The following is a 57671-nucleotide window of genomic DNA, read 5'->3' as shown; positions in this document are numbered from 1 at the left end:
CATCGACTCCGGTTGCTTCGGTCTTGGCAATGAGGAAGTTGCCAGCGACGAGAACGTAGCCGCCCAAGTCGATGGTGATATCACCGGCCACGGAAAGGGTGGTCGAGGCGGCAAGGTTTTCAAGAGGATCATCCGCAGGAGCGTAGACGTCTGCCCAGTCAATCTTGACAGCATCCACACCACCAGGGGGCGTGCTACCGTCGTTGCCGGAAGCCGAATTGTAGAACACTTCGAGGTTACCCACTTCGAGAGCAAAGTCATCAGGAAGTCCTTCAATGGTCATCTGATCCGCACTGGCGGCCACACCAATCCAGCGGCGAGTATCCGTCGGTGGGGTTTCAGGTGTGGAATCGGTCACGCTGACGATCGAGACAAAGAGACTGGCGTTGCTTACCGAGAAACCAGTGGCTTCGGATACATCAATATCAAAGGCCCCTTCGGTGCTCGTGTCAAAAGTGGCACCTGCACCGACAAACAAATTAACCGAGGACAAATCAATGGTCAGGATATCGACCGGGGTGTTCGCTCCTGTGGGATCAAGCGAGCCTCCGCTCTTTTCAATATTGAAACTGCCGGCGAGGAGGACATAGCCACCCAGATTCAGGGTAAGGTCACCTTCGACAAGGAAGTACGGGGATGTCGATAAAGTTGTCGTGGACAATGCAGCCAATGGGCTGTCGGCATCAACGAGGAGGCTCCAGTCGATGTTTTGGGCAGTCGGTGATGATGAATTCACCAGCACATTCAGGTTATCGACCTGCAGGGTGAAGTCTGATGGCAGGCCAACCACGCTCATGGACTCAGCGGACGCGGCAACCCCTGTCCAGCGGCGTGCGTCGGTCGGCGGCGTTTCAGGAGTGGCATCGGTCACGCTGGCAATGGCCAGGTGAAGGTTTGCGTTGGTGACCGAGAAACCAACGGCATCGGCATTGGTGTCAGAAATGTCAACGAGGTTACCGGGGGCAGTCTTGTCGTCGGCCTTGATATTATAGTCGCCATCCGTGGTTGTATCGAAGACGCCACCTGTACCGACGAAGAGGTTCACGTCGGTGAGGCTGATTGTCAGTAAATCAACTGACGGCACAGGCGCATTGGCGTTTCCAAGATCCTGGACATTTTCTTCTGTCTTCTTGAGAGAGAAACTTCCCGCAACGAGAACATATCCACCGAGGTTCAGGGTGAGGTCACCCTTTACGGAGAAGACCGTGGCAGCGGTCAGCGCGCTCAACGGATTGGATACGCTGAAGAGCTCGCTCCAGTCGATCTTCGCCGCATTGGCGGGATCAACGGCAGCTCCGTCATTTCCTGAAGCGGAGTTGACGAGGACGCTCAGGTTATCCACCCGGAGGGTAAAATCAGTTGGGAGGCCAACGACACTCATCGCATCTGCTGTCGCGGCAACCCCGATCCAGCGGCGTGTATCGGTTTGTGGGGTTTCCGGTGTCGTATCCGTCACGCTGGCAATGGCCAGGTAAAGATTGGCATTCGTCACCGAGAAGCCAGTGGCATTGGCGTCAGTGCTATCGATGTCGACCAAAGTTCCGGGTGTCGCTTTTGAGTCCGCCTTGATTGAATAATTATCCGGATCCGTGGTCGTGTCAAAGACGCCACCAACACCAACAAAGAAGTTCACGCCGGTCAGGCTGATTGTCAGGAGATCGACATTGGCGGTTCCGTTGGTCTCGCCCAAGTCGACACCAGTCGGCGTGGTCTTGGCGATGTCAAAGCCGCCAGCGACAAGAACATAGCCACCAAGGTTCAGGGTCAGGTCGCCCTTGACCGAGAAGACCGTGGCGGGAGTCATCTCAGCTACCTGCAAGGCAGTGGGTGCTTCCGTGAGCACATTCCAATCAATCTTTTCAGCACCGGCTGAGGAGCTCGGACCGCTGTCACCGGATACGGAATTGATCAGGACGCTCAGGTTGTCGATTTGCAGGGTAAAGTTGGTTGGCAGACCGACAATGCTCATTGAGTCAGCCGAAGCGGCGACACCTGTCCAGCGACGTGTGTCTTCAGGTGTGGTGCCCGGAGTCGGATTGGTCACGCTGGCAATCGCCAGGTAAAGGTCCGCATCGACCACCGAGAAGCCGGTTGCATTGGCGAACTCGTTGTCGATTGCAACAAGCGTGCCGGGAGTGTCTGTACTGTCCGCCTTGATGGAGAAATTATCTGGATCAGTGGTCGTATCAAATACGCCGCCCACGCCGACAAACAAGTTCACACTGGTCAGCTCGAATATCAGCAGGTCGATATCCGCACCGCCGTTGGTTCCGCCAAGATCGGCAACTGTCTCACTCTTCTTCTCAATGCCGAATCCGCCTGCGACGAGGACAAATCCACCAAGGTTCAAGGTGAGCTCACCGGTAACAACGAAGTCCGTGGTGTCAGTCAGCGGATCAAGGGCATCCGGTGCTTCCGTGATGAGGCTCCAGTTAATCGGGGCGGCATCAACGGCAACCGTTTCTCCGTCATCCCCGGACTGGGTATTGACGAGGACATTCAGGTTATCGACTTGAAGAACAAAGTTATCCGGCAGACCCACGACACTCATTGAGTCGGCACTGGCCGCGACACCGGTCCAGCGGCGTGTATCCGTAGGTGCGGTCTCGAGGGTCGCGTCAGGATTCCTCACGCTGGCGATGCCGATGAAGAGATTGGCATTGGTGACGGAGAAGCCAGTGGCCTCGGCATTTTCGTCAGCAATATCAACCAGCGTACCGGGGTTGGTTGAATCATCTGCCTTGATGGCGTATTCACCCTCGGTGCTGGTATCGAAGACGCCCCCTACACCGACGAAGAGGTTCACATTGGTGAGTGTGATCACCAGAAGATCAATATCCTGCGTTCCGTTGTCTCCGCCAAAGACAACCCCGTCCTCGGTCTTTTTCGCGATGCTGAAGCTACCGGCGACAAGGACAAAGTTTTTCAAATTCAAGGTGATGTCACCGGAGACGGAGAAATCTGTTCCGGCTTCCAGTTCGCTCAGCGGGTTGGAATCCTCAATGAGCGCGCTCCAGTCAATATTCTCGGCGTTTACGGTATTCGTCGGGCCGCTGTCTCCGGAGGAGGAGTTGACGAGAATGTTGAGGTTGTCGACCTGCAGGACAAAGTCATCGGGCATTCCGACAACGCTCATGGAATCAACGTTGGCTGCGACACCGGTCCAGCTGCGGGTATCGGTTGGCGGGGTCTCCGGGGTCGAGTCGGTCACACTGGCAATTGCCAGATAAAGGTTTGCGTTGGTGACTGAGAAGCCGGTTGCGCCAGCGTCGGAATCATCAATATCCACGAAGGTGCCAGCGGTGACCGTGCTCTCCGCGACGATCTTGTAATCACCGTCTGTGCTCGTATCGAAAACTCCACCAACACCGACGAACAGGTTCACATCCGTCAGGTTAATTGTCAGGAGATCGATATCAAGCGGACCATCTGTAGTGCCAAGATCGATACCGGCGGGTGTGGTCTTCGCGATGTCAAAGCTGCCTGCGACGAGCACAAATCCGTCCAGGTTGAGTGTCAGGTCACCGGAAACAGAAAATACCGTGCTGTCGTCCAATCCATTGAGGGGATTGGGTGAAGCAACGAGGCTGTTCCAGTTGATCAAATCGGCATCGAGCGGAGTTGCTTGGCCGTCATTCCCGGAGGCGAAGTTGGCAAAAACTTCCAGGTTATCGACTTGTAGTTCAAATTCATCCGGCAAACCAACGATACTCATGTTATCCGCGGTGGCGGCGATACCTGTCCAGCGGCGTGTATCGGTCTGCGGGTCCTCAGGAGTGAGGTCCCTGACGTTGGCAAGTGCCAGGTACAGGTTGGCATCCGTGACGGAGAACCCGATTGCCCCAGCAGCTTCATCAGCCTCGATCGAATAATTATCCGGATCGGTGGTCGTGTCAAAGACCCCGCCTACCCCGACGAAGAGATTCACGGACTCAAGGTTGATAGTCAGGAGCTCGACATTGGCAGTGCCATTTGGCGGCCCGAGGTCTTCCGATGGGAAGTAGGACTTCTCAATTTCAAATGAGCCAGCAACAAGAACAAAGCCGCCAAGATTGATGGTGACATCGCCCGAAACGAGCAGGTCCTGGTCTGCGCTGAGGGCGTCGAACGGTGCCTCGCTAACAAGGACACTCCAATCAAGGACATCAGCGCCGTTCGCCGTGTTGGAGACGATGCTGAGATTATCGACCTGCAGTTCAAAGTCATCCGGCAGTCCAACGATGCTCATGTTGTCCGCGTTGGCGACAATACCTGTCCATGTGCGGTCATCAAGAGTTGTTGGGGCCGGATCGGTAACGGTGATACTGGCCCGGGCAATTGCCACATTGGCATTGCTCACCGAGAAACCGGTAGCGTTGCTTGTATCGATTGTCCAATTGTCAGGGTCGGTGGTTGTATCGAAAACTCCACCCACTCCAACAAAGAGGTTCACGCTAGTGAGCTCAATGGTCAGAAGGTCAACATCTTCAAGGACTGCATCACCGAGGAGGTTGACCTGCTCCGGTTGTGTGCTGGTCAGGGAGAAGCTGCCGGCAACGAGAACGTAGCCTCCGAGGTCAACCGTGAGTTGGCCGGAAATGGTGAATTCAAGAGTGGAATCAAAGTCGATGGTCAGGTCAGCCGGGGTCGGCAGGTCGGCACCCGGATTCAGGAGGTCGTCGTATGCGGTGTCACCGTCAAAATCAAAGGCCGTATTCCAATCGAGGCGGCTGAAGGTATCCGCAGCGCCGTTGTATTTCAGCTCGCTGATGATGATTGGGCCGACTGTTCCAAAATCAAGAGCACCATCGGCTACCGAGGCATCCACGGAAAGGTCCTTGATAAGAAGAGCGGTGTAGCGGGCAGGATCTGCACTGGTTGCCTTGACCGTGGCGTAGGCAAACTGGCCCGAGACGGTCAGGCTTGCGACACCCTCGACGTCCAGAGTCACATCACTCACGGAAAGTGCGATTGAGTCGAGCTGGGCGTCAGTGAGAATTGATGTCCCGTCTCCGCTCTCATCCACGTCAATGGTCTGGCGAGTCAGGGTGAACTCGGCTGTTCCGCCAAGAGTGACCGGACCAACCGCGAGGAAGATCTCATCAACTCCGGCACCGGTTACGCTGCCGCTGAGCTGGAGTTCAAGGCCAGATTCAAAATCGATCGAAAGGTCAACCGGTGTTGGCAGGTCTGCACCAGGATTGAGGATGTCCGGGTTCGAATCGCCAGTAAACTCGAAGGCCTTTGTCCAGTCGAGGCGATCAGCCACTGTCGAGGCATTGTAATTCAGGCTGTCGATGGAAAGGTTTCCAGTGAGGCCAAAATCTCCGGAAGTGAAATTTGTCGTGACGGATACATTGCCCATCTTGAAGGCCGTGTAAACGGTTGTCATGTCGGCCAGCGTCAACTTTGCCAGGGCGAGCTCGCCGGAAACTTGCAATGAGGCGACATTCGTGACGATGAGCTCGACGTCGGAAACGACGAGGGCCAGGGAGTCAAGTTGTGCGCCGGTTTCATTCGCCGTACCGTCACCATTTGTATCCACCGAGACCGTCTGGCGTGTCATGGTGAATTCAGCACGACCGTCGAGACTGACCGGACCGGCAACAAGGAATATCTGTTCAGGATCGGGATCCGCATTCAGGCTACCGCTTACCCGTAGCTGCAGGTTTGAATCAAAATCAATTGCCAGATCCTGTGGGGTTGGCAGGTCCTGCCCGGGATCCAGAATGTCGTTAACCGTATCGCCGTCGAAGTCGAATGCCTTCGTCCAATTAAGGCGGTTGCCGCTCTCTGCCTGGTTGTAATCCAGACCGGTGATCTTCAATGAACCGGAGAGCCCGAAGTCGGAGGCTGAAGCAGTGGAAGCTGTCACCGTCACATCACCCATCTTGAAGGCCGTGTAGTCCGCCGTAGTCGAACCATCCAAAGTGACGCGTGCCAAGGCAAGGTCACCGGAGACCGTAAGCGTGGCCAGGCCGGTTACTTCCAATTCAACATCCGTCACAGAAAGGGCGACCGAATCGAGCTGTGCGTTCGTTTGGTCCATCGTGCCGTCACCCGTCGTGTCCACTTTAACGGTCTGGCGGGTCAGGGCAAATTCTGCAGTACCGCCAAGAGTCACCGGACCAGCTGTGAGAAAGATCTCATCGACGCCAGCGCCGGTCACGCTACCGCTTACGCGAAGCTGAAGGCTGGATTCGAAATCGATAGCCAGATCAACAGGAGTCGGCAGGTCTGCTCCGGGATCCAAAATATCCGGGTTGGCATCACCATCAAAATCAAAGGCACTGTTCCAATCAAGGCGCTCGCCGGCAACCAATCCGCCATTGTAGTCGAGACCAGCAATGGTCAGCGTGCCTTCCAGGCCAAAGGTGCTGGCGGAAGCATTTGAGTTGCTAACCGTGACATTGCCCATCTTGAAGGCGGTATACTTGGCATCGAGTTGACCACTAAGAGTCACTCGTGCAAGGGCCAGTTCGCCTGAAACGGTAAGGGTTGCGATTCCGCTGACATCAAGGACCGCATCTGTGACAGACAGGGCGATGGAATCTAGTTGGGCAAAATTTGCATCCGCGTTGCCATCACCTGTTGTGTCGACATCGGCAGTCTGGCGCGTCATGGCAAACTCAGCTGTCCCGGCAACAGTCACCGGACCGGCTGTCAGGAGAATATTGTTGTTTAAGGGATCACCGGTCACGCTGCCGCTCACGAGCAACTGCAGGCTGGAGTTAAAATCAATTGTCAGGTCAACCGGAGTTGGCAGGTCCGCACCCGGATCAAGGAGATCCGGCGAATCGTCATTATCCAGATCAAAAGCACTCGTCCACTCGAGGCGGTTGCCAGTCAAGGCGCTGTTGTAGTTGAGGCCATTGATCGTCAGGGTGCCGCTCAAACCAAAATCATCTGCCGCGGCGGAAGAAGCGTTAACGGTCACATCGCCCATTTTCAGGGCGGTGTACTCGGCTGCGGTCTGCCCGTCCAAGGTTACCCGGGCGAGGGCCAATTGACCGGAGACGCTCAAGGTGGTAAGGCTGCCAACGGTCAGGGTAACCGGGGAAAGATCAAGAATCGAAAGGGCAATGAGATCCAACTGGGCGTTGGTTGCATCAACAGATCCATCGTCATCGGTATCAACATCAACGGTCTGGCGGGTCAGTGCAAATTCCGCTGTACCGGCGAGGGTAATGGTTCCGGCAGTGAGCAATGGTGAACCCGAGATGCTGCCGCTGAGGCGCAGTTCCAGGCTGGATTCAAAATCGATGGCGAGCTCGGCCGGGGTTGGAAGATCAGCGCCGGGGTTAAGGAGATCGGGAATTGTGTCTCCATCCAAATCAAAGGCGTTGCTCCAGTCGAGGCGATCCCCGCTGGCTGTGCTGTTGTAATCGAGACCGTTGATAGTGAGCGTTCCCTCAAGGCCGAAGTCACTTGCGGAAGCAATTGAGGAACTCACGACAACGTCACCCATCTTCACCGCGGTGTATTGAGCAGTTGTCTGGCTGTTCAGGGTCACGCGCGCAATGGCAAGCTGACCGGAGACAACGAGGGTTGCCACGCCGCTCACATCAAGAGTTGCAAGGGATCCTTCAGAAATTGAAATCGCGATTGTATCGAGCTGGGCATTACTTTCGTTGGCCGTGCCGTCACCGGTGGAATCAAAGTCAACCGTCTGGCGCGTCAGGGCGAATTCAACAGTCCCGGCGAGTGTAACAGGACCGGCGGTTAACAGGATGTCATTATTGCCGGCATCGCCAGTCACAGATCCGCTCAAGCGAACTTGCAGTCCGTCTGTAAAATCAATGGCGAGATCAACCGGTGTTGCGAGGTCTTGTCCGGGATCCAGCTGGTCGGCGGTATTATCACCGTCCAAGTCGATGGCACTTGTCCAATCAAGGCGCGCATCAGCGACCGATCCACCATTATAATCAAGGCGGTCGATGTTCATCGTTCCGGCCAATCCAAAGGAGGATGTGGAAGCCGTTTCAGTGGTGACCGAGACATTGCCCATCTTGAAGGCGGTGTAAACGGTGGTCGTGTTGGCAAGGGTCACCTTGGCAAGAGCCAGTTCACCGGAGACGGTCAGGGTCGCAAGGCTACCGGCAACCAATTCGGCATCAGTCAAGGAGAGGGCAATGACATCAAGCTGCGCATCGGTCTCATTGAAAGTACCATCAGCGGTGGTATCGACGGAAACCGTCTGGCGGGTCAGGGTAAAGTCAGCGCGTCCGGCGAGGGTCACTGGGCCGGCGGTGAGGAAGATCACCGTTGGGTCCGTGGTCTTGTTCAAGCTGCCACTCAAGCGGAGTTGCAGGGATGAATTAAAGTCAAGAGAAAGGTCCTTCGGGGTGGGCAGATTCGCACCGGGATTCAAGGCGAGCTCGTCCGCGATGTCGTCGCCGTCAAAGTCAAAGGCATTTGCCCAGTCAAGGCGTTCGTCGGCAACAGAACCACCGTTGTAATCGAGGCTGTCAATGGTCAGGACGCCGGTCAGGCCGAAGTTGGCGGATGGGGCGGTGTCGATACTCACCGATACATCACCCATCTTGAGGGCGGTGTAGACGGTAGTTGTGTCGGAGAGGGTCGCTTTGCCAATGGCAAGGTCGCCGGAAATATCAAGAGTCGCAACAGTTCCCACTACGAGTTTTCCGCCGGTAATGGAAAGTGCGATGGAGTCGAGCTGGGCATCGGCCTCATTGGCTGCACCATCACCAGTCGTATCCACACTGATGGTCTGGCGGGTCAGGGCAAATTCAGCTGTTCCGGCAAGTGTGACCGGGCCGGCTGTAATGAGAATGTCATTATTCGATGCATCCCCTGCGATGCTGCCGCTGAGGCGCAATTCCAGGCCTGCTTCAAAGTCGATGGCCAGGTCAATTGGCGTGGGCAGGTCAAGGCCGGGGTTCAGCACATCGGCTTCGTTGTCACCGTCAAAGTCAAATGCGCTGTTCCAGTCCAGGCGCTGGTCAGCTACGGAACCGCCGTTGTAATCAAGGCTGTTAATGGTAAGAGTTCCACTCAGGCCGAAGTCGCTGGCTGTGGCGCCATCCGCATTGCTCAGCGTGACGTTCCCCATCTTGAAGGCAGTGTAAACGACAGTGGAAGGCGTGGCCAGAGTGAGCTTGGCTAGGGCGAGCTCACCGGAGAGGGTCACAGTGGCAAGGCTGCCGGCAACGAGTTCGGCATTGGTCACTGAAAGAGCAATTGAGTCGAGTTGGGCACCCAAGGCATCAGGCGTTCCGTCACCAGTCGTATCCACATCAACGGTCTGACGGGTCAGGGCAAACTCCGCGGAACCGGCAAGCGTTACCGGACCGGCTGTAATGAGAATATCATTATTGTTTTCATCCCCTGTGATGCTACCGCTGAGGCGAAGCTGCAGGGTGGAATCAAAGTCAATTGCCAGATCGGTTGGTGTTGGCAGGTCTTGTCCGGGATTGAGGACATCGGCTTCGTTGTCGCCATCAAAGTCAAAGGCGCCGGCCCAGTTCAGGCGATCACCTGTGGCAGCGCTGTTGTAATCCAAGCCGGCGATGGTCAAGGTGCCGGCCAAGCCAAAGTCGGCAGCCGCGCCCGTGGAGGCACTGACTGTGACATCGCCCATCTTCAAGGCGGTGTATGCCGCTGAGGTTTGGCCATCGAGGGTGAGTTTAGCGAGAGCGAGCTCACCGGAAACGGTCAGATTGGCAACTCCGCTGACATCCAGCTCAGCATCCGTCACTGAAAGGGCAATTGAGTCCAGCTGCGCACCGGTGACATCAGCATTGCCGTCACCGGTTGTGTCCACATCCACCGTCTGGCGGGTCAAACTAAACTCAGCAGAACCGGCGAGGGTCACAGGTCCGGCGGTTAGAAGCAGGTCGTTATTTTCGGTGTCACCGGCAATACTTCCACTGAGGCGAAGTTGCAGGCTTGAATCAAAGTCAATCGACAGGTCCTGGGCAGTTGGCAGGTCAGCACCGGGATCGAGAACATCAGGTTCAGCATCGCCATCAAAGTCGAATGCGTTGGCCCAGTTTAGACGGGGTTCGTTCAGGGCTGAATTGTAATCAAGTCCGGCAATCGTCAAAGTACCGCTGAGGCCAAAGTCGCCAGAAGAGGCAGTCGAAGACTCCACAACCACATCGCCCATCTTCAAAGCCGTATAGCGCGGTGTTCCGGCACCCGGAGCAGAGACACGAGCAAAGGCGAGGCTTCCGGAAACGGATAATTCAGCCACGCCCGTGACGATAAGGGTTACCGGCGATTCGGAAGGAATGAAGATGGCCACGGAGTCGAGCTGGTAGCCGAGCAAATCAGCTGTTCCATCACCGTCTGTATCCACATCGACAAACTGACGCGTCAGGGTAAATTCAGCACTTCCATCAAGGCTGACCGGGCCGGCCGTCAGGAAGATGCCGGAGTCTTCAGGCGCATCATTAAGGCTGCCGCTCACGCGTAGCTGCAAGGTCGAATCAAAGTCAATCGCCAGGTCCTTTGCAGTGGGAAGATCCTGTCCGGGATCGAGAACATCTGCTTCGTCATCGCCGTCAAAGTCGAATGCGCTGGCCCAGTTCAGGCGGTCACCACTAGTCGAGGCATTGTAATCAAGACCCGTGAGCGAAAGAGTACCATTCAAACCGAAGTCATCGGAAGAGGCGGTGGAACCGGTGATTGTCACGTTGCCCATCCGAAGGCCTGTGTAGACGGTGGATGAACCGCCGCCCAGGGACAACTTGGCAAGAGCCAGCTCGCCGGATACGGTCAGGTCGAACAAGCCGGAGATCGACAAGTTCACACCGGTCATCGAAAGGGCCATTGAGTCGAGTTGTGCACCCAGCGCATCGACTGTTCCATCACCGGTTGTATCGGCATCGACAGTCTGGCGCGTCAGCGTGAAGTCGGCAGAACCGGAAAGGGTCACCGGACCGGCTGTCAGGAGGGGTCCCGTTGAACCATCATTCAGGCTACCGCTCAGGCGGAGTTGCAGGGTCGAATCAAAATCAATGGCCAGTTCCTTGGCGGTAGGCAGGTCTTGTCCGGGATCGAGGACATCTGCTTCGTCGTCTCCATCCAGGTCAAACGCACTTGTCCAATCAAGCAATTCGGAGCCGCTGGAGGTATTGTAATCAAGGCCGTCAATCGAGAGAGTGCCATCCAAACCAAAGTCAGCCGCGCTTGCGGAGGTGCCACCGAGAGTGACATTGCCCATCTTGAAGGCAGTATAGACTGTTGAGCTTGTTTCCACTTTGGCCAGGGCCAGCTCGCCGGAAGCGGTCAGGTTAAACAGGCCGCTGATATCAATTGCGACGCTTGTCAGGGAAAGCGCCATCGAGTCGAGTTGTGCGCCCAAGGCATCAACTGTTCCGTCACCGTCTGTATCGACATCGACACTACGGCGGGTCAGCGCAAAGTCAGCTTGACCTGAGAGGGTCACCGGACCTGCGGTAAGCAAGAGACCCGAGCCCGAATCGTTCAGGCCGCCGCTCAGGCGAAGTTGGAGACTGGACTCAAAATCGATGGAAAGGTCGGTTGCCGTCGGAAGATCAGCGCCGGGGTTCAGGACTTCCGGTGTACCATCTTCGTCAAGGTCAAACGCTGTTGTCCAGTCAAGGCGATCCGCGACTGTGGTCGCATTGTAATCAAGACTGTCGATCGAGACGGTGGCATCAAAGCCGAAATCGCTGCTCATGCCCACGGTGCTGACAACCACGTCGCCCATGCGGAGGGCGGAGTACCGGGCGGTGGTCTCACCATCAGCGGTAATTGTCGCAAGGGCGAAGGAACCGGAAACATCAAGCTCTGCTATGGAGCTGACATCTAAATTAACGGATGAACTGGACGGCACAAAAAAGGCAAGCGTATCGAGACGCGCCCCGAGCAGATCCGGTGTACCGCTGCCGTCTGTATCGACATTTACAATACCCCGCGTAAGGGCCAGCTCGGCTGTGCCGGACAAGGTCACGGGACCTGCCGAAATAATCGGTGTTCCCGAAACGCTTCCGCTGACCCGCAGTTCAAGGGATGAATCAAAGTCGATGGGGAGATCACCCGGTGTCGGGAGGAGGGTTGCCGCATTAAGAAGGTCCGGCGTGCCGTCCTCATCAAAGTCAAAGGCGCTTGTCCAGTCGAGGCGCTCATCACCACTGGAGGCATTGTAATCCAACCCGCTGATGGTCAAGGTACCGTCCAGGCCGAAATCGGTTGAGCTGGTCTGGATACCAACTGTTACAGCGCCCATCTTCAGGGCAGTGTAGAGGGAAATGCTCTCACCTGCAGCCTTGACGGATGCGAGAGTGAGCTCGCCGGAAAGTTCAAGATCAGCCACGCCGGCCACGTCCACGCTGCCGCTTGTCAGGGAAAGGGCCACTTCATCAAGCTGCGCACCGATCAGATCCGCTTCGCCGTCACCGGTTGTATCGATATCCACAGTACGGCGAACAAAGGCGACTTCGGCGGCGCCGCTGACGGTTACCGGACCGGCTGTAACGAGTGCGCCATTTGTGCCGTTGCCGCTGACACTTCCGGTAATCTGAAGATCACCTTCCGCACCAGTCTCGAAAGTGAGGGAACCGCTGGAGGTGAAGAAATCCCCAACGCTGAAATTGGTGACCGTCAGGCCGAGGGAAATATCCGGGGTATCGCCGCTGAACACATCGCTTGAGGCGAGTGCCAGAGTACCGGCTCCTGCCAGGTCAAACCCGGGGTTTGCAACGGCGACAGTTGCTGGCAGGGTGAAATCAAGAGCTGCGTCAGTGACTTGGAAGCTGATCAGGTCCTGCAACCCGGCAAAACTGTCTGGCGAGAGGAATTGAAATGCGCTGAGTGTGTCCGGGGTGCCGTCTGTATCGGCAAAGCTGACAGAAAGACCTGCGTCGAAACTGGCTGTACCATTCTCAATGGCTAGACCGCCAACGCCATCCAAACCAAGCGCAACATCAATATCCGAGGAACTGAACGAAGCGCCCACATCGAGGGTTACGAGTTCAATTTCAATTCCGTCGGCTCCATCGCCCTCCCCTGTTGAATCAAGCAAGGCTCCGAGATCGAGGTTGATATTGAAAGCCAGGGCAAAATCCAGATCAGCAAGCAGATCGATTGAACCACTCAGCGGACCGCCAGAGTCGCCTAAGTTGGCTGTCGTGGAGTAGGTGCTCGACTCGGTAATATTAAATTGAAGCTGAAGCTGACCGGCTGTGGAAACGTTATCGACAATCGAGAATTCAGAACTGAGAAGGCCGAGTGTTGATTCAATCCCTGCCTCAAGAGTGGCAAGATCAGCGTATCCTGTGAAGCTACCTACTGAATCGGTCAACTGGGTAAAGAGGGCATCAAAGCCCAGACCGTCGGTGGCATCATTGAGCAGTTGATTCAGGTTCTTGTTAACAATGGGAAGGTTCTTCTTGAGCAGCTCGTTATTGGAAACGAAGTCCTGGAGAGATTGGATCTGGGCGAGTGCTCCGTCATAGGCTCGTTGGGCAATTTCCACTGGATCGATCAAACCGAGATCATACAGGCGTTTCCCTTGGTCGGCGGAACTTGTGAGCAGGAGGTTCGTGGATATAACGGCAACGGATTGATCAGTCACCCCGAGGAGCTCAACAATCTTCCGCTGGGAATCCGCATTGTGGGTGATGTCAAGGTGCGCTAGATCTGCACCTGCAATGGCGGATACTTCAACAAGGCGCGTTTCGGCAAAGCCTTCACTGGAGGACAAGGTGGAAACAGTTCCGTCACCGCCCGTGGGATAAGGTTCCAGATTGTACCAGACGTCAGTTTCACCCGGGAGGCTTCCGATGAAGAGCTCCGTGATGGGGAGGATTTCATTAGCGCTACCGAGGGAAAACTGGATGCCGGTGTTCTGGATCGCGAGATCCTCTGTGGTAACAGCGTCGCTGTAGACAACGTAAGTCTGGCGATCGTACATGCGCAGAAGCTCGTCGTAGCTGACAATCCCGTCAGCCGGACCACCGAGGCCGTCACCGTCATCGGCAATGGCCAGTTCCGCCGGAAGAACATCGTCATCAACATCGAGGGTGCCATTCGGATCAGAAGTGTCATAGAGTGCGAGCAGCTCTGCATAAGTGACAATACCGTTGCCACTATCCGCATCGGCCAATTCAGCCGGCAGGCTATCTTCGACGACTTGTAAAACCCCACGTGCCACAAACGCATCGAGGTCGTAGGCGTTCAGGTCAGAAAGAAGAATATTGAAAGGCGTATCGGAATCCGTGAGGGCACGCAGTGTCCGCTCATCGTTCTCCACATCGTCCAGGAACGGATAAATCGCGAGCAGGTCCTGAAGGGTCGAAACATAATTGAGGATAAATTCCTCCTCGTCGGCAGCAGCGAAAGGTGAGCCATCCGGATTATAGATAGGCGTGTTGCCATTGTCCCAGAGAAGCCACGCGTCATTCAGAGTCTTGCCAAGGAAGCGGCTGGCTGACTTCAGGCTGAAATCATTCTTCAGCATCAGGAAGGGGGCCCCGGTTCCTTGATTCGGCACGCCGGTTTGAATCAGCATGTTGACCGGAAGCAATCCCGATACCCCGTAAGCGGCGCTTTGGATATAGCTGCGGGCAATCAGGCCGCCGGTACTGTGTGTCACGAGGTCGACCGAATCAGGAGCGGCACCGGTCAGGGTGGTCCAGGCGGTGACCGCTTCATTCATCCAGTAAGCAAGGTAATCCAACCCGGTTTCATAGGTGCCATCCAAGGCAAGGGATCCGGAAGTGACCGTTTCAAGAAATCCATCCGGGGTGCTGTCAGGCTGGGCAACCGGTACGCGCCAGTCCCAAAGCACGGCAAAAAGTGTTCCGATCGCTCCGGTGTTGGTCCCGTTGACATATCCAATGTTGGAAAATGTCTGGACCATATCCGAGTAGCCTTCGGTGATGGGCTCGAGGATCAGGCGGTCGGGGGCAAGCCCTCGATTCCGCAGCCACTCTTCGATAATGGTGCCACCGGCAATTCCGGCATCCTCTGAAAGGGATGTATCGGCAAAGCTTCCGCCAAATCCGGGAATGAAGAGCAATGGCCGGTCAATCAGAGTCTCGACTTCAGAAAGGATGAGTGCCCCACTCGTTCCACCTTGGTTCACTACGGTATCTGCTTCACCGGGCCCGGCGTTGAAAATGACGTCCGCAGCACTTCCGTTTTCAATGATCAGGGTGTCGTTTCCGGATTCACCGTTCAGTTCGATCTGCGAAGCATATGCAGCATCCAGTCGGAACTCATCCGAATCAGATCCGCCGGTGATCACATCAACGTTGCTGAAGGTGATCACAATATCGGGAGATCCCGGAATGGTCAGGCTGCCCGAATTGCTTCCATCGAGTGTCCAGACCACGGACACGTCCGGTCCGACAATTTCCAGCGAGCCGTTCGCGTTGCCGCGGATTTCAATCACATCAGAAATCGGTGACGCGCCATCATCCAGAGCTGAACCGGAAACTGAAATAGCACCCAGATCGTCAACTGTAACAATTACAGTTGTCGCATCGTCAGCTACAGGGGTCAGGTCAAGTACGACGTTTGGAGAAGTCCCGGTCACCTGGTTCCCGCTGACGGGAGTTGTCAAATTGCTGTCAAGGGCATCCTGAGGAGAATCCCCCAGTGTGATTCTTTCACCTGTCGAAAGCGTATCGGTCATGACAGCCAATGGGGAATCGTGGTCGAACCCAAGGACATGTCCGGTCTCATGAAGAACCACTGTCAGGAGGTCGACTTGGTTGAGACGATCTGTCGCATCTCCAAACTCGGAATTGCCATCCGGTGTCAGATCGACGAACCAGCCATGCCCGGCTGCATCGTCATCCAGGACAATCGAATTTCCCTCAGCTTCCCCAAGGACACCGTCGCCCAGATCTTCAATCCGGAATGTCAGGGAATTGAGCAGGTCAAGTTGCTCGACCGAAAGGGGTGTGGCTGACCAGAGGCGGAGGGCTTCCTGAAAAACTACATCGAGCTGCTCGAGGGTCAATTTCGGGATGAAGGCGGAGGAGAGAGGGTCGTTTGAGGCCTCAACAAGGAGCTGATTTGAGGCCTCCAAAGTGGACACCAAAAAGCCGGAACCGCCTGTTGTATCGGATCCGGAATTTGTAAATTCGGCTGAAGCCCACTGTTCAAGCGGGGCAGCACCTGATGGCGGGCCGTTGGCCGCATTCAAGGTGGTGACAAGTTCTTCAGAAAGAGTGTTTGCTTGGCCGCTCACGCTGGTGGCCTCCAGGGAGGTCACGGCAGTGCCATCCAAGGCATGTTCAACCGACTCAAGGGCGGTCATTTCATCACTTGAAAGGACTTCTCCAGAGCCAGAATCAGTTGCCGCGGCAGGGGAATCAGAGGCCGGATCCGCATCTGTTTCCGTGCTGTCCGCTCCTGAATCCAAGACTGAAATGGCTTCGTCTTCGATCTCGAAGAGGTCATTTCCGGAGTCCTCAAGAGCTGACAATTCAGCGTAATCCTGGACCACTATGGCATCGATTGTATCCTCTGGATTATCCAGCATGTCCGCCGCTGCGGCACCCATTAAGCCGTCCCCGGAAAGCAAAAGCCGTGGCTCTAGACTCTCTAGTTCGAAGTTCTTCTGGACTTTATGACGGCTGTTCAAGGAATTACTAAGGGCAGCCGGCAAGGCATTGAGCGGTGCCGGTGCACGAATTCTTCCCACTTAGCTATTGAGGTCAATTCTTTATATAAAGCTGTCTTATGTATTAGATAAGCTTTTCTGAATCGAGCAGCCAAACAATGGGACAGAATACTCAAACCCATCAAGTAGAGCCAACACGGCCCCATTAATTTACATTTCAGATGAGCGATTTACCGGAAAAGGAGATGGCCTCATCGAGCCAAGTATCCATTTTCAGGACCGATTTCCTTGAGTAGAGGGCAATTTTCTGGGCCTTCCACTGGACAAAATTGTTGGTCAGAAGGCCGATCATGCGTCCGCCGGGGAGGCGATTTTTGAGGCATTTGGTAAAGAGACCAAGCAGCCACTTGGGGGCAAAACGCAGGAGTAATTCGTCCTCGCAACTGATGAAGGCGACGGCCGTTCCGGGATCGCCCTGACGGCCAGAGCGGCCGAAAAGCTGCCGGTCAATACGCCTTGCCTCGTGCCGTTCGGAGGCAATGACATGGAGCCCGCCGAGCTCGGCAACACCCTCTCCGAGTTTAATATCGGTGCCCCGGCCAGCCATATTGGTGGCGATTGTAATGGCTCCTTTTCTTCCAGCGCGGGCAATAATGGAGGCCTCCTGGCGGTCATTCAGGGCGTTCAGAAGTTCGATTTTAAAGCCCTCTGAGTGTAACCGTTTGGCCAGAATCTGGCTTGTCGCGACGTTGCGCGTGCCGACGAGAACAGGCCGGCCCAGCAGGTGGTTGGCCTCCACATCGGCAACAATGGCATCCATTTTAAGCTCGATGGACGGATAGATCCGGTGGGGCAGTTCCTGGCGAATCACAGGCCGGTTAGTGGGGATCCGGACAACCGGCAAATGGTAGGTATGCCAGACCTCCCGGGCAGCCTCATGTGCCGTCCCGGTCATGCCGGAGAGCTTGGTATAGAGGCGATAATAGCGCTGGAAACTGAGGCGGGCGAGGGTCTGGTCGATGGGGGAAAGCGGGAGCCCTTCCTTGGCTTCAATGGCCTGATGGAGACCGTGCCGCCACTTGCGATTGGCCATCATGCGGCCGCTGAATTCATCAACAATGACGACCTTGTTCTTCTGGACGACATACTGTTTACCCCGCCTGAAAAACTCCCGCGCGTTGAGGGCCTGCTCGACGAGTTCAACCGGCCGGGAAGCGCCCCTCCACCGTTCCGGGAGCATACTCAAGTGCGACTCGACAACCTGCTTGCCGCGCGGAAGGAGGACCGCCTCCTTGTAGCGCAAATCCACACGATAATGCTCATCTTTCTTGAGCTGGTTGGTAATCTTCCAGACCTCCTTGTAGACCTGATGGAGCTGGTTGTTGTTGGTCGGTGATGAAATGATCAGCGGCGTCACCGCTTCGTCAATGAGGACACTGTCCGCCTCATCGACAATGGCCGTATGGAGGCCACGCATGACGACATGGTCCTCGCCGTGGTACGGATGCAGATGGCGCTGCAGGAGGCGCTGTGTCGGATGCTGATGATCGCCGAGGCGCAACCGGTCGCGGAGGAAGTCAGCCACGACCTCCTTGCTTGTCGTGTAGGTGACATCCTTGGAATACCCGAGCGTCCGGTCTTCCGCGTGCATGATGCTGGTGACAGCCCCGACGGAAACCCCGCAGAATTCATAAAGCGGCTGAAACCACTCCGAATCGCGCTTGGCGAGGTAATCATTGACCGTGATGATATGGCAGGGTTTGCCGGTCCATCCGGTAAGGACTGCTGCCAAAGCGGCCGTGAGGGTCTTGCCCTCCCCTGTTGCCATTTCGGCCAGATAGCCACGGTGGAGCGCAAGGGCGCCCATCAGCTGCACCACAAACGGGCGCATTCCGGTGACCCGGTCAGCCGCCTCGCGAATAGCGGCCAGTGCATCGGGCAAACACTCCTCGGCATCCTTGTCGGCCCGACGGAACCGTTCCCTGAACTCCAGCAAATGGCGTTTCAGGGCGGCCTCTGAAAGAAATTTCCAATCTTCCTCGAGGGCATCAATGGCCTTAGCCTCCCGTTTCAATCCAGCAAGAATACCCGGCCGGCGCTTCCATCCCCCGATTGTGGAGTCAACAAGGCCATCAAGTCCGGTCGGCGGATCCTTAACCCGCGGAATCTGGCAGGGACGATACTCTCGAGCAATCGTCTTCATATCCCATAGCGGTTCTGCAGGAGCTGCCGGAGCTTGCGCATCCATTGCCGAAGAAGAGGTTCCGCCGGAAGATCAAAACGGATGCGCCCTCCCCTTCCATGCAAAAGCTGGCTCTCACCGGCTTCACCGATGTTGGCACGGACCTCGAAGAACGGTTCGGCCGTGCGGGTCCCGCTCTGCTCGGACATGTCGACCGCGACGTCGCCACCGCCCGCCCAGCCAATGGCCGCGGAAGGGAGACGCTCCTTTTCAACCGGAATGACTTTGCGCGATTCTACCGCCAGGAGCTCGCCAGCCTGGCCGAAGAGTTTCACGTCCGAACCAAGGATTTCCTTGGAAAAGAGCCGGGAGGCTTCGTTCTGCGAGACAATCGCGGAAAAATAAAACTCCGATTCATCAATGACCTGACCGACGGGTGTGCCGCGTTCCAACCAGGATCCAACCGAATCCTTGATCCCTGGAGCAACCCATGTCCCGTCGTGGGCCGCCCGCAGCACCAGCGCTTCACGCGATTCCTCCAGACGATGCAGCAGTTTGCGGGTTGCTTCAGCCCGGCTTTCCAGCGGTTTCAAGTCGGCAGTTGCCTCACGGAGAGCGCGGCGTTGCATTGCCTGTGTCTGCTCAAGCTGGGCCTCCGCTGACCGGATTTGCAGCGCCAGCTCGGTATTCACAAGGCGAAGGAGCGGATCCCCGGCAGAGACCCGGCTTCCGTCAGCGCTGAGCACTTCCTCAACAATCCCGGATGTTTCCGGAACAACCACGGAATAAGTACTGGCCTGCAGGACTCCCGGTGAACGGAAGTGGTTCGGGAACGGGATCACGTCGAGAATGATCAGGAGGACAAGGAGGAACCCGGCCACGCAGGATACTGCCCGGAGGCGGGTCCGCTGGAGTTTCGGACTGCTCGCCAGGTAGACAATCAACTTGTAGATCGGTACGCACACCCATGCCACGGCACAGACAATCGCCATGATGATCCCCAGAATGAGAAAACGATCGGCGAGGAAGAAGAGAATAGTCGTGAAAATGATGACTTTGTAAATCGTGCTGCAGATCGCAAATACGGTCAGCCAGAAGGCCTCCTTGTTGCTCCGGGCAGGGTTGACCGACTTCTTGTATCCAAAACAGTAATACTCAATCAAGTGCTTCAGGAGACCTGTTGATCGCTGGTGCAGATTGGGGATATCCAGCAGATCCGACAGGATGTAGTAACCGTCAAAGCGCAGCAGCGGATTGATATTGAAGAGCACTGTCGAGACGGAGGCCACGAACATCATGTTGTAGGCCAGGCTATGAATGGTCCCCGGAGCAGTATTGACCCAAACAAAGGCCGCAAGGCCAGCGACAAAGATCTCGACAATCATCCCCGCGGAGCCGACGAGGGCGCGTTGCCAGCGGCTCCGGAAGGACCATGAAGCCGTCGCGTCCATGTAGGGAATCGGAGTAAAGAGCAGGAACATGATCCCCATCGTATGCACTTCTCCCCCGAATCGCCGGCAGGCGAAGGCATGCCCGAATTCGTGCACGGTCTTGATGATGACCAGTCCGGCATAGAGCCAGAACAAGTTGTCCGGCGAAAGAACGCCCTGCGTTTGTTCCTTCAGGTCGGAAAAATTATCGATGACAATCTTGAGGGCGAGCCCGACCACGAGTAACCACACCGCCAGCCCGAACCAGCTGAAGGCAGCCCGGCCAATGGCAAGGGACCGCTTCAGGAAATTGTCCGGATCAATCAGCGGGATCCGGGCAAACATGATGCTCCGGAAAAAGGCCTGCCGTTCCTTCTGTTTGCGCTTCGTATAGCGGTCAAAGAGCCGGGCACTGTCTGGGGCAAGCGCGGAATGCAACAAGTTGGCGCCATAGAGCTGGGCCAGCAGGTGCAGGACTTCCTCCTGCCCGGGAGCGTTTTCCGGATCCGCCTCGAAGGATTCATGCCAGACTGAGTCAACCGTGCGGTCCGGCCGCAAACGGGCCAGAAAGTCGTAAGCCGCCGGGCGCACCCGGAAGAACTGGTTGTTGAACGGATCCTGCAGGACATACCAGCGTTCACCACGGAAGCGCTGGCGATGGACGCGGATGTGCGGGCGCAGGCTGACCCGCTGCTGGGCAATCCTGAACCAGGATTCACTGTAGGTTGAGGGGACTTCAGCCATCTGCTATATCCAGAAAAACATCCGGAGAAAATCGATTGTACGGTGGAAGATAATCCAGAAGAAGGTCCGGTGACCGGCTTCGATTTTTGAAATGCCTCCCATTCCCGGGCGCCACCAGTCTTCCGGGACCTCCTCGAGTTGTGCGCGCACAATGAAGAAATTCTCCGTGTTCTGGGTTGTCGCCACCGGTTCAATCAAGACCACCTTGGCCGGGAACTTCTGCTTGGGCTGGCTGGCAAAAGCGATCTCAACCATCGTGCCCTCCTTTACCTCGTGAATATCCCGCTCGTCCACCTTGCTCTCTACATAGAGACGATCCAAACGGGCAACCTTGAAGAGGATATCCCCTTTCTGGACCGGCGCTCCAAGGCGCTTTTTCAACTCACCCTCAATGACAAACGCATCGAAGGGGCTCTTGATTTCGGCTTGCGAAAGATTGTAGCGCACCGTTTCCAACTGCACCCGGGCCTGTTCAGCCTGGGCGGAAAAAATCCTCATTTCCGCAAGTTCATTACGGGCCCGGGCCTTTTCCTCCTCGCGCAGGAAACGCGACAGGTCTGCCGCCGCGGCCGCCTCGTCCAGAAGCAGCTCGCGCGTGTCCAGGGACATCAGGCGCTGCCCCGTTTCAAAGACGTCCCCCACTTCGGCGTCCACCTCGGCGATAAACCCGTTAAAGGGGGCCGAAAGGAAAGAGACATTTTCCGTCCGCAATAAGAACGGCGCCTCAACGCGATAGTTCATGCCACCGAAAAACAGGACCGCCAAGGCAATGGCACCACCAATGGCGAGCACCTTGGTCCAGGTCTTTTCAGGCCCCAGAAACTTCCCGAGGAATTCGCGGCATCCGGATGCCCAGCGCGCCCCGAACCAGCGATCGCGGCGCTTCAATTCGGCCAGCCGAGGAGCGGCCAGATCGGCGGTTATGCGCAGGAGACGGATTTCCTCATCGAGAAAGGGCTCACCCGCGCGTTCGAGAGTGACCACAGCGACCGGCTCCCCGTCAATTCTCAGCGGAATCGAGCACAGGTGCTTGACCCCCTGGCTCTCGGAAAATTTTTCATGATCCCGGGTGATCAGGGTTTCGCCATCGAGGGGCGGCCAGTAAATTTCCTCGTCCTGGTCGTGGGCCTCTTCCATGACCTTTTCCAGTTCGCTCACCGCCTGCATCTTCTTCTCGAACTTGTCCGAGTGGCTGATCGCCTTCAGGCGGATGTAGCCTCGCTGTTCCCAGCCAAGGCTGACCCGTTCGCAATGGTGCTGGCCGGCCAGCTCATTCACAAAGGCCATGCCCATTTCAAGAAAGCGCGTCTTGCCGTCCATCATGACAACCAGGTCAATCACCGAGGCGGCCTGCGAAGCCGCTCCGGGGGCACGATTGGAGGTCTGGTAATGCTGGACATCCGCCGGCATGCAGTTGGCCAGAAGGAGCCGCTTGATGGACTCGTCGGCCTCCGTTGCCGAGGTATTGGCCAGTAAAAACACGGCCACCCACTGTTCACTGGAACGACCGGTCTCCAGCCGAATGGCCAATCCCATGTCAGTATGCCCTTCGCCCGATTCCGAGGAAATCTCCTGCTTGGCCTCCCCGTCTTCAAGTGCGCTTTCACAGAGGGCTTCCACTCCCGCGAAGAACTTGGTCAACCCCTCTCCGCCAAGATTGGCCGGGGATGCCACGACTTTGCGCCAGTCGGTGTCTCCACTGCTGCGCTTGCGCACAACCAGACCAAAACGAGCGTTGCCGACCGTTACCAAGGCATCGAGATAGGCCTGCCAGAATTCAGAGGGCGGACCGGAAAACCGGCGCAGATAGGCCAGTTGTTCAAGCGCGTCCCGAAAGGAATCAGTTTTTTCAAAATCTCCGGCCATGTCTATTCAGTGGGAAAAAGTTGAAGCGTGCCACCCTCACCGGGCCGCACCGCGCCGTCGGTGTTAGTGAATTGAGCCTTGATGCGCAAAAGGCCGCTGGCCGGATCAACCACGGGCGAAATAAAGACAATCTTGCCCATTACTTTGTCCGCTTCGGAACCCCTCTCCGAGGAAAAGGCGACCGGATCATCCATTGAGAGACTGGCCGCCAAGGCGGGATCAATGTTCGCCACACAATTGAATTGGCGCGTATCCACTATGCGTAGCAAAATTTGCGGTGGCTCACAAAACTCCCCCACCTCAATGGGCAGCTCCGTGACAATTCCCGTTATGGGGGCCTTGATGAGTTTTTTCTCCAGGGCCTCCCGGGCCAGCTCGAGCTCGATCTTGGAAATCTGGTATTCGCTGCGGGTTTCATCCACCTCTTCCATCGAAATGGAGCTGGTCTTCTCAAGCAGCATCTCAGAACGCTCGAGGGTCGCCTTCAGGTTGTCGACAAGGACACTCCTGCGCTTGATGTCGAGTTGCTCGGATCGTGCCTCCATTTCGAGGACGACAGTCCCTTTGTCGACAAAGCTGCCTTCCCCGAAATGAATGGCCGCAACCGTTCCGGGAACGATTGAGGACATCTGCACATCTGCAATTGGCTCAGTGAGACAGCGGACCACATCCGCGGCTTGCGCCTCAATTGATATGGCTACCGTCAAAACGGCGAGGAGTTCTTTTCTGGGTATCTTCATTATTGAGAATCGTTGAGGGAGAGTTGGTTCCAAAGTTCTGCCATTCTATGCCCATCCACGGAGCGCGGGGCATGTCTTCCTCAAAGGAAACAGGCTCTTCGGCCGGCAGGCGGACAATTTCCGGGGCGGTGTAAACCAATCCGGCGGATGGTAATTTGGTCCCTTGTTGCAAACTGCGGGTCTGGTATTCAAGGTCCTCAAGGCTGGTTTCAATGCCCCTTACCTGCAGAAGGCTCCCGGAAATCAGCTGCAGCTCAAGCAGGGCGCGCTGGCATTCAACTTCGCTCTGCAGTTGCTCCAGGCGGGCGACAAACAGCTCCTGCTCAGCCTCCAAAACGCTTCTTGCATCCATGCGGCCGACATCGCGGCTTTCCATCCGCGTTTCCAAGAGATTGGTCCGGAATTCAACCACCGATTCGAGGCTTCGGGCAGTCATGAAATTGGTCTTCAGGCGTTGCTCGGAACTGTCCCGGCCGACTCGCAACTGAGTCATCAGGTTGGATTCCGCCCGCTCTGCCTGCATCATGCGCAAACGGGAAGCCCGCAACTCGTTGCGGCCGCGCACATCGCCCCAGAGTGGCAAGCGCAAGACTAGACCAACAGTCCAAGTCGGGAAATCGTTGTTTTCAACATCCGTGTAGGATGTGTCCCAATCATTGCCATGGCCTGAGGCTGCATAACTCGCCGTCAGGTTCAGCTCCGGAAGGCGCTGGTTTTTGGCATACTTCATCCGGATCTTTTCCTGCTCCTTCTGGATTTTGGCGCGCAGAAAATCCGGATTCATCTTCATGGCCGTCTGGATACCGTTATTGAAAGAGGTCTTAACAGGCTGGGAGACAGGTTCATCAATCGCTGTATAATCCACCTGTCGATAGCGGGGAACATCCCCGAAGAAGGCAGCCAGTTTATTCATCGCCTCGACCCGTCTCTGGAAAGAGGACCGTTCACGGGATTTCCGCAGAGCCAGTCCCGCTTCCGCCTCAAGGACATCCAGGCGGGATCCGCGTCCGGATTCAAAACTGGTTGTGCTGTCGTCCACCAACGTCTGGGCAAGGGCGACTGATTCCTGGCTCAGGGTAAGCTCTTCCTGCGCGTAATACAGTTCCCAGTATGCCAGCTCAGCCTGTGCAACGACTTGCATCAGCTCACGGCGATACTCCTGAAAGGCAATTTCGGACTGCCGGGCGGCCAACCGCAGAGAGGCCAGATTCGCGGCAAATCCCATCCCTTTCAGGAGGGGCTGTTCGACCGTCAGGCCGAGTGAAGTGACAAATCCCTCCTGCTGGCTGTTCTGCGTGGAAGGGACATTATTAAATAACTCGCCGCCCGTCGCACCGAGCCTGAACCGCGTCCCGAGAGGCGTGGTCATTTCGATTGCTGAGGAATAACGCCAATTGCGCTCCTCAAAAATATAGGGATACAGGTCCCGCGGAGGAGCGGGATCCCCGTTGAAGGCCGCCTGAACAGCAGCTTCTGCATACCCTGAGGTTCGCTGCTGGATATCGTCATTTGGCTGCCGGCGGTCGACATATTCGCCGGAGGCGACAAAAGCGGGCTCAAACTGTCCCATCTCCGCCTTGCGCTGGCTGCGTGCCGCCTGAAAACCCAGCACGCGACCCTGGACGGATTCATTGAAATCAACCACCCGCTGCATGTACTCCTGAAGCGTCAGTTGGTCCTGTACGGGATAAAGGAAACCCCCTTCATCGGTACTTTGCGCCCAAATGGCAATCGAGAGGAGGTGAATAGTGATGAGACCCAGAAGAAATGTCCGGATTCCTGACCGGACGGGAGTAGAAATAGACAACATTATTCAGACTGTGATGATTTGTTAAGCGGAATCAAGAAGGATAATAGGCAATTCAGCCCAATTTTGGATCTTTCCAGATTACGCCGCGATCTACTGGGGACAACGATTGAAACTTAACGAACACGGCTTTACTTCACAAGTAAATTCACTAAGACTATTTACCATGTCCTCACGCGATCTTCACCCAACCTCAGGATACTCCAATGCCGAGGAATGGGCCAATTCAATTACCCACGGCATCGGATCAATTCTCAGCATTGCCGGCCTTGTCGTCGCCGTTGTAGTGGCCTCGATTCACTCAAACGGCTACATGATCACCGCCTGCAGCCTGTATGGCGCGACACTTATCCTGCTCCACTTCTCGTCCACGCTGTATCACTCATTCAGGAATCTCAAATGGAAGCGCGTTTTCCTCGTGGCCGATCACAGCAGTATTTACCTGCTCATTGCGGGAACTTACACGCCCTTCTGTCTAGGCCCGCTCCGCGGGGCTGTCGGCTGGACCTTGTTCGGGATCATCTGGGGACTGGCGATTGTGGGGATTCTCCGTGAAATCCTGAAGCCCGAGCGCGGCACCTGGCTCTCAACGGCTATTTATCTGGCCATGGGATGGCTAGTCGTGGCCTTCCTCTTTCCCCTTATCAAGACCCTCTCCACGCCCGCGCTGATCCTGCTTGTTTCAGGTGGCCTGCTGTACTCGTTGGGCGTTGTCTTCTATAAATGGCATTCACTCAAATTTCACCATGCCATCTGGCATCTCTTCGTCATGGGCGGGGCCGCATGCCAGTTTCTCGCCGTAATGACCCTGCTTAAATAACCATGAAAACAAAACTCATTCTCCTCTCTACTTTCCTCACCGTTGTCTTATCTCCCGGTAGCCTCCTCTCGAACGAGGTTGTTCCCGAGGAACCCCCAACCCCGGCCATGACTGAATCAGATCCCGCTTCAATCCTGCTCACCGTGGACAGTGCTTTCAGTGCCCGGGCACGGGAAGTTGGTGTGCCAACCGCTTTTGTAGAGTTTGCCGCCGAGGATGCCGTTATATACCGCAACGGCATGGAACCAATCGTTGGCAGGAAGGCCATCGCCAAACTACTTGGACCGGAAGAAGGGGTCAGCCTTATCTGGAAACCCCTGACCGCCGATATGGCAGCCAGCGGAGACCTGGGATATACGCTCGGGTCATTCACGTATAAAAGCCCTCCGGTCAGTGGTGAGTCCAACAACGCGGGACACTACACGGGGTCCTATGTCACGATCTGGAAGAAGCAGCCGGATGGTTCGTGGAAATGGGTCTTCGACAGCGGGGTAATTTCCAAGCTGGTCGAAGAGTAATGCTCTACCATCGGATTGGATAGTCTCAAACTTCAGAGGGCTGAACAAAGACGCCCTACTGGCTAGTCGATTTTCCCTCTTACCTCTTCCCGCTTGATGCGCTCCAGCTCGAGCGGATGTTCCGTCTCCATCTCCTCCTCGGACATGCGACCGGTCAGCCAGGATAGATTCATCGGATAGACATCGGGATTGAAAATCACCCAGTAGATGTGCCAGACGATGATCGCCAGGGTCGCGAGAATCGCTTCGTAAAAATGGATGGTCAGGCTGATATCGAATCCCAGCTTGGTCAGGAGTCCAATCGTCACATTCTCGTACCAGAGCAGGAAGCCCGTAACCGTCATGAGGATGCTTCCCCAGATAAGGGCCCAGTACTCGGCTTTTTCCATATAGCTGAACCGGGCAAACAAGGGACGCTTCCTCGAAAGACCAAGGTTGTACTTCAGTATCCCAACCATGTCCTTCAGATCCTGCACGCACGGGAAGAGATCACGAATCAATCTGCGCCCGCGCGGCGTAAAGGATACGTAGTAAAAGTGCCAGGCACCAGCGAGGCACATGATGATCCCGGCGATCCGGTGGACCAACCCGCGGTAATCGAAGGCATGGCGACTGAGATCACGTAGGGCCTCCACCCACCAGGCGTCAGGATAGCGCAGCATGAAGCCGCTGACCACCAGAACGATAAAGCTCACCGCGAGAATGGCGTGTTGGATACGCTCATTCAGGGACATGCGGAGATAAAGCCGATGCGGTGCGCCATCGGGCAACGGACGATGGGGTGTCCAGTGGGAAGTCGCCTTCATTCGGACCTTGTGGAAGAAATCGAGGAAGTTGTGCAGGAACATGCCACCAATGATAAGCACGATTCCCCATGTATAAATGACCGCAACCCAGTAGACGATGGGCTCCTCTGAACTTGTATCGATACTGACATGCACTTTGCCGGTGGCAAAACGCTCGTTGGCGCCCTCGTGGCAACTGCCACAGGTTTTTGCGAGCTTGTCCGGGTGGACCAGGGATTCCGGGTCATCACTCTGGCGCACATCATGATAACCGTGGCAGCTCCCGCAATTGACCACCTCGACGGCACCGCCCCGGGCCGCCAGACCATGAAAGCTCTCTTTGAAGGTTTTTAATTTATTGGAATCCAGCCCGTAGCGCTCAGTCAGTTTGTATGAACCATGACATTCCCCGCAGACCTGCTCAGCCATGTTGGCTTGAGCAACCGGTGAATCCGGATCGGAATGCGCAAGAATATTGTGCTCCCCATGACAATCCGTACAGACGGGAGCGTCCCGGTTTCCCCGCGATGAGGACTTCGCATGAATCGAGTGCAAGTAGTCTTCAGCAGCTGACTTGTGACACTGGGAACATTGGGAAACAACCTGCCCCCGGCTGACATGGGAATATTGATCAGCTCCGCGGGCAACCTCATGGCTGCCATGGCAGTCGACACAGCTTGGAGCGTTGGGGTTACATTCAAAGAGTGCCTTGCCGTGGACGCTGTCCTTGAACGATGTCATGAATGGGGAGCCGTAAATCGTCTGACCCGCCACTTCCGGATCGTCCACATGACAACTCATGCACAACTTGGCGACGCGCACTTTGTGGGGGATTACTTTGCATTCATTTTCACCCAGCAATTGGTAGGATTCGTGACATCCAAGGCAGGTCGGACTGCTGAAAATCCCATCCTCAAGTGCCCGTGCATGAGCGGAATGAAGATACCCGATCGACTCCAATTCGTGGCAGGTCCCGCATCGGCTCGTCTGCCTTGCCAATGAAAAGGGATACTTCTCGTCACCTTTGGACCAAATGGTATGGGCCCCATGGCAATCCACACAGTTGTTTCCCGGATTCTCAATTGCCTCCACTCCGAGACTCATGAAGTCCGGATGGAAGCCATGGCCCGTCACCACTTCCTCATGACAATCCAGACACGCGACCACGACGACCGGCATCGGGTCCGCATGTGGTAAATCATCCTCATCGAGCCCGGCATGACAATCGCTGCAATCAAATCCCTCGTGGGGAGTGCCACTGAACTCCCCAACCGGATCATCATGGCAATCCAAGCAGGCCTCACCATGGGTGAACACGGGCATGCTTGTCACCAGACAGGTTAGCAAGATACGACTATGGATAAATTCGGATTTCATTTCAGCATTACCGGGCGAAGAGTAATGCTTATATAACTCCGTTCTGAAATTAGTTCAACTAATTTATTAAGCCAGGATTAAGCCCCGCTCTTCCTAAAACGGGAACCCGACCGAAAGGTGCACGGAACCGTCAGGATCGTATCTTCGCGGGTCCAGATTGTGTCCATATTCCAAGCGCACTGGACCGACTGCAGTCCGCCAGCGAAGACCGATTCCCGCGGATTGAAGAAATTCTTCATCTGGAAATCCCCCGACAGTCTCCTCCAGTCCAATTCCATCCCAGAAGACAACCACCGAGAAATTGCGGAAAATGCGTTGTTCAAGCTCGATGTTGGCCAATGCAAAGGCCTCCGAACCGATGGAATCCCCTTGGGCGGTGACAGACGTCGCCTCTCCACGCTTATACCCACGGACTGAATTTTCTCCGCCCGGGAAAAACCGTTCCGTAAAGGGAAGGCTCGTTGAAGACGGGGACTCACTGAAGATGATGCCGTACCGCATGCCCACGTGAAGATACAGTGAGCTGCCCAGGTACTTGTGGTAGCTCGAGCTGAACTCCATCTTCTGGAAATTCGTGTCCCCGCCAAGATAATCAGAAGCGATCTTGATGGAGGAGCTTAAATCAAACCCTTCCGTCGGATAAAGAACGCTGTCACGACGATCCAATATCGCCCTGAGGGAAAGGCTGGCTACCCTTGCCTGGTCCAATGACTCGAATTCATCTTCGGATCCGCGCGTTGTATCTTGTTTTTCAATACCGTACTCAAGGGAAATCTCTGCACCCGGAAACTGCAATTTCTTGGATATTCCGAAGACCAGACTTGAGCCTGTACGATCAAAACTGATCTCCTCGCGAAACTCGTACTCGGCCCGCGCATAGGCAGTCACTCGCGAACTGAAGAAGCTCGGAACAACATAAGTGCCATTGAAGTTGGTGGATTTAAAACTCTGCTTCAGGTGGATTTCATAACGATGGGCTCGCCCCCACAGATTCAGGTGATCCCACCGGACTCCAATCCTTCCAAGTTCGTAACTGCCATAGCCTAATTGCATCCGCAGGGTTTTCCGGGGTGATGGATGGAACGTGTACACCGCTTGTCTCTGCCCGCTTTCCAGTTCCCTGTGCTCAACCGAGACATCCTTGAAAACGCCCAGCGAAAGCAACCGGCGCCGGCCTTCCTCGACTTCGAGCAGATCATAATCCTGTCCAGGCTTGAGGCGAGTCTGCCGTTTCAAGACGGAATGATGAAGAAGCCCTTCCGGTTCGAAAACGAGCCGCTCCAGTTTGACCTGAGGTCCGGGATCCAAAACAAATTCAAGGTCCACTTTGATCCGGCCAGAATCGTCAACTTCTCCGCTTTGCTTCTCCAAGCGGATAGTCGCATCGGGATAGCCGCGATGGAAAAACTCATTCAGGAACACCTGCCGCTCTTCACGAATCAAAAGCGTGTTCAAGACCGCACCTGTCCTTTCCGCTGGCCTTGGTGACGGCATTGACTCGTCATGCCCCTTCACGACGAGAGTGATTTTTCCCACTTGATGTACCGGTCCTTCATCGACTTCAATGACCACGGAAACCGCTCCGCTCAGCTCGTTTACCTGTACTTCCTTATTCACCACCCGGGCCAAGGCGAAGCCCTTACTGCGCAGGGCAGAGAGCAGCCTCCCCAACCGCGAATCAAGATTGCCCATTGTGAAGGCCCGGTCCTTGCGGCGGGTGAAGAGGACCCCTTTGGGAATGAAAAAACTCTGAAGGGTATCCGCATCAATGGCCTGTACGCCCGTTACGCGAACCGACTCATAATAATTGAGGCGACCCGGGCGGCATTTGAAACGAACAAAGGTCGGCCGAACCTGCAAATCAAGCTGCTCGACCTTGGAAGTGAATGGAAGTTCCCAAACCAATTCGACTTCACTATCATCCGCGAGCCCCACTGTCCCGGTCACCTGCGGGTCAGCAAAGCCTTCTTTTCTCAACAACTGGATGAGGATGTAAGCGAGGTCCTCGATTTCCACCAAATCAAGCTCCTTCCTCTCAGATTCCTCCAACCCGCTGAGAAATGCGAGGCGCTTGTCGACTTCCAGGTTTTTCAGAAAGCCCAAGCCCGTCACCTCAACATTGGACTGGGCAAGGGCGGCTACCGGAAGGGAAAGAAGCACACCCGTCAAAACCCACTTGATCCAGCGGATACGCTTCATTTTGAAAACACCTCCCACTCAAGGTCAAGATTCTGGGCATCGTACTTGTCGTATTGCCCATGTAGCCGGAACCGGTCGCTCAAGTCATAAAATACATCAATCGTGTTGAGTCCGGATTCGGAAATATCCCTCCCGACCTCAACTGAGATCCGGTCGAGCAAGCCCTCCCTGCCTCCTCCAGGAGCAAACATTCCCCGCCCGAGGTACATTCCGAATGAGCCCACTCCCGACCGGTCGAGACTTCCCGTGGCCAGCAGCTGGAATATCTGCGCATTCGACAGGGCCGGAGTTGAGGCAAAGGAAACCTGCGGGTCCTCCACATTTCCTCCAATCCGCATCGAAATGACATAAGACGCGGTCTGGCCGATCGTGTTCACATTGAGCTGGATTGTGTCCTGCTGTTCACGGGTGATGTAAAACTCACCATGCGAGACCGTAAGATTGGTTCCCGGAAAGGCAATCCTGCCCTCCGTCGTTCTGACTTCGCCCACCCAGACCGGATTCTCGAGAGTGCCGCTCAAATCAGCCCTCACCGAGAGGAGCGCATTCATGAACTGGCTCTTGAAACGCACTGCATTCTCCCCGGAAAGAGACACATCAAGGTTCCACCCGGCAAAGGGATTTGTCGTTATGCTGAAAAATGGCGGTTTTGGCAGGCCCTTTCCCGAAGTTCGTGCACCCAATGGATCGATATCCATCAGAAGCACTCCATCCCGCAAATGCATGTCCCCGGAAAGAATCGCCGGGGTCTTGGCGTCATGCTGCTCCAATTTCAAATCCAGATCGGATAACAGAAGGAGATCAGTCGTTCGAAGAAGAGGGACTCGCTTTCCCGTCAACCGGATCGAGTAAAGCGGATCTACAAAATCATTAAAATCAATATGGCCGGCCAGATTGACAAGGCTGTCTCCCAGCATGGCCGAAGCCTGATTGATGTGGAGTATCGTATTATCAATCCTGAGGCCCAACTGAATCTGCTCGACGGGCTGCGAGTACAAGGTTGGGCGCAGGCCAAATCCGGTTAATTCAAGATTACCGGAAAACGCCAGACCTTGTCCTAATTCAATGGATCCACCCAAGACACCCTTTGGGCGCAAATAGGCTGGCAAGTAACTTGGAAATTCAGCAGCCCGGAAGTCCTTGAGTGAGGCAACAAGGACTGCCCTCTCCAGCAGCATGCGCCAATCAAACCGGCCCGCCTCCAATTGCTCCTGCACATACTCAGTGGGCACAGACCCTCCAATGTCGACACGCCCATTATTTATCGTTGCCTGCAAGGTCTGGATTTCAAGTAGTTGGGGATTCAAAGTCAGGGCAAGCTCGACGTTCTCAAAAACCAAACCATCAAGTTTGTCACTCACCATTCCGAGGACGTCCAGTCTCTGGAGGGTCATTTCAAGGGCGGCATCAGGAGACTCGATTGTCCCGCCGAGCCCGAGGTCGAGTCGTGAGCCTTGGAATAAATCCAGAAAAGGGATCTGCGGAAAGTCATCCAAGAGGTCCCCGGAGATCTCGGCCGTCAAGTTTCCGGCAAGAGCACCATCACGGATCAGGCTGTAGGAGCCGGAACCGCCATTCCCTGCGGGATGAATCAACAGGGGAATCCTCCCGCGGCCCGAACAAAACCGTGTACCGCCGACCAACCCCTCAAGCAGTGACAACTCGAGCCCTGACGCGTCGATGTGCCCGACACCATGCAGGCTCAGATCGTCCACAAGGGCATCTGTCCCGCGAAGAGAAAGATCGAAGGATGCCTGGAGGTGAGGAGAAACCGTTTCCACAGAGAATTCAAATCCGTCGATAATGAGTGGCGGGAATTCCTTGAGCGTCCATGCCTCAAAAACATTCAGGTCAAGATGGTCCCCCGAAATTGATCCTGTCATTGTATCCAGATTATAATGACCAGCCAGCCGCCCTTTGGGACTCTTCAACTCAACCGGCCCGATTGAATCCAAAACGGTCTGCTCTCCCATCCTGAAATACGCGGAAACTGGCGATTGAAGAATGTAGGCGGGAAAATCCGAATGCCCAAGGGTTGCCTTGTCGAGAAACACGGCAATGCGGTCTCCCTCCTCCGGCTTTTCCACGCGAAGACCGAGTTCCAACTGTCCGCCTTTGCCACTCTCCAATTGCCCTTCCAGCGAAACGGATTCAAGCCCTGTTCCTTGCCATGTGAAGTGGGTCGTCAACGCGGGCATACCCTCAACCGTCAAGGCGAGCGAATCCAGCCAGCCGGAATGTCTCGGCGAGGGTAATGGTCCGGAAAATTCAAACCCGCCTGAGACAGGTTCATTGACCAAGACAGGCAAGCTGAGTCTCTCCAGCCAGGCCGGGGACAGCGCGAAGGACGCTCTTCCGTCCAGTTCCCGCTTGTCAATATTGCCGTTTCCCTCAATTGAGAGCGTGCTGTCTTCATCAAGGCGTAGTCGTGAATTGGATACATACAGGACAGGATAGTCCAATGAGCCCGTGCATAATAGTTCAGCAATCGGAATATCCTGAAAGACGAGTTTCTTACCGTTGAGTGAGAAACGTAAATCCGTTTCCTCCAATCCGGGGGGAAGGACAGTCACCCGGGCCTTGATGATTCCTGAAGACGGGATCCACCCCTGCATGCCAAGGTCGGCCACAAGCTCCAATTCGGCAGAGCCCGCAAAGGTTTTCGAGGCATAGTTGAAGTTGACCGGATTGGAAAGGTCTCCCACGAGCCAGCTTGAGCGGATCTGGAATTCCTGGAGGGAGAAACTTTCCGGCCCGCCTGCCAGTTTGAGGATCAGGCGGCTTTCCTTTTCGGTTGGTCCGATGAGTTCCCCAAGGCCCGCCCTCGCATTGACCAGGAATTCCGGAGACCCTCCTCCACTTTTCAAAAAGGCCCGCAGGAGGAATTCATCTCCATCCAATGCATTCCTCGCGGCCATGTATGTGCGACCTTCAGCCAGGAATAACCGAAGCGTCATGGCGGGTAGCAGATCAACAGGGGAACTTGTCGCCGCGAATGCATCATCCTTCAAACGCAGCTCCCGAAGGGTCGTCTCAATTCCGCTGGCTTCAATGCGGAGATTAGCCGATTCCATTTCGATAGCCGGTACATACGGAAGAAGTTTCTTCAATACGCGCTCCGTTTCCATTATCTGATCAAGTAATGAAACGGAAGAGCCCTTTCCGGCATCTGACTGACCGATCAGCAGTTTCAAGTTGCCGGCAGTCATCAAAGCAGGACGTCCACTGACAAAAAGCCCCTTCAACCACGGAAACGGCTGGGGCACCTTGAGAAGGTCCAGCTCCGCCTCGATTGCCCCACCCTTGTATCGCAGATCGGCAAGCGTGATTGTGGAATATCCGTCCGCCTGCGCAGTCTTCCATTCAATTCCATGGCGCTTTGCGAAAGAAGCTCCCGCCACGGGAAGCCAGAGAGGACTGAGCAATAGAAAAGCTCCGACCAGGATCAGTACCCCAAATACAACTAGACTGACCAGACGGATTCTCATTCAAAGAGCTGGATTGTACCCGTGTCCGACAGTCTCCCGCAAGGAATATGCCGGTACCCCTATGGATTTACCCGGCTAACGATGGTGCCACTCTTGAATGACCGTAAATTTTCGACCGTGATGTCCATCAGGCGCTGCCGGGCGGAACGCGTCGCCCAAGCAATATGGGGCGTAATTAGGCAATTTCTGGCCGTGAAGAGCGGGCTCGGGTAGCGCGGTGGTTCCTCCTTGAGAACATCCACGGCGGCCCCGCCCAATTTGCCCGAATTCAAGGCCTCGGCAACCGCCGCCTCGTCAATCAAGGGGCCACGGCCCGTATTGATCAGGATCGCACTCGCCTTCATTATGGAAAGGCTCTCCCGGTTGATCATCTTCTCGGTTTGCGCCGTGAGCGGGCAATGCAAACTGATGTAATCACTTTCCGCATACAGCCTTTTCATATCCACCCAGCGAACACCCTCCGGTGCCGGACGGTCCGGATTCCGGGTGAAGGCAATGACCTCCATCCCGAATGCATGCGCGATTGTTGCCACCCGCTTGCCGATGTCCCCCAGACCGACAATGCCGAGAACGCGCCCTGCCAATTCGGTTTGTGGATGGTCACAGTACGAGAAATCCTTGCTGGCGGCCCATTTGCCTTTCATCACGCCAGCACTATGGTCGGCCACCCGGTTCGCAAAATGGAGAATGTAGGCAAAGACCATCTGGGCCACCGAGGGTGAACTGTACCCCGCCGCGTTGCAGACCGGTATCCCGCGCGCTGAAGCAGCCTCAAGATCGACCACATTGCATCCGGTTGCCAGGACACCAATGTACTTCAAATCCGGCAATGCCTCGATCACTTCCCTCGGTAGAAGCGTTTTATTGGTCAACAGCACATCCGCCCCACGCGCCCGATCCATGACTTCTTCCGCTGCGCTACGATCATAAACCGTGACCTCGCCAAGCGCCTCCAGCCCGCCCCAGTCCAAATCTCCCGGGTTCAGGGTCACTCCATCCAGTACGACAACCTTCATATTCTTATACTACAAAGGGAAGCGGCCACGCCAACAAAGGCAAAGGGAAAGTCCACCAAATTGATAAGTTTAGCTTAACTATAACTTGCATATAGTTAAATAATTTAATATGAACGAGCACGGAAATCCGCATAGGGACAGTCCTTAAATTTTGGAGTCCTAAAAAACCACATCGAGAACAGACCGCAAATCCTCACTGAAATGTTCAAACCGAAGAATATCCCTGCCGTACTCCTCCTCGCCTTAATTCCCTTCATCGCAAGCGGACAAGAGGAATTGAGTAACGAAAGCTGCCTTGATTGCCATGATGATCCCGGCTGGACCGAGATGATCGACGGGAAGGAAGTATCACTCCATGTGGATACGGGGATACTCGCCAATTCTGTCCATGGCGACTGGGACTGCATCGACTGCCACAGTGACATCGAGGAAGTCCCGCACGCAGAAAAGCTCAAACCGGCAAACTGCGCAGATTGCCATGATGATATTCAGGAGGAATTCCAGCAAAGCATCCATGGAGCACTGGGGGCGATGGGGAACCTGGATACCGCAACCTGCAGCGACTGTCACGGTGGGCACGGCATTGTTCCGGTGAGCGATCTCGCCTCACCCGTCTTCAAGCTCAACCTGGCCAGAACCTGCGCCAAATGTCATGACAACCCCGGATTGACGGCTGAATACCGCATGCGCTTTCCCGAGACCAGCAGCCACTACCAGGAGAGTATCCACGGCAAGGCGCTCATGAAATATGGTCTGGTTGTGGCCCCTTCCTGTAATGACTGTCACGGCGTGCATGACATAAAACCAGCCAACAATGAGCAATCGATGGTGCACCACACCAATATCGACGCAACCTGTGGTAAATGCCATGTCGGCATTGCTGAAGAATATGCCCAGAGTGTCCACGGCCAGCACCTCGACGATAGAGGCAAGATGGTTGCCGTCTGCAACGACTGTCACACCGCCCACGACATTGAAATCCCTTCTTCCGCACACTTCAAGGCGAGCAGCGATGAGAAATGCGGTGCCTGCCATGCTGACCGACTGGAAAACTACCATGAAACTTACCACGGGAAGGCTCTTGTCCTCGGAGAAAGCAATGGGGCTCCAGAAGTGGCTGCCTGCTATGATTGCCACGGCCACCACGATATCAGGCCCGCGGAAGATCCAAAGTCGTGGCTCTCCGAAGCCAACATTGTCGGAACCTGTGCGAATTGTCACGAGGGCGCCAACGCCAAGTTCGCCGAGTACATTCCCCATGCCGACCACCGGGACAAGGAAAATTACCCGATGCTGTATTACGCCTTCATTTTCATGACGACCCTGCTCATCAGCGTCTTCATTCTTTTTGGCATCCATACCTTCTTCTGGCTCTTCCGTTCCCTTTACCTCTACCTCAACGACTCCAAAACATTTCATGAAACGAAGATTCATGTCCAGAAGGGCGATGAATGGTTTACCCGTTTTGTTCCTTTTGAGCGCTTCCTGCACTTCCTGGTCGTCACCAGCTTCCTCCTTCTGGTGCTCACGGGAATGCCATTGAAGTTCTACTACACCGACTGGGCGCAATTCCTCTTTAACCTGATGGGCGGTGTGGATGTCGCCCGCTCGCTCCACCACTTCGGGGCCATCATCACCTTCCTCTACTTCGGACTGCACCTCTTTGACCGGTTTGTTGCGATGATCAAGGGAAGGAATTCCGTGAAAGATCCGGAGACCGGCAAGTTCAGCTTCAATCGCCTCATCACCATCGCCTTCGGCCCGGACTCCATGCTGCCCAGCGTCCAGGACTGGCGGGACTTTATCGCCCACCAGAAGTGGTTCTTCGGCAAAGGCGAGAAGCCGCAGTTCGACCGGTGGACCTACTGGGAGAAATTCGATTACCTCGCTGTCTTCTGGGGTGTGGCTATCATCGGGGTTTCAGGGTTGGTCATGTGGTTCCCACTCTTCTTCTCTGAATTCCTTCCCGGTTGGGCAATCAACATTGCCCTCATTGTCCACTCGGATGAAGCCCTCCTCGCCGCTGGATTCATCTTCACATTCCATTTTTTCAATACTCACTTCCGGCTCGAGAAGCTCCCCATGGATACAGTCATCTTCTCTGGCCGTATTTCCAAGGCGGAGATGCTTCATGAGCGCAGACGCTGGTACAATCGCCTGATCGCGGAAGGCCGCCTCGACGAGCACCGCGTCCGGGATGAATGGGATCGCTGGAAGAAGATCGCCAAATCCTTTGGATACGGCTTCTTCGGACTCGGGCTAATCCTCCTCGGGATGATTGTCTATGCCATGCTTGTCCGACTCTTCCACTGATAGAGCCGGCACGTATTCTTAAAAGATCTTCTCGAGGGTCGCCGTTCGTCCTTCAATTAGATAGGCTTGCTCGAAAGTCGCTGGTGAAATCAGGACAGTATCGTCACCACGCTCATGCGGAGGCCCCGCCTTCACGTGTTCAGAGCGAAGCCCGCCCATAAACCATCGGCTATCCTCGATGTAGACCATGTCTCCCTCTTTCGCCTTGAGCCGGTCCATCACGGTCGGGGAAAGCGAGATCAATCCCTCAGGAATAACCCGGTCCGCCACCACAGGCAGCCGGCGGACTTTTTCACCGACTTCATGATTGGGCGTACCGCCTTTGTAGAGTGCCATTCCCTCATCCAGCGTATCCACTGTGAGGCCCACGATGTCCTCACTCCGACGAGGTTGCGTGAAAAAGGAGATCACCACGCCGAGTGAGCCAGTGACCACCATGCCAAAAAGGGCACGCATGTAGATGTAGACATCGTTGTCCGGACCGGAAACAAAACGGGAAAGCGGGTCAATCCACTCCGGGAACCAGTTGGTGACAAGCGTTAACACACTTCCAACAAGCATCGAAATGCACGCGGCCGGGGCAGTGAAGCGCCGCCAGAATGCCCCGAGGAAAATCGTCGTCACAATCGAGGGGATGATGACCATCACACCCTTGTAGTGGATCTGCATCAGGCTTCCCCTCTGCTGGGCAAACCAGATCACAAGAAGGACCCCGACCATCGTCGCAATGACCGAAGCCCAGCGGGCAGCCTTGAGGTAATGCTTGTCATCTGCATCCGGCTTGATGAGCGGCTTGTAGATATCATAAATTCCAATGGCCGCACAGGCGTTGATCAGGGTATCGATGGTCGACATGAGAGCGGCGGTGAGTGCCGCCACGACAAACCCGAAGAGCCATGAATTCTGCTGCAGGGTCTCCCATGTCACGATGATGAAGGTGTGGAAAGTGTTCTCAATATGGATCTCGTTGATCCCCTCAAGCGCCCCACCCTCGACGGCCTGCTTCACGATCAGCGACTTGGCGATCCAGCCAACCGCACCCACAATAATGGCGGAAACCGGCAGCGTGATGACCACATTGAACAATGCCGCCTTGCGGCCTTCATTCACGCTCTTGATGGCAAGATAGCGCATGATGAAGCCCTGGTTCATGAAGGTGAAGGCAATGCTTCCCGCAAGCGCTTCCCCCCAGAATAGTCCGGAAGTGTTGAATTTCGGATTATCCGTTAAATGCACAAAGGGGAGCCGGTGAGTCTCCGGAAGGAAGCTCCACCATTCCCCAAATCCGCCCAGTGCGGCAATCCCCGCCGCAATGGCAATTCCCCCGGCAAGGTACAGCATGATGCCTTGGAAGAGATCCGTGAAAATCACCGCGGTCTGCCCGCCAAAGGTCACATAGGCCCCCAGGAAAAAGGCCACCACCGGCACCGTGTACAGAATCGGCAACCCGAACATCCCTTCAAGGGCCACCCCGATCGTGAACAGGTTGTAGCCGATGTAGAAAAACATGTACGACATGATGATGCACACCGCAATGTAGCGCGCCGTCCGGTTGAAACGCCGCTCAAAATACTCCGGTATGGAGCGCACCCGCGCAAAATAGATAATCGGTAACCAGCCGAACATGAAGAATGGCACAATGAACCAGTCATTGGTGTAGGTCATCGCACTGCTCATTCCAGTCCGGAAACCCTGCTCCGAATACTTCAAATAGCTGTAGCTGCCAATCCCGGTTGCCACCATGCTCGCCGCCGCCAGCCACCAGGCAAAACGCTGGCCACTGAAAAAGAAGTCGTTGATGTCACGGCTGAAACGAGAAAAATATGTTCCGAAGGCCGTGATCAATATGAAATACCCGACAATGATCACGCCAATGATCACCGCGGCCGATACTGGAAGGTCGATGCCGAATCCCTGTTCCATTTATTGGCCCCCCAGGTAAGGAATGTTCAAGGATGCCACGATCCACAGGGCGTGCGCCGTGGCAAAAAAGATAAACCCGACAAACAGCACCCCCAGCCAGAATGAGTCGCGACCGCGACCAACTTGGCAGGCTCCCGACTTCAGGATCACATAAATCCCAACAAGGAAAAATATCAGCCCGAAGCCGTACTGGTACAAGTAGCTTGTCCAAGGACTGGACTCGCCAAGTTCTGCGATGATCCACCGCGGATAGGTGTATATCGCCCCCAGTAATACCGCTATCAGCACCGAGCCGGTCGCAAGCGATTTGATGGAAGGAATGTTTTTCATACAAAAGCCTCTGTTCGTGGTGAGTCGCGCCCCACTGTGCTATTCCCCTTTTCCCTGTCAAGAAACCAGCCCCCTACTCTTTTTGTATTTTTTCGAAAATCTGACTTGCCAAAGGAATAAGCCTGCTAACATTTAGCTCTCTTATCTTTAGCACGCTAAACGTATTGACCGAATAATGAATGGATTTTTCTTAAAGAACCTGCCCGACCGGGGCTGCCTTGAGGAGATGGCGGAGCGCTACCCGGAGATGAACCCGGATGCCGCGGAAGTTTACCTGCATTTTCTCCGTTTGGGAGCCGATGTGGGGAACCGGATATCGGATTACCTTGCCGGGCACAAGCTGTCGACAGGCCGGATGTCAGTGATGATGATGCTGAACAGCTGTCCGAATGAGAGCAAGACCCCGGGGGAGCTGGCAGAGCGCTGCGGAGTGACCGCGGCGACAATCAGCCGACTGGTGGACGGACTGATCAAGGACGGACACGTGCAACGCGTGCCGGATCCTGAAAACCGGCGGGTCAGCCCAATCCGGATGACCGATGCGGGGCGGAAACACCTGGAACAACTACTGCCGGGATATTTCAAGGACGTGGCCAGGATGTTCGGCCCGCTCTCGGCAAACGAACGCAACAATTTCCTGAAGCTACTGAACAAGCTTCAAAGCAACTTGAACGAAGAAAGCGAATTATCATGAAAAAGAAAATAGCACTGGCAGCCCTTGTGGTTGTGCTGACATTTGGCGGACTGGCCGGAATCAAAGCCCTGCAGATCATGACGATGATCGAGGCGGGTGGGAACATGGGACCCTTCCCCGAAACGGTGGAGGTGCGTCCGGTAGAGGTCGAGGCATGGGAGCAGAGCCTGAGTTCGATTGGGACCGTTGCTCCGGTGAACGGGACAATCGTCCGCTCGGAAGCGGAAGGTGTGATCCGGGAAATCCTCTTTCGCCCGGGCAGTCGCGTGGAAGCTGGAGCGATCCTGGTCCAACTGGACACCGAAGTGGAGCAGGCTCAACTGGAAGTGGCCATGGCCGCCTTACAACTGACGAAGACAAATGTCGGGCGAATCCGGGAATTGCACGAGCGCCAGAGCGTATCAGACGCTGAGCTGGACCGGGCCGAAGCGGAATTTGCCGGAGCCAAGGCCACCGTGGCAAACCTGCAGGCAACGGTTAACAAGCGGACCATCCGGGCACCGTTTGCCGGACGCTTGGGCGTTCGCGAAATCAGCCCGGGAGCCTACATTAACAAGGGACAAAACATCGTCACTCTGCAGTCGTATGACCAAGTCTATGTGGACATGGAATTCCCCCAGAATAAAATCAGTTTTCTCACCGAAGGCATGGAGGTCCGTGTGACGACAGACGCCTATGAAGGGAGTGTTTTCACGGGCGCGTTGACGGCCCTCAACCCGGAGGTCAATCCTGCCACCCGCTCAATTTCGGTCCAGGCAACTTTCGACAACCCGGACGGCAAACTGCTGCCCGGAATGTTTGTCAATGTCTCCGTGGTACAACCGGAGAAGCGCCGGGTGATCGTGGTTCCACGCAGTGCCATCCTTCACGCAAATTACGGCGATACACTTTTCGTCGTCACACCGGCCGAGCAGGAGGGCATGGAATCCGTGCACCAGCAAATTGTCCGCCTCGGTGAATCAAAAGGGGATTTCGTGGAAGTAACCGAAGGTCTGGAGGGCGATGAGGAAGTGGTCTCCGCCGGTGCCTTCAAACTGCGGGAAGGATCCCTTATCGTCCGTAGTGGCGTAGGCACAATTGAGCCTGAGAAAGCGCCCAATCCGACCGAAGGTTGATCTTCGCGAGTAAAGGAACACACACATGAAATTCACCGATCTCTTTATTCGGCGGCCTGTCCTCGCGATAGTCGTCAATCTGGTCATTATCATTGCCGGACTTCAAGCCGTTAACAGCCTGAATGTGCGGCAATATCCGAAAAGCGAAAACGCCTCTGTCACGGTTTCAACAGTCTATGTTGGAGCTGATGCGGACTTGGTGCGCGGGTTCATTACCGTGCCACTCGAGCGCGCTATCGCGGCGGCTGACGGAATAGATTACATTCAATCACAGAGCAGCCAGAGCGTCTCCACAATCACTGCCCGGCTTCGTATGAATTACGATGCCACCAAGGCGCTTGCCGAGATTAGCTCGAAGGTTGATCAAGTCCGCAACGACCTGCCCCCGGAGGCGGAGGTTCCGACCATCAACATCGTTTCGGCTGATTCGGAATTTGCCTCAGCTTACTTGAGCTTCACTTCGGACGAGCTCCAGCCAAACGAGATTACCGATTATCTGGTTCGCGTGGTCCAACCCCGGCTGACTGCAGTCCCCGGTGTGCAGCGTGCGGATATTCTCGGTGGGCGTACCTTCGCCATGCGGGTCTGGCTCCAACCGGACAAGATGGCCTCCCTGAACATCAGCCCATCACAGGTCAGGTCGGCACTCTCGCGTAACAATTACCTCGCCGCGCCCGGTTCGACCAAGGGGGCGATGATCCAGATCAATCTCTCGACAAATACCGACCTGACTTCGGTCAAGGAATTTGAAAATCTTGTCATCCGTGAAACCGACGGAACCCTGATCCGCTTAAAGGACATTGCCCGGGTGGTCCTGGGAGCTGAGGACTATGGATCGGAGGTGCGCTTTACCGGAGAAACCGCCGTGTTCATGGGGGTCTGGGTTCTTCCGAACGCTAACTCCATTGATGTGATCAATCTGGTCCGGGACAATATCAATGATCTCCAGGAGGACCTTCCCGGTGGTCTCACGGCACAGGTTGCCTACGACTCAACCGAATACATCAACGATGCCATCAACGAGGTGATCAAAACCCTCATGGAGACCCTGGCCATTGTTGTGATTGTCATTTTCCTCTTTCTTGGATCCCTCCGCTCAGTGCTTGTGCCAGTGGTGGCTATTCCGGTTTCCCTGATTGGTGCCGTTTTCCTGATGCAGATGTTCGGTTTCACGGTCAACTTGCTCACGCTCTTGGCGGTCGTCCTTTCCGTGGGACTGGTTGTCGATGATGCGATTGTCATGGTGGAGAATGTGGAGCGACACCTCAGGGAAGGACAAAGCCCGATTGATGCAGCCATTCTCGGTGCCCGGGAACTGATAGGCCCGGTCATCGCGATGACCATCACGCTTGCCGCCGTCTACGCACCCATTGGATTGCAAGGCGGCTTGACGGGTTCCCTCTTTCGGGAATTCGCCTTTACCCTTGCCGGTGCGGTTACAATTTCCGGGGTTGTCGCGCTGACATTGTCCCCACTCATGTCATCGCGCCTGCTCGACAAGGATGTCGAGGAGCATGGCTTACCGTTGCGCATCAATCGGGGCTTTGACAAGTTGCGTCGGCGCTACGGCAAGATGCTTGACTGGACACTCGAGGCACGACCGGCAGTTTATATCATCTGGGTCGGGCTCACCGTGCTGGCCTTTGTCATGTATCAGCAATCCGCCAAGGAGTTGGCCCCGACAGAAGACCAAGGGGTCATCTTCGGCATTGTTGATTCGCCATCCAATACGACGCTCGAAACCTCGTCCGCCGCCACACGTGCTGCCTACGAGGTCTTTGCCTCCGTACCCGAAATGGAATACACCTTCCAGATCACCTTCCCTGCCGGGGGATTTGGCGGCATGATTGTCGAGCCATGGGGCGTGCGTGAACGGACTATCTTTGAAATCATGCCGGAGGTGCAAATGGGCCTCGCCCAGTTGCCGGCCATCCGTCAATTCCCGGTTCTTCCCCCTGCCCTTCCGGGAGGTGGAACGTTCCCCGTTGAGTTTGTCATCGCCTCGACTGCTGAGCCCGAGGAAATACTGGGATTTGTCCAGCAACTACAGGGCAAGGCCGCCCAAAGCGGGATGTTCGCCTTTCCTCCAATCATCGATACGAAGATCGACCTGCCGCAAAGCAAGATTGTCTTCGACCGCGACAAGGTGGCGGCTCTTGGGCTGGACCTTGCCACCGTCGGCCAGGATATCTCCGCCATGGTCGGGGGCAATTACGTCAATCGCTTCAACATTGATGGACGTAGTTACAAAGTCATTCCACAGGTTGAGCGCGTGGATCGTCTCAATCCGGAGCAGTTGCTCGATCTCTATGTCACTGGACCGGATGGCAACTTGATCCCGCTACGCTCGATCGCCGGAATCCAGAACAGCAATGAACCACGCTCTCTCAACCGCTTCCAGCAACTGAATGCGGTCAAGTTGAGTGGTGTTTCGCTCCGGCCACTTGATGAGGCCCTTGCCTTTCTGGAGACCGAGGCGGCGAATATCCTGCCCAAGGGATACGTTGTCGACTACACCGGTGAATCGCGCCAGCTCCGCAAAGAGGGAAACACCTTCCTTGTCACATTTGGTCTGGCCGCCATTCTCATCTTCCTTGTCCTTGCGGCACAGTTCAATTCATTCCGCGACCCGTTCATCATCCTCTTCGGGTCGGTACCGCTGGCCATGTTCGGAGCATTGATGTTCAGCTTCCTGAAAATGCCTAATCCAAGCATCCCCTTCTGGACGGATGGATGGACCACGACAATCAACATCTATTCACAGGTCGGCCTCGTCACGCTGGTCGGCCTTATTTCCAAGAACGGAATCCTGATTGTCGAGTTTGCCAACCAGCTTCAGCTCAAGGGACTGTCGAAGATTGAGGCGATCAAGAAAGCCTCCCGGATTCGCTTGCGGCCAGTCCTGATGACAACCATGGCCACCGTATTTGGACACTTTCCCCTGGTCCTTGTGACCGGTGCCGGCGCGGAAGCGCGAAACAGCATCGGCCTCATTATTGTCACCGGCATGTCGATTGGAACGCTGTTCACGTTATTCGTGGTGCCTTCCATCTACGTGCTCATAGCCAAGGACCGCAGCCTGGTCTCGGCGAGGGAAGCGGAATCCACCCTGCTCAGCGATGATCAAGGAGAGGTAAAGGAATCACTAGCATGAAAATTTCATTACAAATACTAAGTGCAATAAGCTTCGCAGGTATCGCATTATTGAATGCGGCCACTTCACCGGAGGTTCTGGATTATGAGACGGTGATTCAACTCGCCCGGGCGAACAATTACGCAATCCAGCAAGCGGAAGCACAACTGGAGGAGGCGGAAGGTCGCTCAATGACGGCCCGGGCCGGGCGCCTTCCCGCGGTGGATCTGGTTGCCTCCTACTCGAGGATTGATGAAAACCGCCTAGAGACATTTGGTGGCTCAGCTTTTGGCGACTCGCAGTCCTGGAGTGCCGATATCCAAGCAACCCAACCGCTCTACACGGGTGGAGCGGTCACTTCTTCCATCAGGGGAACCCGGGCTGCCCAGTCCTCGGCCGAGGCACAGTTCAACCAGACTTTGCAGGACGCGATGCTCGCTGTCCACCAGTCGTGGTATGCCGTCCTGCTCGCACGTGAGGAAGTGGTTGTCCGCGCGGCTTCCATTGAATTGTTGCAGAAGCAGCTCAAGCAGGCTGAAGACCGCTTTGAGACGGGATCTGTTTCCCGCTTTGATCTGTTGCGCGCCGAAGTGGCACTGGCAAACGGCCGCCCACCCTACATCCGTGCCCAGAACCAATACCGCCTAACCATCGTGGACCTTCTCCAGGTCCTCGGGCTTGAAGCCCCGGCAGGCACCGATCCCGAGATTGAAGGAGAGTTGGTCTATGCACCATTGGAGATGGATCTGGCCGAGGCCCTTTCCATCGCCAAGCAAAACCGTCCTGAATTCCTCTCCCTCGACAAACTGATCGAGGCATCCGAGGCAGAGGTCAAGGGTGCCAAGGCAGGCTATCTTCCCAACCTCAATCTGGTGGCTGGATACGGGGTCCAAAAATCAAACTTTTCCGATGAGCTGGATGACACTGTTGAGGGATGGACCGTCGGCGTCCAAGGATCATGGCGCATCTGGGATGCCAAGGCCACGAAGGGCTCCGTCCTTTCTGCACGCTCCCGTCTGCGCCAGTCTGAACTGGCCCGAGACGAGCTCGACCTGCAGGTCGGCACCGAGGTTCGACAGGCTCTCTCCTCCATCCAGGAAGCAAAGGAACTCGTTGAATCCAGCCGCAAGGTCGTAGAGCAAGCGGAGGAAGTTCTCAGCCTTGCTGAAGATCGCTACTCAGTCGGCTCCGCCATTCAACTGGAAGTCCTTGAAGCACAGCTTTCCCTGACCGAGGCACGCACCAACGAGGTGCAGGCCTTGCACGACTACAGCCTGGCCGCTGTCAGGTTGGAACGTGCGCTGGGGACGTTGTAGTAAATTCCTGAATACAATTTGATCCCAGCCCAGAACGGTGACTTCTTGGATTAAACAAGGGCCGCCCTCTTTCGGGGGCGGCCCTTTGAATACCTTAACAGGTTGGTCGCATTACTCGCCGTCAATCGTGAAGTCCTCAACGGAGAACGAGTTTGTTCTCAGGAGCACATTCCGATTCACGGATTTTCCGGAGGGGGTAATCATCCACAGCTCATAGACAGCGGGTCTGCCTTGGCGAGCGTACGGAATGAAGTAGTACCCATCCTCGTCGGTCTCAATTGTCAACTGGACCCTCTCATGGTGGCTTTGCAGGACCATGACAGCCCCCTTCACAGGCTTCCCGCTGCCTGACACGACAACATTCCCGGCAACACCCGGTCCGCCCTTGAAGTCGTTCAGGTTGTAGATGGAGTCCATACCCTCAACCGATCCTGCAACCGAGAAGATGTGCTCGCAGTTATTGGCCACAAGGATCTCACCGGTAACAAGGTCAAAGGCATTGCCGTCGATATCCTGGGAATAGTTGCCTGTCTTCTTCATTCCGTAATCAAGGTGGATGTTGAAATAGGCAAAGCCGCTATCCGGGACCGTGAAGCTCACGTCCATCAGGCAAACTTGTGTTCCACAAGCCGGATCCGGGAGATAGTCGTCCAGTGTGATCTGGGTCTTGTCGACATGGAATGCGTCTCCGGGAACAAAGCCCACGGAACCAGCGCATTCTTCCAGATAGACCCAGTCATATGCATGGACAGGACTTGCCCCATGCGTAATGAACGGATACGGGATACAGATCTCCAGGTTGACCTCATCCCCGGGTTCTCCCAAGTAGAAGACGTTGTAGAAGAACTGTCCGGGATTGGTCGAACTGATCTTGTAGGCCGGAATGTGCTTCACATCAGGTGTGAAGAGCAGACGGAAATCCTGCTCGAAATCATTTTCCGGATCCCGGTCAAAGATACAGAGTGATGAATCCGTCACTTCATTACCGGTCACACAGGTGATCCTCTGGACACTTGTCCCGAGGTTACCCGAGCAATCCGTGGCAAACCAGGTACGGCGAATCTCACTCGGACCATCCCCAATAACTTCATCGACATAATCGACCGTGAGTGGATCGTCGCTACAATTATCTACTGCCGTGGCCACTCCTAGGCTGGCAGGGGATGTGTCGAAGTCCGGGTCATCTTCACAGCTGTAAATAACGTCAGGCGGTGCACTGATGGCCGGCGGTGTGGTATCTACAACAGCGATAACCTGGACGCCACTGGCCGAGTTGCCGGCGCAGTCGGTCGCTGTCCAAGTCCGTGTAATGGTTTCATAATCACAATCGTCAAATACTGATTCATCACTGAATTCGATAGCCGGATCAGCATCGCAGTTGTCGGTGGCCGTTGCCGTGCCGGTGTCCACTTGGGTGGCATCTTGATCACATTCGATCTCGACGTCACCTGGAACTGCCATCACTGGGTCGGTTGTATCGACCAACGTGATAACCTGAACACAACTGCTCGTGTTGCCCGAGCAATCCGTGGCCGTCCACGTACGCATGATCGTACCGCCGCATCCGTCAATATCAGTACTGTCTTCGTACTCAACGGATGATTCGGCCCCACAATTGTCACTTGTTGTCGCAACGCCGGTGACCGCGGGATCAACTGAATCTCCACACTCGACCGTGATATCATCCGGGCAGTTAACCTCTGGATCTGTCGTATCTACAACCGTGAGTGTCTGCGTCCACATGTCCATGTTACCGGAGCAATCCGTCGCGGTCCATTTGCGGGTAATGGTTCCCGTTCCGCATTCCGTATTCAGCTCGGTACTTTCCTCGAAGCTGACAACGGGGTCTGAATCACAGTTATCCGTAGCCGTCACGACAGGAGGCTCAGGAATGTTGTCACATTCAACGGAGGTATCGGTCGGCTTGACCGAAAGGACCGGATTGGTGTTGTCCACAACAGTGAGTATCTGCACCCAGCTGTCCATGTTACCGGAACAGTCGGTTGCGGTCCATGTACGGGTGATTGTTCCCGTTCCACAGTCAGGATCAATTTCGTCGACTTGCCTGAATGTCACGGCAGGAGCAACGTCACAATTATCCCCGGCAGTAACAACAGGTGGAGTGGGTATGTCATCGCATTCAACCGTCGCGTCCGCTGGATTCACAAGAATAATAGGATCAGTCGTATCGACGACCGTCAGGGTCTGGACCCAGACGTCCTCATTGCCTGAACAATCGGTGGCCGTCCAGGTCCGGGTGATTGTGCCCGTACCGCAATCCGGATTGACCTGATTGTCTTCCTCAAAACTGACAGCAGGTGCGCTGTCGCAATTGTCGGTCGCGGTGAGGGTTTCCGGATCAGGAATGGCGTCACACTCAACTGTCGTATCTGCCGGATTGGCAGAAAGGACCGGATTTGTGTTGTCAACAACGGTGAGGACCTGCGTCAGGCTGTCCATGTTGCCGGAGCAGTCGCTTGCCGTCCACGTCCTCGTGATCGTTCCCGTTCCACAATCGGGATCAACTGCGTTGGTTTCCTGGAAACTGACCAATGGGTCAGTATCGCAATTATCGCTGGCAGTGACGACTGCAGGCTGAGGAACATTGTCACACTCAACCGTCGCGTCTGCTGGCACACCGGAAAGGACTGGATTGGTTGTGTCCACAACAGTGAGAACTTGTACCCACTCGTCAGTGTTGCCTGCACAGTCGGTTGCAGTCCATGTCCTCGTGATTGTGCCCGTTCCGCAAAGGGGATCTCGCTCGTCAACTTCCCTCAGGCCTACCTGCGGATCCGCGTCACAGTTATCGGAGGCAGTCACTTCAGGAGCTGCAGGAATATTGTCGCACTCGACGGTTGCGTCGGCCGGGTTGACCAAAATGACTGGATCCGTCAGGTCTACGATGGTAATCACCTGCTCGCAGGAGCTTGTATTGCCACAGGCATCTTCAGCTGTCCACGTACGCGTGATCGTTCCAAGGCCGCAATCATCAAGCGAGGCACTGTCCGAGAAGGTGACTGTCGGGTCAACGCCCGAATCATCGCTGGCAGTTGCCGTGCCTGTGTTTGAAGGATCGCTCGACTCATCGCACTCGATCGTGATGTCTCCCGGACAAGTCACTTCAGGAGGCGTTGTGTCGCTGACAATGACCGACTTTTCACAGACGGAGATGCATACACCTTTGGAAATCTCCAGCGTCAGGGTGAAAGCACCGCTACACGTTGATCCGGTATCCACACTGACAGTCGCTTCATCGACAGGACCACCGATCGTGGCATCACCGCTGATACTCCAGAAATAGGAATCCATTCCGGGGGGCGCGCTATACTGGATGTTGGTGGTATTGGCCAGAACAGGCCCGTCTTCCCCGGAAATGGAACATTCCGGATTCGCACGTACCTCCACGACATACTCACAAATGTTTTCCGATGGCAGACCTGCGTCGACGGTTACCATTAACGTGAAGAATCCAACATTGGGTCCGGGAGTTTCCACGGTAACGGTTTTCCCATCAGGACTTGTATCGATGATACTGGCATCCGCATATTGCGGAGCGGGTCCAGCCAGGACCGACCAACTGAAAGTCGAGGCATCTGTCACCACGGTAAAGTTATAAGGAGACCCATTGTGACAGACAATTTCCGGACCGAGGAGATCACACTCTTCAAGCGATATGACCGCACCCGCACTGAGGGAACGGTCTTGATTTCCCAGATTACCCAGGTTCCAGTCAATCACCCGCATGTGGTAGGGGGAACCGCTGAGGGCACCCGCCGAATACGGTGTGCCATCGTCCGGATCGACTCCCCAGTCGTAACGGCTGGCAATGTGCCCGCCCCACGCGAGGACAACAGTTGGACTGGTCGCCTTGAACCGGACTGTGAATAGCTGCTCTTCTTGATCAGCTGCCAGATCCGCCTCCTGAGGAACTCCATCATTATCGGAGTAGGCAAATTCCGGCCCGCTATCACTTGAGAACTCTCCACCGGTAATGGTGATGAATTTATCACAAAGGTTATCTCCAAATCCCGCAGCAGGTTGGTCCAATGCATACGAGACCGATCCCGTTCCAGGCGGGACCAGGATGACGGTTGCATCCGTGACGGTATCATTAAGCCCAGCCGGGTCTGATCCAATCAACGGCACCCCGTCCAACGGTTGAACGGAGACAGGCTCATGCCCAAAGTAAGTCATGTGGGAAGGATCATCCATGCACATGTAGTGCGTCAGGAAGTCCAACGCATGCTTGCCACCGTGCGTCACATCATATCCCAGAGTCAGGACAATCTCCGTCCCGTCAGTCGGAAGGTCCGTCATGATCAAACGGTAGGGAATGGCATATCCCTCGAGGTAGTGCGACTGGCTGGCATTCAAGTTGCCATTGACCCAGTGAACAGGATCGAGGGGAAAACTTGCCTGGCCATTCCGGCCTTGATCAAGGTTGACGGAGGGAGCCGCCATGACCTGGGCCATTGAGCTTGTCAGAAACGCACAAAGCAGGACCGGAAGTCTGGTTGAGGTGAGTGAAGACAGCGATTCACGAATCCACGTGAACCGGAAGACGGGTTCCATTGGAGTTTTCATAACAGAGCGGAGTTTTAATCGGTAGTTGAGGGGACAACTAATTAGGGTCTTTTCCTTATTTATTTGACAGCAACCCCTTATTATTGACCAAATAATACCGGATTGTCACGCTTATTCTGATTCCCCCGATCCTGCGCATTGAGCCCACGGCTTTACATGTATAAACCCTTGATAATGATTATCTTATAAAGTCATTCACCATTTCATCAGTGACTTCCAGCGAACAATCCGCTACAGAAAACGAGCCCCAAAAAGCCTCTGAATTGGAAATTCCGGCCCTCAAAAGCACCCATGAACCCTTCCACCACCATCCTCTGCCTGATCAGCCTGACGCTGCTCAGTGCCCTGCATCTGAGTGGGCGCATTATTGACGACTGGCAATACCAGCACCCACTGCCGCACAACCAGACCCTGTGGAAGGTGGATTACGGGGAAGGGGTCTATGTCATGGTTGGGGTCGGTGGCGTATTGACCACCTCGACCAATTTGTCGGATTGGGATTCGGAATTTTATCCGGAATTGGTCGGTCTGGATGGCCTGCTGTATGCGAACGGGGAATTCCTGGTGACCAGCAGGAGTGGAAAGATCCTGACCTCCCCGGACGGAGTCATCTGGACCAAACGGGATACGGGGACCGGCAAGGGCCTGCTCAGTGCGAGCTTTGGCAACGGGCGCACTGTCCTGGTGGGTGAGGATGGGACAACGGCCACTTCCCTGGACGGCCAGAACTGGACGATCAGTGATACCGGCGACGATAACTGGTACTTTGGGGTGGCCTATGGGAACGGTGTTTTTGTGGCGGCCTCTTACGACATTGACCTCGTGGATAACGGATCCATTGCCACTTCATCTGATGGGGAATCCTGGAACCTGGTAACACTGCCTTCAGCCTTTCCCACCTACACAGACTTCTATGATGTCACCTTTGCAGAAGGAAAATTTGTCGCTACTGGCTATTTCTACGATGAAACAACGGAGTTTTGGGGTGTCTTCATAGCCACTTCCCCAGATGGTGTTAACTGGACCCGCTCAACAAATGGCGTGCCCCAGACAAACGTCAGCGATTCGACCCCGGTTTACCTGAACATGGTGCGCTACGATCAGGATAACGCCGTCTGGCTGGGCGTGGGTGACCGCTCAGTGCTGATGACCTCAACAGATGCGGTTAACTGGACCCCCACCTTCCCGTTGGGTAACAGCACCACCGACTTCTATGGGATCGGCTTCAGTCCAGAGGGACGGGTCATGGTCGGAAGCCGGGCCAATGTGTATTTTTCTGAAGCCGGGACGACTATCTGGGAACAGAAATTCACGGGTAACTACGTCACGATCTCCGACATTGAATTCAACGGGGACCTTTATGTTGCGACAGGATCAACGATCATGACATCAACAGACGGCCTGCAATGGCAAACCCAGCTTGGCGGGCAACCGGGAGGCACCCTGGCCAATGTTGTTTTCGGTCAGGGACGCTGGGTCGCTGCCAGCCGCAATAACACGAGCCAGATCCCGCTCACCACCTCGATCGATGGTGCCAATTGGGCCTTCACACCCACCCTGCCCGAGGGCTTTACCGACTGCCAGGACATTGCCTTCGGTAATGGTATCTTTGTGGCGCTTCCCCAGAGTGGAACAAGTTCCGTTATCACTTCAACGGATGGCCTGACATGGACCGGGAGAAACCATCCGTGGTTTGATGGCAAAATGTCGCGAGTATATATCACTTACGACAATGGCATTTTTATCGCACACAATGTGCCCGTCTCAACCCTTCAAATCGCCACCTCGACCAATGGTATCGACTGGACCATTACAGACACAGGATTGACCGGATCCTATTTCGATGCTGCATACGGGGACGGGCGCTGGGTCATGGTTGGCGAAGATGGGATGGTCGCCACGTCCACCAACATGGCCGACTGGTCCGAGCAAGTTATCCGTTTTGGAATCGATGATCCCGTTCGATTGGAAAGCGTTGCCTTCGGCAAGGGCCACTGGGTCATCTGCGGGGGCAGCAAGTCAATCTGGAGCTCCGAGGATGGTCTCAACTGGGATCCCGCCTTCAAGACAGGTCAGGATGGGAGCACCAATGTCTTTAATTCAGTGATATTCGATGGACTCTCCTTCTGGACTGTCGGGAATTTCGGGGACATCCTGAAGACCGGCCCGGTATTTTACCCGGTCACCCTGTCCATTTATCCTTCACTCATTGCCGGCAATGTACTCCTGCAGATCGAAGGAACTCCGGGCGACAATTGGGATATACTCACCACACCAGATCTATCTGGAAATTCATGGTCCATCATGACCACAATCCGACTTGATGCCGAAACAAGCTCGCTTGAGGTTCCCGTCACTGGAAACGGCTTCTACATTCTGGCACCGGCACGGTAACAAGCAACTCGGCCGTCTCGAATTCTTCTGGTTTGCTATATTCAGGCGACCCTACTTCAAGTAGGTATATTCCGGCACTCCCTCCAGGTACCCAAGTGAAACCAGGAAGGCATCCATTTTATTCACGGTATCGATGAAGAAGCTGTTGTTCCGCTTTCCGTAATTAAAGAACCCATGCCCTGCCCCCTTGTAGGCGACCAGCTCGCAACGGTTTCCGAGGGATGTCATCTTTTCATGAAAGGCGACCACCGTTGAATACGGGACAGTCTTATCAGCCGTACCATGAAAGACAAGTGTCGGGGGCGATGGCGAATCAAGATTATGGTAAGGCGAAAAGCTTTCAGGGTTTCCGCCAAAGCGGCGTTCCAACCGGGCAATCCGTTCGGCTGGGAATTCAGGCATTTCCGGAATAGGGGCCAAGACAAGGACGGGATTAAACAAGACAAGAGCGTTTGGCTTGGAGGAGACATCGGCATCCTCATCCGGGTCATCATAAAGCGGTAGAGTCGCGCAGGCAGCCGCGAGATGTCCCCCGGCTGATCCTCCAGCCGCCATAATCCGGTCTGGATCCACACCCAATCGGGCGGCATTTTTCCGCACCCATCGAATGGCCGACTTGGCATCGGTGACACACTCTTTCGCTATTACTCCATGGCGTGATTTGACCCGGTAATCGACCATGATGGCCACCATTCCACGGGCAGCCAGATACTTGGATTGCTGCTCAAACTGTCTTGGGGTCCCGGATACCCAGCCTCCTCCGAAAAAGAAGACGATAACAGGAACCGGTTTCTCCGTGCGATGGTTTTGAGGTGTCATGATCCATGCCCGCAGGTCGATCCCGTCGACGGTCTTGTAAGTCTCCACCGTCGTGTCCGGAATTTCCGGGGGATAAGCAGGTGCCGCAGACAGGTTCACAAAAGCCGCAAGAAGAATCACAAACGCAAGCTGTGGAAAAATTCGGGTCCTGTATTTGTGGATGAATTTCATGGGATTCATAATAAAGTTATTTTTAATTAATGTTACGGGCCTTACGGATTCCTCAGGATTCCAAGGGCCGTTTGTAATACTCAATCTTTCCGTCGGCGAGGTCGGCAACCCGGTTGACCAGCTCCAGCCGCTCCTCTGCAGTCATTCCGGTGAAGGTCTTTGCCATATCGACTTTCTCCCGGACAAGGGACGCGTTTTCCGCACCGGTGATCAGGACGCTGACCGGCAGCGACCAGGCGAAGTGCAGGGCATCCCGGATGCTCAGGCGATTCGGGACAGCTGGATCGTCGGTGCGCCAGATGGCGCCACGGTTGGGCATTGTCTTGATTCCGAGGAACCGTCCGTCGGCCAATGTCTTCATTGCGAGAAGACCGATGTTCTTTTCCTGAAGCGAGGGCAGCACCTGCTCGATAAAACTGTGATAACTCGGATCAATGACATTCACCGGCATTTGGCAGGTATCGAATGGATCACTACCGGCTGTCTTTTCAAGAATATGAAGATGCGCCTCCGGATTGGTATGCCCGGTAAAGCCGATATGGCGGACCTTGCCCTCTTCCTTCGCCTTGATCAAGACCTCCAGAACGCCTTCCTGTAGACGCCCATCCACATCATCCGGATTCCGCAAGGTATGCAACTGCCAAAGGTCCAGATGATCGGTCTTCATCCGCCGCAAGGAGCCTTCAAGATGCTCCCGGGCTGTTTTCGCATCCCTCGCCTGGGTTTTTGTCATCAGATAGATATGATCCCGGTACTTGGGCGTGAGATACTTGCCATAACGGATCTCGCTTTCTCCCTGCTGGTAGGCCTCCGCCGTATCAAAAAACCGGATACCCCCCTCCATCGCTGCCTCGATTACTTCCACGGCATCCTTTTCCGAAGTCCAACCGACGTGGTAGCCGCCAATCCCCAGCATGGTCACCTGCTCACCGGTCCGGCCAAGGCGCCTCTTCGGGAGGATCGATCCAAGGGCATCGTGCTCGCTCGTCACGTTCCCCGATTTGTCACCCGGGTGGCCACTCATCACAACAGCAGGCGCAGCGGTGGCCAAAGTCGTCAAAAAACCTCTTCTGTTCATGCACAAGAATTAGGGCGTAGCTGTGGAATTGGCAAAGTGAAAAGTATTTCCCGACGACATCCGACAACGGGTCATCTCAGCATTGTCTCATTTGCCAATTGAAGGGGGTCTCCGGGACAACGGGAGTCCCAATTTGCATTTTTTAATTGAAAAATCCTGAAATATAGGGACTTTACCCTATAATTATCGCAAGCTATGAAACTGTTACTGCCTATTCTGTCCCTCCTTGTGCTTCACTGTTCCCTGTCGGGACACGAGGATATCTTCCATCTCGACCCCTATGAAGTCTCCGGTCGATCCAACCCCTTGATCGGTGAAACAAGTTCCTCCTCGGAGGGCATTATTCACCAGGTCGATCTTGAATATCGTCCTCTCCTCCGGACAGGGGAGATTCTGGAAACAATCCCGGGCTTCATCGCCACCCAACACAGCGGAACCGGAAAAGGTAATCAATTTTTCCTGCGCGGATTCAATCTCGATCACGGCACGGACTTTGCCACCTTTGTTGATGGCATGCCTGTCAATCTTCCCACGCACGGACACGGCCAGGGATACACGGACATCAATTTCGTCATCCCCGAGCTGGTTGACAGTATCGAGTACAGCAAAGGGCCCTATTACGCAGAAATCGGAGACTTTGCATCGGCTGGAGCAGGGCGTATTTCCACGGTGGATTCCCTGGAGCGAGGCATGGCAGTCATCAATGTGGGAGAGGACAACTATTTAAGAGGTGTCTTCGCGGATTCCTTTAAAGTGGGCAACGGGACCTTGATTGCGGCAGTGGAATCGCAATACTACGACGGCCCATGGGATGCGGAGGAGAACCTGAACAAGTTCAACACACTCGTTAAATTCACGGTTGGGGAAAAAGACTCACGCTTTCGGGTCAAGCTGATGGGATATAGTGCCTCATGGGATTCCGCAGACCAAATTCCCCTAAGATCTGTGCAATCGGGCCAGATCGGCCGATTCGGTTCCCTCGATGACGACCTGGGGGGCGAATCCGCACGGATCAGCCTATCCACTGACTACATACGCATTCGGGAAGACAGCACGACTCGTGCAAGTTTGTACGCCATTTATTATGACCTGAGCCTCTGGTCGAACTTCACCTACTTCCTGGAGGACCCGGTGAACGGGGATGAATTCGAGCAGGTCGACGAGCGCATGATTTATGGGGGCAGTATTGTCCATTCTATCCATCGTGGTGAGGCCCTCCACACCATTGGTTTCCAGACTCGTTACGATGATATCCAGAAGGTCGGCCTCTTCCAGACTTCTGCACGCCAGCGGCTGGCAACGATCCGGGAAGATGCAGTTGGAGAGCTTTCCATGGGCGTATTCTATGAGAATGAAATCGATTGGACCCCACGCCTCAAATCCATCATCGGCATCCGTGCAGACTACTTCGATTTTGATGTCGACAGCAACCTTTCCGAAAATTCCGGTACCGAAGATGCCTCAAAGGTCTCCCCGAAGGCGAGCCTGGTGTATTCATTAAATGACGAGACCGAGTTTTTCCTCAGCGGTGGCTACGGCTTCCACAGCAATGATGCCCGGGGCACCACCATCTCCGTCGACCCGACAGATGGTGTCACTCCAGCTGAGAAAGTTGATGCGCTGGTCAAGTCCTTCGGTGCGGAGGTGGGAGCCCGCATCACATGGAATGAAATGCTCAACACTTCCCTCTCCGTCTGGCATCTTGAACTCGACTCGGAACTGCTTTTCGTCGGTGACGCCGGCATCACCGAACCCTCCCGTCCGAGCAAGCGCTACGGCTTGGAAATTGCCAATTACTTAACGCCGGTAAAGGGCCTGACATTCGATGTGGATGCCGCCTTCAGCGAGGCTAAATTCGATGACAATGATCCCTCCGGTGATGAAATTCCCGGTGCCATTGATGTCGTCGTCAGCACCGGCGTTACCGCCCAGTCAGAGAATGGTTGGATTGGTTCCCTCCGCCTGCGGTATTTCGGCGAGCGCGCCCTTGTGGAGGACGGATCCGTCAAGTCTGATCCCTCCACCGTTCTGAACTTGAGAGCTGGATACAAAGCTGATGATTGGTCCATCTTTCTCGATGTCCTGAATCTCCTTGATTCCACGGATGATGACATCACCTATTTCTACGAATCCAGACTACCGGGTGAAGCGGCGGGCGTTGAGGGCCTGCACTTCCACCCCCTCGAACCTCGTACCCTCCGGGTGTATTTCAGCCGGCGCTTCTAATTCAGCATCGCGAAGTTTAGCACGTCGACGGAAGAGGCAATGCGGGGCAGGCAGGAT

24 protein-coding genes (1 of these 24 only partly in view) are annotated in these 57671 nt (G+C 55.2%); 9 read left to right on the top strand and 15 right to left on the bottom strand.

Annotation, left to right across the window (positions count from 1 at the left end; translation table 11 throughout):
- From G0Q06_RS10525 to G0Q06_RS10500, 6 genes are all read right to left on the bottom strand, one after another.
- Nucleotides 1-16624, bottom strand: partial view of a matrixin family metalloprotease gene (locus tag G0Q06_RS10525; protein ID WP_163965540.1) — the 5' end (the start) only. 25754 nt of this gene lie to the left of the window's left edge; 16624 of the gene's 42378 nt are visible here — the first part of the coding sequence; it begins with the start codon at nt 16622-16624; its stop codon lies beyond the left edge, outside the window.
- Nucleotides 16625-16760: 136 nt separating this feature from the next.
- The gene (locus G0Q06_RS10520; protein WP_163965528.1) at nt 16761-18746 is read right to left on the bottom strand and encodes a preprotein translocase subunit SecA; all 1986 of its coding nucleotides are present in this window, start codon (nt 18744-18746) and stop codon (nt 16761-16763) included.
- Complete coding sequence (locus G0Q06_RS10515; protein WP_163965525.1) at nt 18743-20899, bottom strand: site-2 protease family protein; 2157 nt, start codon at nt 20897-20899, stop codon at nt 18743-18745. The genes G0Q06_RS10520 and G0Q06_RS10515 overlap by 4 nt, the downstream gene beginning before the upstream one ends.
- Nucleotides 20900-20902: 3 nt before the next feature.
- Nucleotides 20903-22765, bottom strand: coding sequence for a GAF domain-containing protein (locus G0Q06_RS10510; RefSeq protein WP_163965523.1), 1863 nt, complete (start codon nt 22763-22765; stop codon nt 20903-20905).
- Between the two features lie 2 nt (nt 22766-22767).
- Nucleotides 22768-23505, bottom strand: coding sequence for an efflux RND transporter periplasmic adaptor subunit (locus tag G0Q06_RS10505; RefSeq protein WP_163965521.1), 738 nt, complete (start codon nt 23503-23505; stop codon nt 22768-22770).
- Nucleotides 23450-25315 carry a TolC family protein gene (locus G0Q06_RS10500; RefSeq protein WP_163965517.1) on the bottom strand — a complete coding sequence of 622 codons (1866 nt, stop codon included), beginning with the start codon at nt 25313-25315 and terminating at the stop codon, nt 23450-23452. Before G0Q06_RS10500 ends, G0Q06_RS10505 begins: the two co-directional genes overlap by 56 nt.
- Before the next feature lie 163 nt (nt 25316-25478).
- Between G0Q06_RS10500 and trhA the strand changes: the two genes are divergently transcribed.
- Entirely contained in the window at nt 25479-26132 is a 654-nt protein-coding gene (trhA, locus tag G0Q06_RS10495; RefSeq protein WP_163965515.1) for a PAQR family membrane homeostasis protein TrhA, read from the top strand.
- 2 nt (nt 26133-26134) lie between these two features.
- Entirely contained in the window at nt 26135-26650 is a 516-nt protein-coding gene (locus tag G0Q06_RS10490; RefSeq protein WP_163965513.1) for a YybH family protein, read from the top strand.
- Between the two features lie 62 nt (nt 26651-26712).
- On the opposite strand, the gene G0Q06_RS10485 is transcribed toward G0Q06_RS10490, so the two are convergent.
- The 4 genes from G0Q06_RS10485 to G0Q06_RS10470 all read right to left on the bottom strand — a co-directional run bounded on the left by G0Q06_RS10485 (nt 26713) and on the right by G0Q06_RS10470 (nt 35515).
- A complete protein-coding gene (locus G0Q06_RS10485) occupies nt 26713-28758 on the bottom strand; it encodes a cytochrome b/b6 domain-containing protein (RefSeq protein ID WP_163965511.1) in 2046 nt (681 codons plus the stop codon).
- 147 nt (nt 28759-28905) lie between these two features.
- Nucleotides 28906-31011: a BamA/OMP85 family outer membrane protein gene (locus tag G0Q06_RS10480; protein WP_163965508.1), complete on the bottom strand. Its 2106-nt coding sequence runs from the start codon at nt 31009-31011 to the stop codon at nt 28906-28908.
- A complete protein-coding gene (locus G0Q06_RS10475; RefSeq protein ID WP_163965506.1) occupies nt 31008-34499 on the bottom strand; it encodes a translocation/assembly module TamB domain-containing protein in 3492 nt (1163 codons plus the stop codon). The genes G0Q06_RS10480 and G0Q06_RS10475 overlap by 4 nt, the downstream gene beginning before the upstream one ends.
- A gap of 59 nt (nt 34500-34558) precedes the next feature.
- Nucleotides 34559-35515 (bottom strand): D-2-hydroxyacid dehydrogenase, encoded by a 957-nt coding sequence (locus tag G0Q06_RS10470; protein ID WP_163965503.1) that lies wholly within the window; start codon nt 35513-35515, stop codon nt 34559-34561.
- Nucleotides 35516-35716: 201 nt separating this feature from the next.
- On the opposite strand from G0Q06_RS10470, the gene G0Q06_RS10465 reads away from it, so the two are divergent.
- Nucleotides 35717-37828, top strand: coding sequence for a cytochrome c3 family protein (locus G0Q06_RS10465; RefSeq protein WP_163965498.1), 2112 nt, complete (start codon nt 35717-35719; stop codon nt 37826-37828).
- An 18-nt stretch (nt 37829-37846) separates the two neighbouring features.
- Here G0Q06_RS10465 and G0Q06_RS10460 read toward each other — a convergent pair whose 3' ends face one another.
- Entirely contained in the window at nt 37847-39751 is a 1905-nt protein-coding gene (locus tag G0Q06_RS10460; protein ID WP_163965495.1) for a sodium:solute symporter family transporter, read from the bottom strand.
- Entirely contained in the window at nt 39752-40081 is a 330-nt protein-coding gene (locus G0Q06_RS10455) for a hypothetical protein (protein WP_163965492.1), read from the bottom strand.
- 175 nt (nt 40082-40256) lie between these two features.
- Between G0Q06_RS10455 and G0Q06_RS10450 the strand changes: the two genes are divergently transcribed.
- Genes G0Q06_RS10450 through G0Q06_RS10435 form a run of 4 tightly spaced genes read left to right on the top strand, consistent with a single transcriptional unit; the run spans nt 40257 to nt 46339 of the window.
- Entirely contained in the window at nt 40257-40775 is a 519-nt protein-coding gene (locus tag G0Q06_RS10450; protein ID WP_163965490.1) for a MarR family winged helix-turn-helix transcriptional regulator, read from the top strand.
- The gene (locus G0Q06_RS10445) at nt 40772-41890 is read left to right on the top strand and encodes an efflux RND transporter periplasmic adaptor subunit (protein ID WP_163965488.1); all 1119 of its coding nucleotides are present in this window, start codon (nt 40772-40774) and stop codon (nt 41888-41890) included. The genes G0Q06_RS10450 and G0Q06_RS10445 overlap by 4 nt, the downstream gene beginning before the upstream one ends.
- A 25-nt stretch (nt 41891-41915) precedes the next feature.
- The gene (locus G0Q06_RS10440) at nt 41916-45044 is read left to right on the top strand and encodes an efflux RND transporter permease subunit (protein WP_163965485.1); all 3129 of its coding nucleotides are present in this window, start codon (nt 41916-41918) and stop codon (nt 45042-45044) included.
- Nucleotides 45041-46339, top strand: a complete 1299-nt coding sequence (locus G0Q06_RS10435) for a TolC family protein (RefSeq protein ID WP_163965482.1) — start codon at nt 45041-45043, stop codon at nt 46337-46339. Before G0Q06_RS10440 ends, G0Q06_RS10435 begins: the two co-directional genes overlap by 4 nt.
- A 111-nt stretch (nt 46340-46450) precedes the next feature.
- On the opposite strand, the gene G0Q06_RS10430 is transcribed toward G0Q06_RS10435, so the two are convergent.
- Nucleotides 46451-50926, bottom strand: a complete 4476-nt coding sequence (locus G0Q06_RS10430; protein WP_163965479.1) for an HYR-like domain-containing protein — start codon at nt 50924-50926, stop codon at nt 46451-46453.
- Between the two features lie 291 nt (nt 50927-51217).
- Here G0Q06_RS10430 and G0Q06_RS10425 point away from each other — a divergent pair, with 291 nt between their 5' ends.
- Nucleotides 51218-53320 carry a WD40/YVTN/BNR-like repeat-containing protein gene (locus tag G0Q06_RS10425; RefSeq protein WP_163965477.1) on the top strand — a complete coding sequence of 701 codons (2103 nt, stop codon included), beginning with the start codon at nt 51218-51220 and terminating at the stop codon, nt 53318-53320.
- A 51-nt stretch (nt 53321-53371) separates the two neighbouring features.
- Here G0Q06_RS10425 and G0Q06_RS10420 read toward each other — a convergent pair whose 3' ends face one another.
- Nucleotides 53372-54319: an alpha/beta hydrolase gene (locus tag G0Q06_RS10420; RefSeq protein ID WP_238710496.1), complete on the bottom strand. Its 948-nt coding sequence runs from the start codon at nt 54317-54319 to the stop codon at nt 53372-53374.
- Between the two features lie 43 nt (nt 54320-54362).
- Nucleotides 54363-55388 (bottom strand): aldo/keto reductase, encoded by a 1026-nt coding sequence (locus G0Q06_RS10415; RefSeq protein WP_163965474.1) that lies wholly within the window; start codon nt 55386-55388, stop codon nt 54363-54365.
- A 195-nt stretch (nt 55389-55583) separates the two neighbouring features.
- On the opposite strand from G0Q06_RS10415, the gene G0Q06_RS10410 reads away from it, so the two are divergent.
- Nucleotides 55584-57614, top strand: coding sequence for a TonB-dependent receptor (locus G0Q06_RS10410; protein ID WP_163965471.1), 2031 nt, complete (start codon nt 55584-55586; stop codon nt 57612-57614).
- The last annotated feature ends 57 nt before the right edge of the window (nt 57615-57671 follow it).

Source organism: Oceanipulchritudo coccoides (assembly GCF_010500615.1).
GTDB lineage: Bacteria > Verrucomicrobiota > Verrucomicrobiia > Opitutales > Oceanipulchritudinaceae > Oceanipulchritudo > Oceanipulchritudo coccoides.
The sequence above is the reverse complement of the archived record's forward strand: the minus strand, read 5'-3'. Positions and strand labels throughout refer to the sequence as shown.

Bases quoted from the DNA above. Each gene is read 5' to 3' on its own strand.
- G0Q06_RS10520 (WP_163965528.1), bottom strand. From the start codon at position 18,746: ATGAAGACGATTGCTCGAGAGTATCGTCCCTGCCAGATTCCGCGGGTT.
- G0Q06_RS10515 (WP_163965525.1), bottom strand. From the start codon at position 20,899: ATGGCTGAAGTCCCCTCAACCTACAGTGAATCCTGGTTCAGGATTGCC.
- G0Q06_RS10510 (WP_163965523.1), bottom strand. From the start codon at position 22,765: ATGGCCGGAGATTTTGAAAAAACTGATTCCTTTCGGGACGCGCTTGAA.
- G0Q06_RS10505 (WP_163965521.1), bottom strand. From the start codon at position 23,505: ATGAAGATACCCAGAAAAGAACTCCTCGCCGTTTTGACGGTAGCCATA.
- G0Q06_RS10500 (WP_163965517.1), bottom strand. From the start codon at position 25,315: ATGTTGTCTATTTCTACTCCCGTCCGGTCAGGAATCCGGACATTTCTT.
- trhA (WP_163965515.1), top strand. From the start codon at position 25,479: ATGTCCTCACGCGATCTTCACCCAACCTCAGGATACTCCAATGCCGAG.
- G0Q06_RS10490 (WP_163965513.1), top strand. From the start codon at position 26,135: ATGAAAACAAAACTCATTCTCCTCTCTACTTTCCTCACCGTTGTCTTA.
- G0Q06_RS10485 (WP_163965511.1), bottom strand. From the start codon at position 28,758: ATGCCCGTGTTCACCCATGGTGAGGCCTGCTTGGATTGCCATGATGAT.
- G0Q06_RS10480 (WP_163965508.1), bottom strand. From the start codon at position 31,011: ATGAAGCGTATCCGCTGGATCAAGTGGGTTTTGACGGGTGTGCTTCTT.
- G0Q06_RS10475 (WP_163965506.1), bottom strand. From the start codon at position 34,499: ATGAGAATCCGTCTGGTCAGTCTAGTTGTATTTGGGGTACTGATCCTG.
- G0Q06_RS10470 (WP_163965503.1), bottom strand. From the start codon at position 35,515: ATGAAGGTTGTCGTACTGGATGGAGTGACCCTGAACCCGGGAGATTTG.
- G0Q06_RS10465 (WP_163965498.1), top strand. From the start codon at position 35,717: ATGTTCAAACCGAAGAATATCCCTGCCGTACTCCTCCTCGCCTTAATT.
- G0Q06_RS10460 (WP_163965495.1), bottom strand. From the start codon at position 39,751: ATGGAACAGGGATTCGGCATCGACCTTCCAGTATCGGCCGCGGTGATC.
- G0Q06_RS10455 (WP_163965492.1), bottom strand. From the start codon at position 40,081: ATGAAAAACATTCCTTCCATCAAATCGCTTGCGACCGGCTCGGTGCTG.
- G0Q06_RS10450 (WP_163965490.1), top strand. From the start codon at position 40,257: ATGAATGGATTTTTCTTAAAGAACCTGCCCGACCGGGGCTGCCTTGAG.
- G0Q06_RS10445 (WP_163965488.1), top strand. From the start codon at position 40,772: ATGAAAAAGAAAATAGCACTGGCAGCCCTTGTGGTTGTGCTGACATTT.
- G0Q06_RS10440 (WP_163965485.1), top strand. From the start codon at position 41,916: ATGAAATTCACCGATCTCTTTATTCGGCGGCCTGTCCTCGCGATAGTC.
- G0Q06_RS10435 (WP_163965482.1), top strand. From the start codon at position 45,041: ATGAAAATTTCATTACAAATACTAAGTGCAATAAGCTTCGCAGGTATC.
- G0Q06_RS10430 (WP_163965479.1), bottom strand. From the start codon at position 50,926: ATGAAAACTCCAATGGAACCCGTCTTCCGGTTCACGTGGATTCGTGAA.
- G0Q06_RS10425 (WP_163965477.1), top strand. From the start codon at position 51,218: ATGAACCCTTCCACCACCATCCTCTGCCTGATCAGCCTGACGCTGCTC.
- G0Q06_RS10420 (WP_238710496.1), bottom strand. From the start codon at position 54,319: ATGAATCCCATGAAATTCATCCACAAATACAGGACCCGAATTTTTCCA.
- G0Q06_RS10415 (WP_163965474.1), bottom strand. From the start codon at position 55,388: ATGAACAGAAGAGGTTTTTTGACGACTTTGGCCACCGCTGCGCCTGCT.
- G0Q06_RS10410 (WP_163965471.1), top strand. From the start codon at position 55,584: ATGAAACTGTTACTGCCTATTCTGTCCCTCCTTGTGCTTCACTGTTCC.